This window comes from Actinomyces sp. HMSC08A09, from assembly GCF_001807465.1.
Lineage (GTDB): Bacteria > Actinomycetota > Actinomycetes > Actinomycetales > Actinomycetaceae > Actinomyces > Actinomyces oris.
Window position 1 is genome coordinate 1 of the sequence record NZ_KV789138.1, and the last position, 43,995, is coordinate 43,995.

Below are 43,995 nucleotides of genomic sequence, written 5' to 3' on the forward strand. Positions count from 1 at the left end.
GCCGACGCGGAAGCGCACGAAGCCGGTCAGCTCGCCACCGGTGGCCTCGACGACCTTGCCGACCGTGGTCTTGGGGTCCTTGGCGAAGGCCTGGTCGACCAGGACGTTCTCCTTGAAGAAGCCGTTGAGACGACCCTCGACGATCTTGGGGATGGCCTTCTCGGGCTTGCCCTCGGCGCGGGTGGTCTCCTCAGCGATGGCGCGCTCCTTGTCCACGACCTCTGCCGGGACGTCCTCGCGGGTGGCGTAGGCCGGGGAGTAGGCGGCGATGTGCATGGCGACGTCGTGAGCCACCTCGGCGGCCTTGGCGTCGGTGCCCACCAGGACGCCGACCTGGGCGGGCAGGTCGGGGTTGGTGCGGTGCAGGTAGAGCTCGATCTTGTCGGCCTCGAGACGGCCGACACGGCGCACGACGATCTTCTCGCCGATGACGGCCTGCATGCCGTCGGTGAGCTCCTTGACGGTGGAGCCGTCGACCTCGACCTCGGCCAGGGCCTCGGCGTCGGTGGCGCCGGAGTCCAGGGCGGCGGTGAGGACCTGCTCGGCGTAGTCGAGGAACTTCTGGTTCTTGGCCACGAAGTCGGTCTCGGCATTGATCTCGACGAGGACGCCGACCTGGCCGTTGCCGGAGTCGACGACCTTGGCGGCGATGAGGCCGGCGGAGGCGGCGCGGCCCTCGCGCTTGGCGATGCCCTTGAGGCCCTTGACGCGAATGATCTCGATGGCCTTCTCGGCGTCGCCGTTGGCCTCGTCGAGGGCCTTCTTGACGTCGAGCATGCCGGCGCCGGTCTTCTCGCGCAGCGCCTTGATGTCAGCGGTGGTGTAGTTCGCCATGAATGTCTCCTGGTCAGTCAGTGACTAATAGACGTGTGAAAAAGGACGAGTGAGAGGTGCTCACAGCGCGGGGACGCCGCGCTGTGAGCGAGGAGCTGAGGTGGTGAGCCCGAGCTCAGGCCTGCTCAGCGGCGGGGGCCTCGGCGACAGCCTCGGTCACCTCAGCGGCGACCTCGGCGGCCTCGGCCTCGGCTCCGGCGAGGAGCTGGGCCTCCCACTCGGGCAGCGGCTCGGCGTCGGCGGGGGCGACCTCGGCCTCCTCACCGGTGCGGGCGCGGCCGCCGGAGCGGGCCAGCAGGCCCTCGGCGGTGGCGTCGGCGACGACGCGGGTCAGCAGGGTGACGGCGCGGATGGCGTCGTCGTTGCCGGGGATGCCGTAGGTGGCCTCGTCCGGGTCGCAGTTGGTGTCCAGGATGGCGATGACCGGGATCCCGAGCTTCTGGGCCTCGGAGATGGCCAGGTGCTCCTTCTTGGTGTCCACGACCCACACGGCCGCGGGGAGCTTGCTCATGTCGCGGATACCGCCCAGGGTGCGCTGGAGCTTGTCCTTCTCGCGGCGCATCATGAGCAGCTCCTTCTTGGTGCGGCCGGAGCCGGCCACGTCGTCGAAGTCGATCTGCTCGAGCTCCTTCATGCGGTCCAGGCGGGCGCGCACGGTGGAGAAGTTGGTGAGCATGCCGCCCAGCCAGCGCTGGTTGACGTAGGGCATGCCGACACGCTGGGCCTGCTCGGCCACGGCGGCCTGGGCCTGCTTCTTGGTTCCGACGAACAGGATGTTGCCGCCGCGAGCGACGATCTCCTTGACGAAGTCGTAGGCGGTGTTGATGCCCTCAATGGACTGCTGGAGGTCGATGATGTAGATGCCGTTGCGCTCAGTGAGGATGAAGCGCTTCATCTTGGGGTTCCAGCGACGAGTCTGGTGCCCGAAGTGGACACCGCTGTCAAGGAGCTGGCGCATGGTAACGACGGCCATGACGGTCCTTCCGTGTGTGCCGAGAGGTTGCTCGACGCACGATCATTCGGGGGACGGCCGAGCTGCGCCCGGACGCGTCCCAGGGTTCTTCTTCTGGGTTCTTCCCCGTGGTTCCGCACGCTTGCGAACGCGCACCGGAGCCGGTGACCGACTGGGAGCCGGCGCGGATGGGGCCTGGTGCCTGCGACGCACGGCCACCCGTTCACCGTGGCGAACCGTGATGACCGGGACCGCGACCGTGTCGCCCGGAGGGACGTCCCGAGATGCTCGGGTGCAGGCACGCGAAGTCAGCATTCCGGGCCCGTTTCCCACTGACGCCGGAGCGATCCGCAGAATGCTGCGGAGGCGAGGCTACCACAGGACTGGACCAGCCGCCGAGGCCGAATCAGCGGTATTCGGAGTCATTCCGGTCACCACAGGCAGCCTTCCTCACGGGGCTTTCCACAGGGCCGACGACGCCCCCGGCGCCGAGGGCCGCTCGGCGCGCACTCTGAGGGCATGCAGCCACAGCAGCCTCGACAAAGCCGCCACCTCCGAGATCCTCGCACGCCGTCCTCTCCTGCCCACCACTCGTCCCGCCGCCTTGCGGCGCTGGCAACGGCCCTGATCGCCTGCGGCTCACTGGTCGCGCTGCCCGGTGCTCCACCGGCTCAGGGCATGAGCACTCTCCCCGGCCCAGCCACTAGCACTGCCGTGACCACGGTTCGGGCTCCGTGGGCGCAGGGCCCGTTGCCTCTCGAGCGGGCGGGCAGCGCGTCTGGGCCGACCGGGGCCGCCCACTGGTTGAGCTCGTCAACCTCGCTCGTGACACGCCTGAGCCCCTCCTCCCCGCTCATTAATGGCACGGGGACGGCCGGCCTGGCGCCGACGGATCGGTCTGCGGGTCCCCGGCACCCGCGGGGCCGCTATCAGTGGCCGACCGGCGCGCCGGCCACCGTGGTGGAGGACTTCGACCCGCCCGCCGTCGTGTGGGGACGCGGACACCGGGGAGTGGATCTTGCGGCCGCTGAGGGCACGCAGATCCGCAGCGCCGCCGCGGGGACGGTCGCCTTCGCCGGCATGGTGGCCGGACGCCCCGTAGTATCCATCGACCACGCCGACGGGATCCGCACCACCTATGAGCCGGTCGAACCGGCCGTCAGCGCCGGTGACACGGTGGCTGCGGGGCAGATCATCGGCACCCTGCTGGCGGGGCACCGCTCGGACGGGGTCTGCGCCCTGCACTGGGGGGCGCGCACCGGCCCCAAGACGTACATCAACCCGCTGCGCCTGCTGCAACCTGCCGTCATCCGTCTCAAGCCCCTTCACTGAGAACGCAGCCCCACGAGGGCTCCGCTCAGGCGCGGGGGAAGGCCTGCTCGTAGACGCTGCGCAGGCGCTCAGCCGAGACGTGGGTGTAGCGCTGGGTGGTGACCAGGGAGGAGTGGCCGAGGAGCTCTTGGACGCTGCGCAGGTCCGCTCCCCCGCCCAGGACGTGGGTGGCGGTGCTGTGCCGCAGTCCGTGCGGGCCCAGGTCGGGCACTTGGGCGGCCGCGCACAGGCGGTGGACGACGTCGCGCACCGCCCGGGGATCGATGCGTCGCCCCCGCGCCCCGAGGAAGAGGGCGCCTCCCGCATCGACGGCGCAGATCTCACCGCGCCGATGCAGCCATGCCTCCAGTGCCTTGGCGGCGGGCAGCCCGTAGGGGACGGTCCGTTCCTTACGGCCCTTCCCCAGGACTCGCAGGGTCCGTTGGGAGTGGTCGAGGTCGGCGACATCCAGGCCGACGAGCTCGGAGACCCGCACTCCGGTCGCGTAGAGCGTCTCGATGATGGCCAGGTCACGCACGGCCAGGACGTGCCCGTCAGAGGCGAGGTCCGAGGCGGTCTTGAGCAGCTGCGAGGCTTGCTGGGTCGTCAGCACCCCGGGCAGGCGGTTATCGACGCGGGGCCCGCGCAGACGCGCGGCGACGTCGGAGGTGAGCAGTCCCGTCTCGAAGGCCCAGGAGGAGAAGGTCCTCACCGAGGCCGAGCGGCGGGCCAGGGTGGCGCGCGAGTGACCGCTCGCGGCCATCGCGGCGAGCCAGTCCCGCAGATCCGCCAGGTCAAGGGTGGCCAGGGCGGCGTCGACTGGCTCCGCGTCACCCTCACCGACACCGAGGAAGCTCAGCAGGTCGTTGATGTCGACGAGATAGGCGCGCACGGTGTGCCCGGACAGGTCCCGTTGCAGGGCCAGGTAGCTGCGGTAGGAGTCGAGCAGATCGGCGCGCGTCCTCGGCATGTGCTCCCTCCTCCCTGCTGGCGACAAGAACACCTGAAGACTACGGCGCCGGGACGGGCCCTCCACGGAATACGCGCCGTAGGCATCGGCAGCGCACGGCCCGGTGACGCCGCTCTGACGCGCCCCGGCTCTGCCCGAGCACGGGGGTCTCGGCGACGCCCTCGCCACTAACCACCTCCGCCTCAGATCACTATCTCCGCCGGACAGACAATCGCCACCTTGATTCAACGCACAATCTCACCATTCGAATCACAAGTTCATAACAACCATCCAGGCGGCACTACGGATACCAACCTCCCCTTCTCCTTGATCCCAACGAAAAATCCACTCTTCCTCTGTATTTCCCCACATTCGGGACATTTGTTGCCGTCCAACGAGGAAGTTAAAATCTTGGTCGTTCTGACGAACTCCATCCCTTCCTGGCTCATCCCTATTTCCTGCTGGAGCGCAGCACTGTGAAACGGTTCTCCAGGCGCGGCGTCCACGTCGGCGTCATCGCGGTCCTGACCGCTGCCGCTCTGGTCGCCGTCGTCCTGCACCCGGGGATGGTCACCCATGTTGTCGATCTTCATGACGGTGGAGTGCGGGCGACCAACGGGAGGATGGCGATGGTCGCCCACCTCAGCTACCGCTCGCAGACGCTCAACAGGGGCCTGCGCACCTCCTCGACGAGCTTCGGCGTCGACCAGTCCGGCTCCCAGGTCGTCATGTCCGACGCCTCCTCGGACACCTATACGCAGATCGACGACATCACGCCGCCCCGGGCCACCGGCTCCGGCTCCACCGTCCCCACCCTCGTCTCCAGGAGGTTTCGTCCATGAACATGCTGACACGCTGGGTACCCGGCGACATCCTGGTCGCCGTCGGGGACGGCGGCGTTCTCGCCCTCGACGGGAGCGCGCAGGCGTTGGAGGCGATGTGGACCGAGCTCGGTGAGCACCGCTGCCTCGGCGACCTGCTCAAAAGCCTGAGCCGGCTGCACGACAACGAGGTCTTCACCCTCCCCGACTTCCTCATGATGGCCATCGACGGCCAGGAGCTGCGAGTGGCCGCCCGAGGCCGCTTCTGCCTCCACCTGGACACTGCCGACGGCGAGCGCAGCTTCAGCGCCTCCGAGGTCGTCGTGTGGGAGGAGTCCCGCTATGAGCGGGTCAACCAGTGCATCCTCGAGCTCACCCCGGCCACCAGACACCCAGCCGGTCCCGAAGGGCTCGACGAGTTCCTCCCCCTGCGCTCGGGGATCGTCCGAGCCTCTCAGCTGCACATCGGTTTCGGAGCCCACCAGCACCCATTGTCCTCACCGGCTCAGACCGGCGCTCACGGAGGTCAGGGGGCACCGCTGCCATCGGCGGCCCAAGAGATCCTCCAGCAGGCTCAGGCCGACGGCGCCCCCGAGCGGGACGACCCACCGCCGTCGTCATCGCTACCTGCGAGGCAGGAGCAGGGGGAGGCCGCCCACCTATCCCGCCCCGATCCCGGACAGACGCTGGGACCGCAGTCCATGGACCTGCTGGACGGTACAGGCTCCCCGCAGGGGACCGGGGCGGGGGCTCCGGCCGCGGTACTGGGGCCCGACGACGTTCCGGCGGCCGAGGCCGCAGCTCCAAAGGCACAGGGGCAGCAGACCCAGGACAAGAACGTCGGTCGTCTTGTTGAGCACACGACGATGCAGGGGGCCGAGGCGGCCATCGGCCCGGTCTCCTCCCAGGACATGGATCCGTTGGCCCGACTCACCGCAGGGTCCGGACGCCACCGGGCCTCTCCCCTGGGCGAGGGCACCTCCGGCCGGCACGCATCGCAGGCCGCTGAGCCGCTCCCGGATCAGCGGCAGACCCCGGACGGCGGCGCGGATGCAACCTCCCCGAAGGGTTCGGCGCCCTCGGGCGAGCAGGGCAAGCACGACGGACGTACCGTCCAGGCTGCAGGACTTCATGCCACCGGAAACGCACTGGGCGGGCAGACCGGGCTCGACGAGCCCTCCGGCACCGGCCCCAACGTGATGGCCGTCTTCTGCGAGGCGGGGCACCCCAATCCGGTGCACGCCTCCTCGTGCCGCGAATGCGACGGCACCATCACCTCCAGGACCGGCCAGGTCGAGCGACCGGTCCTGGGCGTTCTGCATGTCTCCTCAGGCGCCACGGCGATCCTGGACACTGATGTCATCATCGGCCGACTGCCCCAGGGCACGAGCAGCACCGCCGCTCAGCGCCCCCGCCTGCTGGCCGTCCCCAGCCCGGGCAAGGCGATCTCGAAGACTCACTGCGCCGTGAGGGTCGAAGGCTGGGACATGCGCGTGGAGGACCTGGGCTCCACCAACGGGACCTTCCTGCTGCGCGCCGGGGAGGAGCCCCGCCGCGTGCCCGAGCACCAGCAGCTCCTCCTGCGCGCCGGCGACATCATCGACATCGGTGATGGCACCACCCTGACAGTGGAGCGTGAGGCGTGATGTCCTCCCCGAGCTCCGCCCCGCAGGGACCGCCGATCCCCGGAGCCAGCCCCAAGCGCCTCCTGGGCGCCGGGGGCTTCGCCGATGTCTTCCTGTATGAGCAGCGGGTGCCGCGCCGCGACGTGGCGGTGAAGATCCTGCGGCCAGGAGGCACCCGACGCGACCACCACCGGTTCACCACTGAGGCGGACCTCATGGCCCGTCTGTCATCGCACCCCTCCATCGTGTCGGTCTACGGGGCCGGGACGGTGGAGGAGGAGCGCAACTACCTCATCATGGAGTACTGTCCCCCTCCCCATCTGGGCAAGCTGGCCGCCTCGCAGCCCTTGTCCCTCACACGCGCCCTGGAGATCGGTATCCAGCTGGCGGGCGCGGTGGAGACCATTCACCGGGTCGGCTACCTCCACCGCGACATCAAGCCTGCCAGCATCCTGCTCACCCCCTTCGGGCGTCCGGTGCTCGGCGACTTCGGGATCGCCGCGCCCATCGGGCTCAGCATCGAGAAAGACGAGTTCGGAGGGGCGTCCCCGCCGTGGGCCTCACCCGAGCAGCAGCTCGACCGGGAGAGCCTGACTCCGGCCTCGGATGTCTACGCCCTGGCCGCGACCATCTACACGCTGCTGGCGGGACGCTCACCCCACGTCGATGTCTCAGGGGCCGACCGCAACGACCAGCTCTCGATGATCGACCGAGTGCTCCACCGACAAATCCCCCCGATCGGGCGACACGACATACCCGAGCAGCTCGAGCGGGTCCTGGCCACGGCGATGGCCAAGTCTCCCCACGGACGGTATGCCAGCGCCGTCGCCCTGGCTCGGGCGCTGCAACAGGTACAGACCGACCTGTGCCTGACCATCACCCAGCTCGATGTCATGGAGGAGGCGTCCGGAAGACACACGAGCGGGAACCGGAACCAGGACTCCACGATGCTGCGGCCGGCCGTCATAGTGGACCCGGACGGGCCGACCGGAACCGTGCCCGCCGCACACCGGCACGACGACGCCGCCACGACCTTCGCGCCTCGTCGTGTCAAGGCCCAGCCCGCCGGCTCCGCCTCGGCGTCATCAGCTCTCCGTCCCGGTTCCGCTCTCCCGCCCCAGGACGATGAGGCCGAGGTCACGAGAGACGACCCGGGCTCGAAGGAAACCGAAGCGGGCCTGCGGCGGCGCAGGCGCCCGTCGGGGCGAGCCGTAGCCGTCACCGTGGTGGGCACCGCCGTCATGGTCTGCCTGAGCGCGATCGGAGTGTGGTCGGTGCTGTGAATGGAGGAAGGAGGGATCATGACGACGTCACCCGCCGGGCCCTGGCTCAGGCGCACCGGAGCATGCCACTGGCCTACCCCACAAGGGCGGGGCAGGCCCCATCCATCATGGTCCCGCCGTCGTGGCAGGGCGCTCTTCAGTCCCGACCACCTGTGCCCTTCCGGGTGCGTCGCCTCCAGCCGGAGGCGGTGCGTTCCACCTTCCCTGAGAGCTCCAGGATCCCCAGTGCCGAGGTGGTCTCCTTCGGGGACAGCCCGGCGGAGCGGACGATGGACTCGGTACTCGCCGCGGCCCGGGCCGGCATGGCGTCCAGGACCAGCGAGGCGGCCGGGTCCAGGCCATCGAGGAGCCCACTGCCTCTCAACTCGGGGTCCTGCTCCTTGGCGGCGTCCGCGTCGACGGTGCCCAGGGGCGTCAGCAGCTCCAGGGCATCGTCGGTATCGGTGATGCACACCGCCCCTTTGCGCAGGAGCCGGTGGCATCCGACCGAGGACATGGAGGTCACGGGGCCGGGAACGGCTCCCAGCTGCCTGCCCAGCTCGAGGGCGCGGTGGGCAGTGGACAGGGCGCCTGATCTCCAGGCCGCCTCCACCACGATCGTCGCCTGCGAGATCGCCGCGATGACGCGGTTGCGTGAGACGAACCGGTGTCGGCCGGGCTGACAGCCCGGCGGTACCTCCGCCACCAGGGCCCCGGAGGCGATGACCGCCTCCAGCACCCCGGTGTTCCCCACCGGGTAGAGGCGGTCCACTCCCCCGGCTGAGACCGACACCGTTGGTCCCTCACCCAGTGCCCCACGGTGAGCGCAGGCATCAATGCCGAAGGCTCCCCCGGAGACGATGAGGCCACCTTTGGCCGTCACCCCCGCGGCCAGGGAGGTGGCGACCGTTTCCCCGTACCGGGTAGAGGCCCGAGCCCCCACCAGCGCCAGGCACAGGCCGCTGGCCGGTCCCACCGGCATCCGCTGCTCACGTACAGGTTGACCAGCGCCCGCAACACGTGGAGCGCCGTCGTCTCCAACGGCTCCGGGCTCGGCGTCCTCAAGGCCCTTGTCCCTCAGGTCCCCGGCGTTGACCAGCAGCGAGGGGTCGCCACGCACCCACAGACAGAAGGGCGGGTGCTTGAGCTCGTCGAGCCCCGGTGGCCACCAGGGCTCCCCCGGGAGGATGAGGCTCCCACCCAGGCGGTCGAGCACATCGAGCTCGCGGCGAATGTCGAGTCCCTCCAGGCGCGGCGCCCACCGGGCGGCGACCTGGGCCCAGCAGGCGCTGATATCGGCGGAGCCGGGCATCCCCGGGGGCGGCTGCGGCACCGGTGGCCGCGGGGAGCTGCGCACCTGCCCGGAGGGGTCGATGGCCTCTTCCAGCAGCCATCTCAGGGCGGGACTCGGCCCGATCCGCCCCACCACCATGGCTGCGGTGGCGTTGTCGGGCTCTGCCAGGCGGGACCAGGTCGCGCGTGCCAGCGCCGGATCGTCGATGTCGTAGGGCAGTGTCATGGGTGTCATGGGCGTCATGGGCGTCATGGCCGCACTCCTGAGGTTCTCAGGGCCAGGGCGGTCCCGATGTGGGCGAGGGAGAGGGTCTCAACTCCCTCGAGGTCGGCAAGGGTCCAGGCCAGTCTGAGGACCCGGTCCACCCCGCGCAGGGAGAGGTCGCCGCGTTCGAGGGCGGTCATGAGGCGGCGGCTGAGTGGAGCGCTGAGTCCGCCGTCGGGTCCTCTGAGGTAGGAGCCGGGGACCTCGGCGTTGAGGCGCCACGGGGTGCCGGCCAGCCTGCGCTCCGCGGCCCGGCGGGCACGCAGGACGCGCCGCGCCACCTCGACGCTGGACTCTCCATGGCCGGTGGAAGCGAGGTCGGCGGCGCTGACGGCACCGACCTCGACCTGGATGTCGACTCGGTCCAACAGTGGACCGGACAGTCGTGAGAAGTAGCGCCGCCGCTGCAGGGAGGTGCAGGTGCACTCCAGGCCGCGGCCGCCGGCCTTGCCGCAGGGGCAGGGGTTGGCGGCCAGGACGAGCTGGAAGGCGGCCGGGTAGCTGGCACGCCCACCCACCCGGTCGATGGTAACCACTCCCGACTCCAGCGGCTGGCGCAGGCAGTCCAGGACGCCGGCACTGAACTCGGGGGCCTCATCGAGGAAGAGCACCCCGCGGTGAGCCAGGGAGACATCCCCGGGGCGGGGCAGGCCGGAGCCTCCCCCGACGACGGCGGCCCGGGTCGCCGTGTGGTGCGGCGCGCGCAACGGCGGCCGGGTGATGAGTCCGCGGGCGGGATCGAAGATGCCGGCCACGGAGTGCAAGGAAGTGACGGTAACAGCATCGGCCTGCTCCAGGGGCGGCAGGATAGAGGGGAGCCTCTCAGCGAGCATGGTCTTGCCCGTCCCCGGGGGCCCCACCATGATGAGGTGATGTCCCCCGGCGGCGGCGACCTCGAGGGCCTGGCGGGCCTCGGACTGCCCGACGACGTCGGCCAGGTCCGGCTGCTCGGCATCCCGCGGCGGGGTCGTGGGGGCGTCGTCTGTGGCGGCCTCGGTGACCTGCTCCAGCGCGGCGGCCACGGCCGCGCTCAGGCGCCCTCCATAACGCTCGACGAGCTGACCGACGTGCCTGACGGCGGTGACGCGGGCGCCGGGGACGAGCTCGGCCTCGGCGGCGGCCTCCTGGGCGACGACGATCTCCTCGACCCCAGCGGCCACCGCGGCCTGGACGCTGGGCAGGACACCGCGCACCGAGTGCACGGAGCCGTCCAGCCCGAGCTCGCCGATGTAGACGGTCCGTCCCAGGAGCCCGGCCGCGCTCCGTCCGAGCCGACCGCGGGCCCCCAGGACGGCCAGGGCGAGCGCCAGGTCCAGCCCGGTCCCGGTCTTGCGCAGGTCAGCCGGGGAGAGGTTGACGGTCAGGCGCTGCTCGCCCCAGGTGACGCCGCAGGTGCTCAACGCGGCCCGGACGCGCTCACGCGACTCACGCACGGCGGCGTCGGGCAGGCCCACGAGGGTGAATCCGGGCAGGCCCTGGGTGGCGTGAGCCTCGACCTCAACGATGTGTCCGGCCAGCCCGGTCAGCGTCACAGCAAGCGTACGAGCTAGCCCCATGACGCATCCACCGCCCGGTGGTGGCGCAGCAGCGCAGGACGCGCGTCGCGCATAAGGATGGAGACGACGTCCAGGCGCATGCCGGCGTGCGGCGGGGTCTCGTGGGTACTCGCCCAGGCGGCAGCCAGGGCCCGCAGTCGGGCGACCTTGCGGGCGTCGACGGCGGCGGCCGGCGGCCCCTGGCGCAGGGAGCTGCGGGTCTTGACCTCGACGATGACGAGCCTTGCTCCTGCCCACCCCTGAGCTGGGTCGGTGACGGACTCACTGCCCGGCTCGCGGTGCGCGTGACCGGGTTCCAGTGCGATGATGTCGAGCTCTCCGCGCAGGCCGTGGTCCGGACGCCAGTTGCGCTCCAGGACCTGCCAGCCGATGTCCTCCAGGTAGGTGGCGGCAAGATCCTCTCCACGCCGCCCGGTGCTCTGGCGGGACGCCCCTGCGCGGACAGCTCCTGCGCCTCCCGGGCCCTGGAACGGCGGCGTGAGCGCGTGATCGCCGCACCTGGCTGCGATCACCGTTCGTCCCCTTGTGGCTGCTACGACCTGTTCGGTCATCCCGATCACCTCCGCCACTAGCGTGAGGCCGGATCAGCCGGTGCGCGTCATGGCGCGATCGGCTCTGTGGAAGGCGCTGTCAGAAGACGAGCTGTGGCCCCCGGCGAGCGGGGAGGGACAGCCGAACGGAGCCTTCTGAGGTGGCGCGGCGTGGGAAGGACGCTAGGAGGAGGGGATGTCCATCTCGAGCTTGGTGAGCTCCTCGACGTTGACGTCCTTGAAGGTGACGACGTGGACGGACTTGACGAACCGGGAGGCCCGGTAGATGTCCCACACCCAGGCGTCCTCGAGGGTCAGCTCGAAGAAGACCTCCCCGCCGCTGGTGCGTACCTGGACGTCAACGGCGTTGGCCAGGTAAAACCGCCGTTCAGTCTCCACCACGTAGGAGAACAGGGAGGCGACGTCGCGGTACTCCCGGTACAGCGAGAGCTCCAGCTCGTTCTCATAGGACTCGAGGTCTTCTGCGCTCACCGGGCCATCATGCCTGGCCTCAGCCGCTGGAGGCGGCAGGCAGCGGGGGCGAGTCGGCCCTGCCCGCACCTCGCCCCCGGGCCGCACACCCGCGTCAGGAGGCGCCGTCAGCGGTGGCGCTTGTCCAGGCCGGGCAGGTGCCAGCTGCGTCGATGCTGGTCACTGGCCCCCAGGGAGGTGAGTCCCCGGATGTGGGCCGGTGAGGCATAGCCCTTGTTGGAGGCCCAGCCGTAACCGGGGTCATCGAGATCGGCCATGAGGCGGTCGCGTTCGACCTTGGCCAGGACACTGGCCGCGGCGACGACGGCGCACCGGGCGTCGGCCTTGACCTCCATGTGCACCGGCGGGGTGGAGGGAACCTCAGCGGGCTCGGGACTGTCCTTTGGGGCATGAGTGCTCTCCAGGGCGGTGAGCAGGTCGGGTTGGGGGGCGGTGAGCCAGTCGGCCACGCCGTCGAGGATGATGACGCCGGGGGCGTGACCGCGATCAGCGACCTGCTGCAGGGCCCGCAGACCCGCCATCCGAAGGGCCCCGATGATGCCGTGCTCATCGATCTCTGCCGGTGAGGCGTGGGCGACGGCGTGGTCCACGAGCCAGCCGCGCACGGGCTCGATCAGGACGGTGCGGGCCCGGGCCGTCAGCTGCTTGGAGTCGGCGAGCCCCTCGGGGAAGTCATCGTCGGTGCGTCGCGCCACGATCGCCAGCCCGACACTGACCGGTCCGGCCAGGGCCCCGCGACCGACCTCGTCCAGACCGCCGACGTAGTCGTAGGTCTCCAGCAGCGCCTTCTCCAGGGACCGGTCGGGGCGGGTGCGTCCTCGAGGACTCACCTCGTTCTCCCCGCAGCCTGCTCCTGGCCGGAGGAGTGTGCGGAGACGTCCGGGCTGTCAGCCGGCCCGCCGGGTCCGGTCTGCGGCCCGTCATCAACACCGGTCCCCTCGCCACCAGTGCCAACGTCATCGGAGTCCCTGCCCTCGGGGGCCGGGGAGGGTGCCTCCTCCTCGGAACCCGTCTCCCCGTCACCCGTGGGGGCAGCGGGAGACGAGGGAGGTGCCGGCGGCGTCGCCTCCTGCGCCGGGACGTCTGAGAAGGCGCGCTCCCCTCCCCACAGCACCCCCCACCGGCTCAGGTGCGTCCACTGGAAGACCACCTTGGCCACCCCGACGACGTTCTTGAGCGGCACGAAGCCGCCATGGGCGTCGTCGCGGTGGTAGCGGGAGTCGGCCGAGTTGGAGCGGTTGTCCCCCATGACCCACACGTAGCCCTGGGGGACGGTGACATCGAAGGAGGTCAGGGACGGGGACTGACCGTCCTTGACGTAGGGCTCCTTGATCGCGACACCGTTGACGCTCAGTGTCCCCTTCCCGTCGGCGACCACATGGTCGCCGCCGACACCGACGACCCGTTTGACGAGGTGATGGCCGGTGTTCTCCGGCAGAAGGTTCACTGAGACCATGAGCCTCTGGGTGGCGCCGCGAAGCCCCGTCGGTTCCTTGACGTGAAGCCAATCGTCGGGATCGGAGAAGACGATGACGTCACCCCGCTCGACGTCGTCGGAGCCGTACATGGGCACGGCGACCTTGTCCCCGTCACGCAGGGTGCGTTCCATGGAGCCCGAGGGGATCTCGTAGATCTGGACGACGTAGGACCGTAGAAGAGCCGGCACCATGATGACGACGGCCACGACGAGCACCAGTCTGATGACCCGTTGATACAGGGGGCTGGTCTGCGGCGGGGGGATGGCGGGGGCCACCTGCCGGCGGGGCGGGATGGAAGGGGGCAACTCGGTGGGCTCGTCATCGGGCTCGGGCTCGGCGTCGGGGTCGATGAACGGGTCGTAGTCCCACTGCTCGCTGTCGTCGACCGGGGCCGCACTGGGAGGTTCCTCGGCGGTCTCAGGAGCCGTGCGGCTCTCCTGGGGGGAGTCCGCTGACGGAGAGCTGCAAGCCGGTGTGATCGCGGACCTGGAGGTCCGGCCGATCTGAGAGGGATCGGCCTGCTTCAGGTCCAGCCCGACGTCGTCGGCCCCATCCTGCACCGGACTCACCGTGCTCCTTCCCCGGAATTGATGGACATGGGTCCACCGCTGCACGGCGGTGGGAGATGGCGAGCGCCCGGAACCCGTGGGCTCCGGGCGCCGCCTGGAGAGTGCAGGCGCTCAGTCCTCGCGACGCTCCTTGATCTTGGCGGCCTTACCGCGCAGGTTGCGCAGGTAATAGAGCTTGGCGCGGCGGACCTGGCCCCGGGTGACGACCTCGATCTTCTCGATGGAGGGCGTGTGGACGGGGAAGGTGCGCTCAACACCGACGCCGAAGGAGACCTTGCGGATGGTGAAGGTCTCCGAGACGCCGCCGCCCTGGCGCGCGATGACGACGCCCTGGAAGACCTGGACGCGGGTACGCGATCCCTCAACGACCTTGACGTGGACCTTGAGGGTGTCCCCAGGACGGAAGGAGGGGATGTCGTCACGCAGTGATGCGGCGTTGATCTCGTCGATCAGGTTCATGTTTCTCTCCACACCCGTGCCACTGGTCAGGAGTGCTGGTTCGGCGGCGCCGCGCCGTGCGGGGCAGCGCCGGAGGTGGACGCTCCCGGGCTCCTTCACAGCGGCCGCCTCCCCAGTGGCAGAGGAGCCGCAGGACCCAAGTGCCCGCTCAGTTTGCCACAGGCTCAGTCCACGGACGAGAGCGTCAGCCTCGACGTGCCTGAGTTCACGCCTTTCTCACGCCCCGGTACGCATTCGGGGCGGTCAGTCCCCGGAGCCCGCCAACGTGCTCGCCGGGTTGGGCGCGGCCGGTCCGGCGGGGAGCGCCGTGGGGGGGGAGGTCGGCTTGGGAACCTGGGAGAAGACCTCCTGCCCGGAGGTGAGGCTGGACCAGTGGGAGTACGGCCACACGACGTTCTTGGCCACGCCGACGACGTTACTCAGGGGCACGAAGCCGCGATGGACATCGTTCTGGTGGTAGCGGGAGTCCGAGGAGTTGGAGCGGTTGTCGCCCATGACCCAGATGTAGCCCTCGGGGACGGTGACGTCGAAGGCGACCTCGGAGGCCGACCGGCCGGGCTTGAGGTAGCCCTCATGGAGTTCGACGCCGTTGACGGTCAAGGAGCCCTTCCCGTCGGCCACGACGTGGTCACCGGGCATTCCGATGACCCGCTTGATGAGGTGGTGGCCGGCGTTCTGGGGGAAGATGCGGATCGCGACGAGGAAGTCCTGCGCGGCGCCCTGCAGGCCAGTGGGCTCCTGGGTCGTCAGCCAGTGGTCCGGGTCAGTGAAGACGACGACGTCACCCCGGTGGACCTTGTCGGAGTCGTACATCGTCACGGTGACACGGTCGCCCTCGTTGAGGGTGTTCTCCATCGAGCCCGACGGGATGGTGAAGCTCTGGATGATGAAGGTGCGGATGAGGGCGATGATCGCCACGGCGACGACCAGGTAGGACAGGGTAATGCCCCACTGCTTGAGGCGGAAGACGATCCGCTCCCCCAGCGAGGCCGGCTCAGCGGCCTCGCTGGCCCCGGCCTTGTCCTCGCCGGCGCGGTCCGTGTGACGGTGGTTGTTCCGGCGGTCATGGTCGGTCCGCAGGTGACTGCCCGAGGTCACGTCCTCATCCGCCTCATCATGGATCCTGCCCTGAGGGCTCTGGTCGGGTGCGCTGCTCATAGGCCTTCTCCTGTCCGCCGGATCATGACGACGTCGTGGGCGTCCTGGCCACCGACGTTGTAGGTGCGGGTGCCGACCTGGCGGAAGCCGGCCCGCTTGTAAGCCTTCTGGGCGCGTTTGTTGGTGACGTGGGTGCCGAGCCAGAGCAGGTCTGTTCCGTGGGCGCCGGCCTGGCGCGTCACGGCGTCCATGAGCGCGGGGGCCAGCCCGGATCCCCTCATGGCGGCGTCGACGTACACCTTGGACAGCTCGCCGACGACCTCTCCTCCGGCAGGCCGCACGCAGGCGGGACGGGGGTCGATCCCGTGGGGCTGTTCCCCGTCGGAGTCGGCCTCCTCGCGCAGTACTGCGGCGTAGCCGACCAGGGCCGGAGCGGTGCCCGTGCTCGCCCTCCCCTCGAGGTTGCCGTCCCGCAGCGACGGGGGCTCCAGCAGCTCGGCGAGAATGAGGTCGACGCGGTCGTCGTCGGCCCAGGTGGCGAACAGCTCGGGAACCAGGTTCGTGGCGATGTGGCGCTCGAGGAACTCGGGGTCGATGACGTTGCCGCAGGCATCGGGAAAGGTGCGCGCCGCGAGCTCGGCCAGGGCGTGGGCGTCGTCGGCGGTGGCGTTGCGAAGGCGCACCGGAACCGGGTGGTCCGCCCCGGCCGGGACCGCCCACCCCAGGCGAGCCAGGAGCGCACGGTCCTCACGATCCAGGCCGGCGGGGTCCAGGGCCCGGATCATGTCGGGTCGGCGCTCGACGGTGCGGGTGAGGGCCTGGTCCCGTCTGGCTCGGGCGATACGGCCGTGGTCGCCGGAGAGCAGGACGGGGTCGACTTCCAGGCCTCGCCACCGGGTGGGGCGGGTGTGGACGGGGTACTCCAGCAGGCCGGCGACTCCGTGGGACTCCTCGACCAGGGACTCGGGGTTGCCCAGGACCCCGGGCAGGAGTCGGGCGATGGCCTCGATCATGACAATGGTGGCGACCTCTCCCCCGTTGAGCACGTAGTCGCCGATGCTCAGCTCGCGCACCTCGATGCCGCGGGAGGCGTAGTGCTCGGGCACGCGCGCGTCGATGCCCTCGTAGCGGCCGCAGGCGAAGACCAGGCGTTCGGCTCCGGCCAGGTCCTCGGCGGTGCGCTGGGTGAAGACCTCCCCGGCGGGGGTGGGGACGATGAGGACCTGACGGGGCGCATCGGGGGTGTCCACGGCGAGCACCTCATCGAGAGCCTCGCCCCACACGTCGGGCTTCATGACCATGCCGGCCCCACCGCCCAGGGGCGTGTCGTCAACGGTGCGGTGCCGGTCGTGGGCGTGGTCGCGCAGATCGTGGACGTGCAGGTCGAGGGGGCCGCGGTCGGCCGCCTTCCCGATGAGGGAGAGGTCGAGGACCTTGAGGTAGTCGGGGAAGATGGTGACGACGTCGATCCTCACCTGGCCTCCTCCGCCTGGCCGCGTCCGGGGAACAGGCCACCGGGCGGGGCCAGCGTCACCGTGCCGGCCTCGGGATCGATGGCCGGCACGAGAGCCTCAACGAAGGGCACGGCCACATCGTCCCCCTCAGGGGTGGTGACCACGAGCCGGTCCTGGGCGACGCCGGGCTCTACGTCGGTGACCTCTCCCAGCTCCTCACCGGAGACGCTCAGCGCCCGCAGGCCGACGAGCTCGTGGCGGTACCAGGCCTCCTCGGAGTCCTCAGGGCCCTCACCGCCCTGGTCGTCGTCGGTCTCGACCAGGAGCCTCACTCCTCGCAGGACCTCCGCAGCCGTGCGGTCGCGCGCCTGCTCGAAGGCGGCGAACCAGCGCGAGCCGTCGAAACGCAGACGGCTGACCGTCAGCGGGCCCGCGTGGGCCGGCTCCGTGGGGACGATGGTTCCAGGTGCGAGACGGCCCTCGGGGTCATCGGTACGGATCTCGAGACGCACCTCGCCCTTGAGGGCATGGGCGGGACCGACGACAGCAAGGGTGAGCAGCACCTGTTCTCCTGGGATCGGGGCATGGAACGGTTTGTCCGGAAAGTCTGGATGTCTGCGGCCAACCTACCGCGCCGTGGTCTGCGTTCCCATCGGCCGCGGGGATGAGGTGGCGCACCGCCGGAGTGAGGTTGGCCAACTCGATACGGCTCCCGGCCGGCTGCGGTCGTCGCCACCAGCGGCGCAGGAGCGCCCGCCCCGAAGGACGACGACGCCCGGCCCCCTTGGGCGGGGACCGGGCACCGGCGTTGATCGATCAGACCGGCCGAGGCCGAGGCGGCCTACTGCACCGACCTGAAGGCCCTGCGCTCAGCGGCGGTCGGTGTCGACGACGTCGACGCGCACCGGCGAGTCCGCCAGCGCTCCGACCACTGTGCGCAGTGCTCGAGCAGTACGGCCCGAGCGGCCGATGACTCGGCCGAGGTCCTCGGGGTTGACCCGCACCTCCAGCAGGTCGCCGCGGCGCAGCGACCGGGAGGTGACGGTGACGTCGTCAGGGTTGTCGACGATGCCCCGTACAAGGTGCTCGAGGGCGTCGGCCAGCATCTCAGGCCTCCTCGGCGGCGGCCTCATCGGAGGCCTGGTCCTCAGCGGACTCCTCGGCCTTGGACTCGGCGGCCTCGGCCGCTGCAGCGGCCTCCTCGTCAGCCTTGGCCTTGGCGGCGGCGGCCTTGCGCTTCTCAGCGTCGTCGGCGGCGGCCTTGACCGCGGCCTCCTTGGCGACCGCGGCGGCGTCGGCGTCCTTGACCTTGAGGGTGCTCTCGACACCCTTGAGGCCCTTGAACTGGTGATAGTCGCCGGTGATCTTAATCAGCTTGTAGACAGCGTCGGAGGGCTGAGCGCCCACGCCGAGCCAGTACTGGACGCGCTCGGAGTCGATGCTGATGAGCGAGGGCTCCTGCATCGGGTCGTAGACGCCGATCTCCTCGATGACACGGCCATCGCGCTTCTTGCGGGAGTCGAGGACGACGACCCGGTAGAAGGGGGCGAACTTCTTGCCCATGCGCTTGAGGCGAATCTTGACTGCCACTTGGTTGAACTCCTGGTTCTGGATGGTTTGGCGCGCGCTGGTCCCCGGTGGGGTCAAGCAACGGTTTCCGGCGTGAGCCGAGACGCGACCGGGGCCGGGAGAGGGACCGACGTCCGACCGAGTACAGCCGGACATTCTGCCAGAGCCTCCGAGGAGGTCGCCAGCCCGAGCCGGGGCGCCGCCCCACCACTCGGTGCGAGATCGCCCACAGGCGACGTCGACTCCGAGCTTGCGCGCCCCTTCAATGGGGCACCACGCCGATTGACTCACCCCGCACGGTTCGCACCGGTCAAACCCCAGCGCGGCCCACGACGCCGGGGCATGCTTCGCCCATGAGGCTTCTCCCCTTCGGTAACCGCGGCATCCAGCCGCCCGGCAAGAGCTCATCGATCCGACCGCCACGCTCCGGACAGGGCACTCCGACGTCGATCCGCCCTCCCAGCACCTCCTCGACGGACGGACTGCCCTCAGGCGCCGACCACGAGAGCGCCACGACCGGACCGAAGCGCCCCCGGCGCACCCCACAGCCCCTGACCGGGAACGCACAGTCCGTGAAGCCCCACCACGCGCAGTAGGGCTGTGGCCTGCGATCCTTCTTGGAACCTTCTGCGTGGCGGCACTGGTCATTGCTGGGCGAGTGGCCGTGAACTCCACGTCACACGTTGCACCGAGCGCCTCTCCTCCACCACCTCCGCCTGCCTCTTGCGAAATGGAAGGACATCAAACGGAAGGCTCTTCATGGAAGAAGACGTGGAGTCTTGACACCGGTCTCCCGGAATGGGAGAACGATTTCACGTGGGACACCTACGCGTGCGGGCACTATATCGTTGTCATTCACCACAAGAACGACGATAAGGCAGATCTGACAGGATTCCATATTAAAGGCAATACTCCCAAGAAGATCTGGTCGACGTCGCTAGGATATACGTTCACCACCGGCTACCGACACTGGTGGGGAGGGAACCTGCTACTGAACGGCCAGGTTCTTGACCCCACAACAGGAAAGACGACTGAACTCCCATCGGGTTTCCAGTCTTTAAGCTTCGTCGCCAATGACAACACAGCCGTCTCATGCAGCTCCTCGTACTCGGACGCGAACAGTACCTGCACGGGTTGGGACTGGAATAATGGCGAGCCGACTCAGCGCTGGCAGCAGACCTACGACTTCACATCAGTCCACCCACTCTGGCACCATGCCGATGGAACACCATCATCAGAGTCGATCGCGGTGTCCGTTGAAAGCTCTCCCAAAGACTCTTCCAGCATCGGAGTTCTTTCGACGAGTGACGGCTCCCTCGTGACCCTCTCACCGGAGAAGAACGGTCAAGGGCACCCCATTCAGCTGCTTTCCGCTAGCGACGGCTGGATCACCATCGATCCAGACAGCTCGACAGCATCCACCTTCTCCAAGAATGGGGCGCCCGCGGAGTCCTTCACCCTCAGGGGCTCCACTGCGTCCCTCCTCATCAAGGATGGTCAGCAACCCTCGCTGTCACAGTTCAGGGCCGCTTACGAGTCGGGTGACACGACCTGGGCCGATATCGACCTCACCTGCACCGATGCCACGCACTGCAGTCTTCATGGATACCCATTGACACTGTCCGACGATGTAGCCACGTGGAACACCCCGGCCCGTGCGCAGTTCCAGAGCTCCTGGAAACTGAGCTCCGACAAGCGCACGCTCACCATACGCGGCCGCTCCGCCAGCAGTGAGATCGGTGCGGTGTTCATCATCGACACGGCATCGAAGACGCCGATGGCTCCTCTGCCCATCACATCCCGTGGAGCAGTCATCCCCGTCTGGCGCCAGGATTTCATTGTCGCGATCGACGGCTCCACATTGATCGGCTACGCACCGCAGTCCTGAGGACACGACGGCATGACGCACAGCCTGCTGCCGTATGACAGGTGTCATGCAGCAGCGGTGACAGCGCTCAGTACCGGGAGCCGTGGGCCGGCGCGACTCTGAGGCCATGATCCGAACCACAGCAGCCGCCACCACTCACTCCCCGGGTTCCGGTCCTCAGGTCGGGCACACGGCTCCGGCCCCCGCGATTGACTCCCGTGGCCTGCGCAAGACATTCGGCAGCCTCGTCGCCGTCGACAACCTCGACCTGACCATCCGGTCCGGAGAGGTGGTCGCCTTCCTGGGCCCCAATGGCGCGGGCAAGTCCACCACCCTCGACATGGTCCTCGGGCTGACCCTGCCCGACGCCGGGACGATCGAGCTTCTGGGAACCTCCCCCGACCAGGCGGTCCAGGCAGGTCGCGTTGGTGTCATCTTCCAGGACGGCGGTCTTCTGGACGACTTCACCGTCGGGGAGACCCTGCGGGTCGTGGCCTCGATGGGACCCCGGCACTACGACAACATCTCGCACGCTTCCAGGCTCGACGACGTCGTCGACCAGGCGAGTCTTGGAAAGCTCCTCACCCGCAGAGTGAGCCGCTGCTCGGGAGGCGAGCGCCAGCGCCTGCGCCTGGCCCTGGCTCTACTGCCGGACCCCGACCTCCTCGTGATGGACGAGCCCACCGCCGGCATGGACGTCAACGCCCGGATAGCCTTCTGGGAGACGATGCGCACCCAGACCCGCCGCGGCCGCACCGTCCTGTTCGCCACCCACTACCTGGAGGAGGCGGCCTCCTTCGCCGACCGCATCGTCATCATCGCCCACGGCCGCCTGGTCGCCGACGGAAGCGTCGACGAGATCCGAGCCCTGGGCGACGGCGCCCTGGTCACCGCCACCTGGCCCAGGCTCTCCGAGGAGTCACTAGGGCAGTACCTGGCCGACTGCCCCGCGGCCGGCAGCATCCTGCATGCGGTCGTCCACGGTGAGCACGTGGAGCTGCGCACGACGGACTCCGACGCCGTCGCCCGCTGGCTGCTGAGCGCCACCCCCGCCGAGCACCTGGGGATCGGCGCCGCGAGCCTCAACGAGGTCTTCACCGCTCTGACCTCAGACCGCTCTGACGGCGCACCTGCGCCAACACCCTAGCCCACGCCCTTGACCCTGCCCACCATCACCACATGCATTGAGGCCACATCATGACCGCGATACCTCAGACAAGCTCCGATCTCTCCGCCTCCCCCGTGAGTTCCTCTGCCGGCAGCCCCGGCGGCCAGTCGCGCCGTTCGGGTGGGCTCAGGCCCGCACGCCCCCTTCTGACCTACCTCCGGCTCGACCTCTACCGGAGTCTGCGCGAGCCGGCCAACCTCTTCTTCGTCATCGCCTTCCCTGTGGCGATGTACCTCGTCTTCGGTCGGTTGAACGCCTCCGCCGGGGACTACGGCCCGCACGCTCACGGCAATGTCTCGGCCTCGGTGATGCTTGCGATGGCCTCCTTCAGTGCCTGTCTGGGTGCCACGAGCGCCTCGGCGGCGGCCGCCGTCGAGCAGTCAGCGGGCTGGGGCCGGCAGATGGCGGTCACCTCCCAGGGCCTGCGCGGCTACCTGGTGGTCAAGACCGGAACCGCGGTGGGAACAGCGGCACTTCCCGTCGTCGTCGTGCTCGCCGCTGGGGCACTGACGGACTCGCAGATGGAGGGCTGGGTCTGGGCCGTCAGTCCCCTCATCTGTCTGATCGGGGTCCTGCCCTTCGTTCTGTGGGGGCTGGCCGCCGGGATGTGGCTGCCGTCCTCGGCATCGATCGGTATCGCGACCTCCTTGGTCTCCTTGTTCGCCTTCATCGGCAACGCCTTCATGCCCCTGAGTCACACGCTGCTGACGATCAGTCGCTTCACCCCGATGTACGGAGCGACGGCGCTGGCCCGGTGGCCGCTGGGCGAGGGGTGGGCCTACGTACCGGATCGGCAAGCGGGTATCCAGGACCCGTTGTGGATGCCGTTGGCTAATCTGGTGGTGTGGACACTCATCTTCGGGCTGCTGGTGATCGGGGCCCGACGTCGGGCGACCAGGCGCCGATGAGACCGGAGATGACTATGCCGCAGCCGCTGCATGACTCAGCTGACCTGAAGGCATCATCGTCTGGGGCAGGGCGGCCCCGTTCCCGCCCCTGGCACCGCTATCGCCGTCATATCGTCTGGGACGCCACAGTATGGGTGCTGTTCCTGGCCCTTCCCATCATCCAGCTTCTCCTCGGTTCCTTCACCTGGTGGCAGCGCCTGCTGGGCCTTACCGGGGTGCTGGGGTTCATCGCCGGCTACGTCTGGGCGTTCTCGACGCCGGCCGACCGTGCATCGAGGGTCAACGTCCCTTCTACTGACCTCCCGACTCGAGTCCTTCTCAGAGAGCTCGCGGTCCAGGGCTTCTTCACCGTACTGACGCTGCCGGCACTGGGATGGTGGGCGGTCTGCTTCTTCCCCTTCTTCTGCTCGTTGATCCTGTTCTCCACGACGTTGCGCCGAGGCATCCCCACCGTCGTCATAGCGACGGGTCTTCTGATTGCCGCCTCGCTGTTATGGAACACACATCCGGAGTCGCACTGGCAGGTACTGGGCATATCGCTCACCGAGATTCCCATCATCATCGCCCGCATCGCGGTGGAGCTCCAGGAGCGCAGAACAGCCGCTGAGCGCGAGCTCGCCCTCGTCTCCCAGCGAGAGGCGCTCGGGCGCGACGTCCACGACATCCTGGGGCACTCCTTGACGGTGCTCACTCTCAAGGCCGAGGTCGCCCGCCGGCTCATCGAGCGTGACCCGGCCGCCGCCTCCCGGGAGCTCGACGAGGTCATCACCCTGGCCCGTGGAGCCCTTGCCGACGTGCGTTCCACGGTGACACGCCTGCGGTCCCCGGACCTGGCCAGCCAGATGGAGGCCACGCGTACCGCCTTGAGCGCGGCCCGGATCCGTGTGGATGTGACCGGCAGCGCCCAGGACATTCCTGAGCGTCAGCGTGCCCTCATGGCCTGGGCCTTGCGTGAGGCCACCACGAACGTCGTCCGGCACTCGCAGGCGGCCACTGTGACGGTACATCTGGAGCCGGGGCTGCTGCGGGTGAGCGATGACGGTGTCGGCCTGGCCGGTGACCAGCCCGGCAACGGCTTGGCGGGCCTGCGCTCCCGCTGTGAGCAGGAGGGCGGTTCGCTCACCATGACCAGTCCACTCACCCGTCGCACTGACTCATCCGGCGCCGGCACGACAGACACCGCTGGCGTGACGACCGGCGGGACCAGACTGGAGGTGAGGCTGCCGTGAGCCCGATCCGCGTGCTCATCGCCGATGACCAGGCACTCGTGCGCGGTGCTCTGGCAACGCTCCTGGGGCTCGAGAGCGATCTGGAGGTCGTGGCCCAGGTGGGGCGGGGCGACGAGGTCCTGGACGCAGTGCGCGAGCACACCGTGGACGTGGCCCTGGTCGATATCGACATGCCGGGGCGCGACGGGCTGGCGGCCACCGCCGAGGTCGTCGACTCGGATCTGCCGTGCCGGTGCCTCATCGTGACGACCTTCGGTCGCCCGGGCTACCTCTCACGAGGCATGGAGGCAGGGGCAGCGGGCTTCATCGTCAAGGACACCCCGCCCGAGGCGCTGGCCGAGGCGATCCGCAAGGTTCATGCGGGCCTGCGGGTCATCGACCCCGAGCTCGCCCAGGAGTCGGTTCTGCTCGGCCCCAATCCTCTCACCGAGCGGGAGAAGGAGGTTCTGCTGGCGGCGGCCACGGGTGCGGACGCCCGAGAGATCGCCACCCGGCTGAGCCTGGGCGAGGGCACGGTGCGCAACTACCTGTCCTCGGCGATCGCCAAGACCCACGCCCGCAACCGCACCGAGGCGGCCCGCACCGCCGAGACCAACGGCTGGTTGTAAGCGGGCCTGGCTCCTCCAGTGGCTTCTAGAGTCCGAGGTGGCGACGCAGGTCCTCGGGCAGGGCGCTCATGGCGTCGGCGACGTCGTCGCCCGAGGGCTGTGCGCCGGCCTGAGCCTGCGGCTGGCCCTGAGGCATGATCCCGTAGCCGGAGGTATCGCCCTGGCCGCCACCGAGCCCGAAGGAGGAGCCGGCTGCCGGCGCAGCCCCCTGCCCGCCCTCGATCTTTGCCTGCTTGGCGGCCGCCGCCTCCTTGGCCTGACGGGCGGCCTTGGCTGGGTTGCCGCTGCGGCCCTTCTTGCCGCCCTTACCGCGCTTGGCCTTGGGGGCCTGACGAGCCTTGGAGTGCTTGCCCATGCCCGGCAGCGACCCCATGCCGGGCATGGGACCGCCTTCACCGAGTCCACCCATGCCGCCGGAGGCCATGGCCTCCATCATCTTCTTGGCCTGCTCGAAGCGGTCCACGAGCTCGTTGACGGCCTGGACCGTGGTCCCCGATCCCTTGGCGATACGGCTGCGGCGAGAGCCGTTGAGGATGGACAGGTCCTTGCGCTCGGCGGGCGTCATGGAGCACACGATCGCCTCGATACGGTCGACCTCGCGCTCGTCGAAGTTGTCCAGGGCCTCACGCATCTGCCCCATCCCGGGCATCATGCCCAGGAGCTTCTTCATGGAGCCCATCTTGCGGATCTGGCGCAGCTGCCCCAGGAAGTCGTCAAGGGTGAAGGTTCCCTTGGCGAGCTTGGCGGCGGCGTCCTCGGCCTCCTGGCGGTCCATGGTCCGCTCGGCCTGCTCGATGAGGGTGAGCAGGTCACCCATGTCCAGGATGCGCGAGGCCATACGGTCGGCGTGGAAGCGCTCGAAGTCGGTCAGGCCCTCACCGGTGGAGGAGAACAGAACCGGGGCGCCGGTCACGCCGCGCACGGACAGGGCCGCGCCGCCGCGGGCGTCGCCGTCGAGCTTGGAGAGGACCACGCCGGTGAAGCCGACGCCGTCGCGGAAGGCGACCGAGGTGTTGACGGCGTCCTGACCGACCATGGCGTCCAGGACGAAGAGGATCTCGTGGGGGGAGACCGCATCGCGGATGCGGATCGCCTGGTCCATCATCTCGGCGTCCACACCCAGGCGGCCGGCGGTGTCCACGACGACGACGTCGTAACCGCTGGTACGCGCGTGCTCGACGCCGGAGCGGGCCACCGCCACCGGGTCGCCCACGCCGTTGCCGGGCTCGGGCGCCCACACGTGCACCCCGGCGCGCTCGGCGACGACGCTCAGCTGGGTCACGGCGTTGGGGCGCTGGAGGTCGGAGGCCACCAGCAGGACGCGCTTGCCCTGGTCGCGCAGCCAGCGTCCGAGCTTTCCGGCCAGGGTGGTCTTACCGGCACCCTGGAGACCGGCGAGCATGATGATCGTGGGGCCGCGGTCGGCCCAGTGGATCTCCCGGGTCTGGCCTCCCAGGACCTCGATGAGCTCCTCGTTGACGATCTTGACGACCTGCTGGCCCGGGTTGAGGGCCTGAGAGCGGGCGGCGTCGACCGCCTTCTCGCGCACCGCTGCGGTGAAGGCGCGCACCACGGGCAGGGCGACGTCAGCCTCCAGGAGGGCGCGGCGGATCTCGGTGACCGTGGCGTTGACGTCGGCCTCAGTGAGACGACCCTTGCCGCGCAGCTGGTTGAAGGAGGCGGTGATGCGATCGGAGAGGTTGCCGAACACGCGATGGTCCTTCCTGGCGCCGTCGGGCGCGTTGGTCGGGAGACTTCAGAGCGGGTGAGGGAGGAACATCCATGGCCGTGAGCCATGGCGACTCCGCTGACTGCGACCCAGGATAGCGGCAAGACGGGCCAGTCCTCTCCCCCGCGCCCGGACCGGGACTGACCCCACACTCCCCGGCCGGCGACCTCGTCTGCGTCATGCCTCAGGGCCTCGGCTCCGCCTGACGCCGTCCCCCAGCCCGTACGAGGGTTTTCTCCCGGTATACCGCGGTATTTCACGGATCGACGACCCCTGAGATATGTCATGAGCAAATGATGACCGATGGGCCATGGACCGCTGCCGACGCGGGACGAGTCTTGAGCCATGAGCACAGCAACGCCTCGGACCGGCCGGGAGTCCTCCGTCCCGGAAGTCCCCCGGACGGACCATGTGGACGCCGTCCGACTGACCGATCTGCACAAGTCCTTCGGTGACGTCACCGCCGTCGACGGTGTCGACCTGACCATTCGTCCCGGCGAGGTCGTCGCCCTCCTGGGCCCCAACGGTGCGGGCAAGACGACGACGATCGACATGATCCTGGGACTGAGCCGCCCCACCAGCGGCGATGCGAGAGTCTTCGGGATGAGCCCGCGCCAGGCGGTCGACCGGGGCCTGGTCGCCGCAGTCATGCAGACCGCCGGCCTCCTGCCCGACATCACCGTGCGTGAGACGGTGCAGCTGACGGCAAGTCTCTTCTCGCATCGGATCGACGCCGAGGAGGCCATGCACCGCGCCGGCGTCACCGACTTCGCCTCGCGCATCGTCAAGAAGTGCTCCGGAGGCCAGCAGCAGCGCCTGCGCTTCGCCATGGCGCTCGTGAGTGATCCGGCACTGCTCATCCTCGATGAGCCGACCACGGGCATGGACGTCGAGGGGCGCCGCAGCTTCTGGGAGGCCATCCACGCCGATGCCGAGCGTGGGCGCACCATCGTCTTCGCCACGCACTACCTCGAGGAGGCCGATGCCTTCGCCGACCGGATCGTCCTGATGCGTCATGGGCGCATCATCGCCGACGGCACCGCCGCGGAGATCCGCGCCTCCGTGAGCGGCCGCTCCCTGAGGGCCACCCTGACCTGCGCTCCCGAAAGGCTGCGCGACGCCCTGGCCGATGCGCAGAACCGTGGGCAGGTCCACGACGTCGAGATCCTGGGCAGCACGCTCACCCTGAGCTCGACCGACAGCGACGCCGTCGCCGCGCTCCTCCTCAGCGAGCACCTCGCCCAGGACCTGGAGATCACCAGCCGGGGACTGGAGGACGCCTTCATGGCCCTGACCAGCGACAGCGCCTCCACCCCTAATGCCGGAGCGTCAGCATGAGCCGTTCCGCCCGCCCCGGCAACACCGTCACCCTCCCGCCCACAACCTCCATCGGAACCGCAATGTCCTCTTCTCAGTCCTCCTCCGCCTCATCACTAGTCAAGCGCCTCGATTTGTCCTCCCGGACCGCACCACCGCTGGGAGGGTTGAGCCTTCCTCTGCTGTCGCTCGAGGTGCGCCGGCGCCTGCGCAACCGTCGCTCCGTCATCTTCTCGATCGTTCTTCCGGTGGCCTTCTTCCTCATGTTCACCACCACCGACTACTCCGCCATGCCCTACGGCAACGGCAACGTCGTAGCGAACATGATGATCGGCATGGCCCTGTACGGCGCGCTCATGACCACCACCGGGGCAGGAGCGGCCGTGAGCACCGAGCGGGCTTCAGGATGGAGCCGCCAGCTGCGTCTGACCCCGCTCAAGCCCATCGCCTACATCACCGCCAAGGCGATCGTGGGGATGCTCATCAGCGCTCTGGCCATCGGCGCCGTCTATGCCTGCGGCCCCGTGCGACACGCGCAGATGCCGGCGAAGGTCTGGATCTTCTCAGCTCTCATCATCTGGCTGGGCTCCCTGGTCTTCGTCGCCTTCGGACTGTTCGTCGGCTACCTCCTGCCCTCGGACAACGCCATGCAGGTGGTCGGCCCGCTCATGGCCCTGCTCGCCTTTCTCGGCGGCATGTTCATCCCGTTGACGCCGGGCTCCACCATGGATCGCATCGGCAGCTTCACCCCCATGTACGGGCTGCACAACCTGGCGCTGTGGCCCATGGGTGCCGAGAGCTTCTCCTGGTGGTGGGTAGTCAACGTGCTGAGCTGGCTCGCCGTCTTCCTGGGCGGGGCCGCCTGGAAGATGGGCCGGGACACCGCCCGGGTGTGAGACCGTGAGTACCATCAGGGTCATGAAAGCCCGCGCCCTGTCCCCCGACGAGGCGCGGGCTCGCCGCACCCGCGTTGTAGCAGTCGGCTGGGGCATCGCGTGGGCCGCCTCCATGGTTCCGGTCGTCAGGGAGGGTCTGGCCCAAGGATCCAGCGGCGGGGTGTGGGGCGCCGCCAGTGCCATCGTCTCCTGCGCGTGTCTGTATGCCGCCTGCTCGCTCAGCGTAAGACGGGTGCGCCAGGGCCTGACCTGGCCCGGCCGCCTGAGTGCGTTGCTCATCGTGGTCGGCGCGCTCACAGCGATCGGGGCTGCCCTCGGCGTGGGCCCTCAGAGCCTGCAGCTGGTGGTCTTCCTGGCCGTTGTCCTGGCCTTCTCCCTGCCCTGGCGGGCGTCCATCGGCCCCATCGCGATCCTCGCCGGCACACTGTTCCTCGTTCCCAGGATGAGTCCCTCCTGGTCCGCAAGTGAAGGCGCCTGGATCGCTCTGCTCGGTGCGGGCGGCGCCTGCGTCTTCGGGCGCTACATCATGGAGCAGCGGCGGGTGGCCCGCATTCTGGAGCAGCGCACCCACGAACTGGAGATCAACGAGGAGCGCAACCGCATGGCCCGGGACATGCACGACATCCTGGGGCACTCGCTGACAGTCATCGCCTTGAAGACCGAGCTCGCCACCAGACTCGTCGATGCCGCCCCCGATCAGGCCAAGGCGGAGCTGACCGAGGTTCAGTCCCTGGCGCGCTCCGCCCTGGCCGACGTGCGCGCCACCGTCAACAGCTACCGTGAGCTGAGCCTGGCCGGCGAGCTGGCTCGCGCCACGAACGTCCTGACCTCTGCCGGTGTCCACGCAGACCTCCCGCTGACCGTCGAGATCGTCGATCCCGAGCTGCGCGAGCTCTTCGCCTGGGTGGTGCGCGAGGGCGTCACCAACATCGTGCGCCATGCCCACGCCTCGCACTGCAGGGTGGCGCTGAGCGCCGACTCCATTGAGGTGGCCGACGACGGTATCGGGCTGAACTCGGCCGCCGCCGGTGACGGTCACGGCTTGGAGGGACTGCGCCAGCGCTGCGAGGACAACGGCGCCGACCTCACCATCGAGACGCCCTCGCATGGCATCGGCACCGTCCTGAGGGTGCGCGCCCGCCGTCTATCCTCACCTATGGCGGCCGACGCGAGCCGGTGAGTCGGTCGGGCACCCCGAACTCCGGCGAGCACTCGTGTCGTCGGCGCTGAGGAACCTTGAGTAGACGGAGCTGAGCGATGATCCGAGTGATGCTGGCCGATGACCAGGCCATGGTGCGCGGGGCGCTGGCCGCATTGCTCGCCCTGGAGACCGATATCGAGGTCGTCGCGCAGGTCGGGAACGGGGACGATGTTCTGCCCGTCGCGCTCGAGCACCGGCCCGACGTCGTCCTCATGGACGTTGACATGCCCGGCACCGACGGACTGAGCGCGACCGCGAGTCTCCTGGCGCGGTTGCCGGCCACGAGGGTCCTCATCGTGACGACCTTCGGGCGTCCCGGATTCCTGCGGCGCGCCATTCAGTCCGGGGCCCACGGCTTCGTCGTCAAGGACGCCCCGGCCACCGAGCTGGCCGAGTCGGTGCGCCGGGTCCATGCCGGGCTGCGAGTCGTCGACCCGGCGCTGGCCGCCGACTCGCTCATCTTCGGGGACTCCCCCTTGACCGCCAGGGAGACCGAGGTTCTTCAGGCGGCGGCCGACGGCGCCACCGTCTCCGAGGTCGCCCGGCGGGTCCATCTCTCGGAGGGAACCACCCGGAACCACCTGTCCCAGGCCATGGCCAAGACCGGAGCCCCCACCCGGGCCGCGGCGGTGCACATCGCCGCCCAGAAGGGGTGGATCATCGAGTAGCGCTGGGGCGTCGGTTCGCGGGCTCAGCCCAGCAGCGCGTCGACGAAGCCCTCCGGGTCGAAGGGGGCCAGGTCGTCGGCGCCCTCCCCCAGGCCCACGAGCTTGACGGGCACGCCCAGCTCCTTCTGGACAGTGACGACGATGCCGCCCTTGGCGGTGCCATCGAGCTTGGTGAGCACGATGCCGGTGACGCCCACGGCCTCGGAGAAGACCTGGGCCTGACGCATGCCGTTCTGGCCGGTGGTGGCGTCCAGCACCAGGAGGATCTCGCCGACCGGGGCGATCTTCTCCATGACGCGCTTGATCTTGCCCAGCTCATCCATGAGGCCGGCCTTGTTCTGCAGGCGCCCGGCGGTGTCGACGACGACGACGTCCGCCTCCTGGGCGGCGGCCTCACGGGCTGCGTCGTAGGCGACTGAGGCGGGGTCGGCGCCCTCCTTCTCGGAGCGCACGACGTCAACGCCCACGCGCTCGCCCCAGGTGCTCAGCTGCTCGGCCGCCGCGGCGCGGAAGGTGTCGGCCGCTCCCAGGACGACGGTCTTGTCCTGAGCAACCAGGACGCGGGCGAGCTTGCCGCAGGTGGTGGTCTTGCCGGTGCCGTTGACCCCCACCATGAGGATGGCTGCCGCGGGCTTGCCCTGGGCTCCTTCGGCCGGGGTGGGGCGCTCCAGGTTGAGGGAGCGGTCCAGGGAGGGGTCGACGAGCTTGAGCAGCTCGGCGCGCAGGACAGTGCGGACCGCCTCGGGGTCGGAGGTTCCCAGAACCTTGGCCTGGGTGCGCAGCTCGTCCATGAGGGAGGTGGTCACCTCGATGCCGAGGTCGGAGGTGAGCAGGGTGTCCTCGATCTCCTCCCAGTCCTCCTCGGTGAGGTCTCCTCGGGACAGGACGGACAGGACCGCCTTGCCGAAGCCGCCGGCACCGGCCAGGCGGGCGCGCAGGCGCTGCATGCGTCCCGGGATGGACTCGGGGGACTCCAGCGTCGCAGTCGGCTTGGCGGCGCCCGCCCCTTCCGCATCCTCATCGGTGTCCTCGCCCTCCGAGGGCAGAAGGTCCTCCACGGACATCGGCTGGTGGGCGCTGATCTCGTCGGAGACCTGGCCCCGCCGTCGGCCGGCGTAGAGCCACAGCCCTCCTCCGATGACGATGACCAGGATGATGCCGAGAACGATGAGGATCGGTTCCATGGGCCCATCATGCCCGATCATGGGCTCCCTGTGGCGGGGTCGGCCTGCCCGGGTCGCCTCTCGCCCGCAGACAGCACGACGGCATGGGGGTTATCGGCGTACGACGCAGCTGTGGCATGAAGAAAACTGCAGCACGCCTGTTGACGTGCTGCAGGACGGGCCGCCGTCGTAGCGGCAATGCCCATTGAGCCGTATCGCCCTGAGACCGAAGCGGCTCTAGGACAGTGGGAGAAAGTGCGAGAGGGCATCGGAGCGGCAATCTCCCACGGCCAGGATTCCATCGAGAAGTAGCGTCATCTCGGCATCACATAGTCGTGAAAAAACGTTGACCGCAGTATTTCACGAGACGACCGCCGCTACTCAACTCTGAGACTGCGACAGGCCACCGGTTGCCGGCTCGTGCGCCTGAGCGCGACGCCGGGCGCCGGCGGAGCCACGGGTCCTCTCGGCAGCGTCCATCGCCTTTCCGACGACGCCGACCAGCCCTCCGAAGCCCTCGGTGCCGGCGTAGGCCGCCGGCCCCTCACGCGTCATGAGGTCGGACAGGCTGACCTCCTGGGGCACGACCTCGACCTCGACGTCCTGCTCCGCCAGGCGCACCTCCTGGGAGTTGCGGACCACGCTGCGAATGCGTGAGGGCCAAGAGCGCACCGGGAAGCGCTCAGCACAAACCATGCCGAGCACAAGCAGGCCGGCAACCAGCACGACAACGAGGGGAAGAATCATGACACCCATAGTTAGGATTCTGCCTTGCGAATTACGATCTGACCAGACTTTGCACGCACTTGTCGTCCAATCAACAACAAAACCTGACAACTTCCTGACACAACAATGACTCATATCTGAAAACGAGCGTCATGCTGCCAGCAGTCTATCACATTCCCATCACGTTTCACTCAGACATCAGGAGTCACAGCCGTACCGCGGTCGGGCTGGGCCAGCCTCTGCGAGACGGCCTTGGTGACCCCGTCGCGCATCGTGATGCCGTAGAGGGCGTCGGCCACCTCCATGGTCCGTTTCTGGTGGGTGATGATGATGAGCTGGCTGGAGCGCCGCAGCTCGGTGAAAATCTCCAGCAACCGCCCCAGGTTCGTGTCGTCCAGGGCCGCCTCGACCTCGTCCATGACATAGAAGGGCGAGGGCCGTGCCTTGAAGATCGCCACCAGGAGTGCCACGGCGGCCAGCGAGCGCTCCCCTCCTGAGAGCAGGGAGAGTCGTTTGACCTTCTTGCCGGCGGGGCGCGCCTCGATCTCGATGCCGGTGGTGAGCATGTCATCGGGATCCGTGAGCACCAGCCGCCCCTCCCCGCCGGGGAAGAGCCGATCGAAGACGGAGGCGAACTGACGGGCGGTGTCCTCGTAGGCCTGGGCGAAGACTTCCTGAACTCGCGCGTCGATCTCCTCGACGATGCTCAGCAGGTCGTCCCGCGAGCGTTTGAGGTCGGCCAGCTGCTCGGCCAGGAACTGGTGACGCTGCTCCAGAGCCGCGTGCTCCTCCAGGGCCAGCGGGTTGACCTTGCCGAGCCGGGCAAGATCGCGCGAGGCCTTGGCCAGGCGCTTCTCCTGCTCGGAACGCACGTAGGGGCGGCCCAGATGGCCTGATCCGCCGGCCGACGCCTGAGCGGCGTCCTGCTCCGCGGCGGAGCCAGGGTCGGAGGCGGCATCAGCCTCCTCGTTGAGCTCGGGGACGAGCATGTGCGGTCCGTACTCCTCCACGAGGGGGTCCAACTCCAGGCCGAGCTCGCTCATGGCACGCTCCGCCAGAGCCTCCAGTCGCATGCGCTGCTCGGCCCGGGCCACCTCCTCGCGATGGGCGGCATCGGTGAGACTGCCCAGCTCCTTGGTCAGCTGGTCGATCTCCTCGCGAACCTCGTTGGTGGCGGCCAGGGCCTGGGAGCGCTCGGTCTCGATGGCCGCGCGCTCATCGGCCGCCTGCTGCACACTGGTGCGCGCCGCCTCGGCGGCCGCGCGCGCCTGGTCCCGCACGTGGGTGGCGACCGCCAGCTGGGCGCTGCGGCGTTGCTGGGCCCGCTCGGCAGCAGCGCGCTGGTCGCGTTCACGCCGTGCGGCCGCCCGCAGCGAGTCGGCGCGCCCGCGGCTGGAGCGCTCGCGCTCCTCTGCCGTGCGCAGGGCGAGCCTGGCATCGGTCTCGGCGGCACGGGCCTGGCGCGCAGCATCCGCAGCGGCCTCGCGCTCCTGTCGGGCAGCCTCCAGGGCGCGCTCGAGGCTGTCGGCACCACTCTTCCCCGAGACGCCCGTACCGTCGGCGCCCTCGGCAGCCTCTGCGGTTTCATCCCCGCCCTCCACCTCGGCCAGTGCGGCAGTGGCGGCTGCCAGCTCGGCGGTGCGCTGGACCGACTCGGCCTCGGCACGCTCCAGCACCCGGCGAGCACGCCCGGTCTCCTCGGAGGCGGCGTGGGCGGCGGAGGTCAGGCGGGCCATCGCCTCGGCAGCCCGGGCGGCCTCGGCGTCGGCCTGACGCAGGGCGGACAGCGCCTCGCTGAGCGCCTGGCGAGCAGCGTCCTCCTGGCGACGGGCCTCCTCCAGGGCCGCGTCGGCCTCAGTCTCGGCCTGTGCGGCGGCAGCGGCCTCAGCGTCGGCCTCCTCGTGGGCCGCGGTGAGCTCGAGGACCGAGGAGGCCCCCCGGCCGGCCCCGGCGACCCAGCCGGGCGCCAGGACGTCGCCGCTGCGGGTGGCCACGACGGCGTCGGGCAGCTCTGCACGCAGGGCCCTGGCGGCCTCGAGGTCCTCCACCACCCAGGAGTCCTTGAGCAGCCGGTCCAGGACCTGCTCGAGGCGCCCCGGCTGCGCGGAACCGACGAGGCCGCGGGCCGCCAGGGCCCCGTCAACGGGAGCCGGCTCCACCTCATCATCGGTGTCGGCCTCATCATCGGTGTCGGCGCCCCCCAGTGAGGGGTCGCCAGCCAGCACCAGTCGCACCGCTCCGAGGTCCTGGCTTCGGGCATGATCCAGCCCGGCCAGGGCCGCCTCAGCATCTGTGGCCAGGCCGGCCTCGGCGAGCGCTCCCAGGAGGGCGGCGACGGCGTTCTCCCAGCCGCGCTCAACATTGAGGTGCTCGGCAAGCGGTCCGAGGAGACCGTCGATACCGGCTTGCAGCAGCGCGGCCGTGCCGTCCTGGCCACGCAAGGAGATGGCCAGGGTGTCGCGTCTGGCAGTCCAGGTGGCCCGGTCGGAGGCCGCCTCCCGGCGGGCGTCAGTCGCGGCCGCGACCGCTTCACGGGCCTGGGCCAGGTGGCGTGCGGCCTCGTCGTGCACAGCGGCAGCCCGCACCGCCGCGTCGGCAGCCGCGCCGCCCTCGGCAGGTACCTGCGCTGGAACGACGGCGTCCCGCGCACCACCGGCGGCCGCCTGCGCCGGTTCCGCCTCTCCCCCGGCCTCGGCCAGGGCGGCCCGGGCGCTGTCCTCGCGAGCCTCGGCAGCGCGCAAAGCGCTGCGCGCCTGCTCGAGGGCGGCCAGGCTGGCCTCGTGGCGGCTGCGGGCCGAGGCGACGCGTCCGCCGGCCCGGGCGATGGTCTCACGTCTGTCTGAGACGCGACGCTGAGCCGCTGAGAGCTCCTGGTCGGCTGCCTTCTCGGCGGTTTCCGCGTCCGCACGCACCCGGGTGGCGTCGCTGAGCGCGGTGCGGGCGGCCTCGAGGGTGTCGGCGAGCTCCGCCTCCTCCCGGCTCGCGGCCTCGGCCCGCCGCTCGAGCTCCTCAGGATCGGTGCCGTGGCTCGGGGCCGGGGCGGAGGCCAGGAGCCGGATCCGCTCGCCGGCCACGTCCGCGAGCGCCCCGAGGGACTGGGCCGCGGCGGTGAGCTCCTCCCAGATGCCGCCGGCGCGGGCGAGGCGCTGGGCGGAGGTGGTCTCGATGGCGGCCAGCTCGCTCAGGCGGGCCCTGGCGACGCGCTCGGCCTCCTCGACGGCGCTGCGGCGCCGGGCCAGGGCCTCCTTGTCCTCGTCACCGGCCTCCAGGAGGGACTGGGCCTGGACGACGTCGTCGGCCAGGAGCCGGGCGGTGGCGTCTCGAACCTCGACCTGGATGCTCCGGGCGCGCCGGGCGATGGCGGCCTGTCGGGCCAGGGGGCCGAGCTGGCGGCGCAGCTCCTGGGTGAGGTCGGCGACGCGGGCGAGGTCGGTGGCCATGGACTCCAGCTTGCGAAGGGCGCGCTCCTTGCGCTTGCGGTGCTTGAGGACGCCGGCGGCCTCCTCGATGAAGCCGCGGCGGCCCTCAGGCGTGGCGCTCAGGACCGCGTCGAGCTGCCCCTGCCCGACGATGACGTGCATCTGGCGTCCCAGGCCCGTGTCGCTGAGGAGCTCCTGGACGTCGAGGAGGCGGCAGGGACTGCCGTTGATGCGGTACTCCGACCCGCCACCACGGAACAGGGTGCGCGAGATGGTGACCTCGGTGTAGTCGATCGGCAGTGCGCCGTCGGTGTTGTCGATGGTCAGTGAGACCTCGGCGCGCCCGAGGGCCGGGCGGGAGCCGGCGCCGGCGAAGATGACGTCGGCCATGGAGCCACCGCGCAGGTTCTTGGCGCCCTGCTCACCCATAACCCAGGTCAGGGCGTCAACGACATTGGACTTGCCGGAGCCGTTGGGGCCGACCACCGCTGTGATGCCGGGCTCCAGGCGGAGGGTGGTTGACGAGGCGAAGGACTTGAATCCCTTGATCGTCAACGTCTTGAGGTGCACGGGTGCCACCCTAACAGCGCGGGCGGTTGAGTCGGGGACAGGCACGACAAAGGGACTTGACATGACCGCGATAGACAAGCAGACTTTCCATATTAAGGCGGTCGGGTACGGGGCTATGCACCTGCTCGACCAGCCTCGTCGCCCCGTCCCCGAACCCGAAGGAGCCACGATGCTCGAACTGTCCCGCCTGTCCAAACGCTTCGGGAGCCTTCAGGCCCTGGATGATCTCTCCCTGTCCCTGAACCGCGGCGAGATCGTCGGCTTCGTCGGTTCTAACGGGGCGGGCAAGTCCACCACGATGCGCATCGTCATGGGGGTGCTCGCCGCCGACTCCGGCGCCGTGACCTGGATGGGCGCCCCCGTGGACGCCGCCATCCGACGCACCATCGGCTACATGCCCGAGGAGCGCGGCCTCTACCCCCGGATGAAGGTGGCCGAGCAGCTCGTCTACCTGGCCCGCCTCCACGGACTGTCCGCCTCCGCCGCCAAGGCGGCTGCAGAGCGGTGGACCGAGCGTCTGGGCCTGGAGGGGCGCCGCGGCGACGAGGTGCAGAGCCTGTCGCTGGGCAACCAGCAGCGCGTCCAGCTGGCCGCCGCACTGGTGAGCGACCCCGAGCTGCTCATTCTCGATGAGCCCTTCTCCGGCCTGGATCCGGTGGCCGTGGACGTCATGAGCCAGGTCCTCCTGGAGCGGGCGGCCGCAGGCGTGCCCACCCTCTTCTCCTCCCACCAGCTCGACGTCGTCGAGCGCCTGTGCGACCGAGTGGTCATCATCCGCTCAGGCCGGCTCGTGGCCGACGGCACGATTCCCGAGCTGCAGGCCACCGAGACGCCCCGGTGGCGGGTCGTCGTCGAGCAGGCCGCGGGGAGCCCACCGGTGCAGGCGGCCTCCCTGAACCTGCCCGCCCCCACGGTCGAGCTCGATGATGCCGGCCGCCTGGTCATCACCGCGGCGGGAGCCGATGAGCAGGCGCTGCTGAGCGCTGCCCAGCGCCTGGGGACGGTGCGCGAGCTCGGCCCGGTGCGCCACCGGCTCACCGACATCTTCCGAGAGGTTCTGACCACCACCTCCCACGAGGGAACCGCAGACAGCAACGAGACGAAGGAGGCGCGCTGATGAGCGACCGGACCACCCCCATCACTCGCCGTCAGGAGATCGCCCTGGTCACCGGCCGGGAGCTGCGGGCGCACCTGCTGAAGAAGTCGACCATCATCCTGACCCTGGTGCTGCTCATTGCCGCCGTCGGCGGCATCGTCGGCGTCAAGCTCTACACCGCCGGCCAGGACCAGGCCTATCGGGTCGGGCTCAAGGGCGTGACGCTCTCCCAGGCCGCCGGGCTGGACAAGGTGGCCGCATCCAACGGGGAGACGATCAAGCTCGTTGATGTCTCGGCTCACCAGGCCAAGGACGTCCTGGCCGACGACGCCCCAGAGGGCACGCCGCACGTGGACATGGTCCTGGACGTCTCCGGCTCGACCCCCACCATCACGGTGGAGAAGTCGGCCGACGACGCGGTCGTCTCGGGGGTCACGGCCTACCTTCAGCAGTCGGCTCTGGGCCAGCAGATCGCGTCCTTGGGAGGCGACCCCGCTCAGGTGGCCTCTCAGCTCAGTACCGCCAAGCCCGAGGTGAAGGCGCTCCACGCCCCTCAGCGCGATTCGGCAGAGTTCGGCTCGCGTTACGCGATCCTCATGACGATTGACGTCCTGCTGCTGTTCGCCATCATGGGCGGTGGCCAGTTCATCGCCCAGGGGGTGGTGGAGGAGAAGTCGAGCCGGATCGTGGAGATCCTCCTGGCCTGCGTGCGGCCCAGCTCGTTGCTGGCCGGCAAGATCCTGGGGATCGGTATCGCCTCGGTCCTGACCACGGGGGCTGTCGCCGTGGCCGGAGTCATCGCCGCGAAGGCCACGGGAGTCATGCCGGACATCAGTCTCAACCTGGACGGCGTGCTCGTCGCGATGATCGTGTGGATGATCGTGGGCTACGCGATCTTCGCGGTCGCCTTCGGGGCCGCCGCCTCACTCGTGAGCCGCCAGGAGGACGTCAGCTCGGTGAGCATGCCCCTGGTCATGCTCTCGATGGTCCCTTACGTCCTGAGCTTCTTGATGGCCACCGGGGACACCAACAGCATGACCTTCCGGGTCCTGTCCTACGTGCCGCCCTTCGCCCCCTTCATGATGCCGGCGCGCCTGGTGCTGGGGGTCTCCTCCTGGACCGAGCAGCTGATCGCCCTGGGGCTCGCGCTGGTCTTCCTGCCGCTGCTGGTGCGTGTGGCGGCGGCGATCTACACCAGGGCCGTCACCCGCACCGGTGCCCGCGTCCCCCTCAAGGAGGTTCTCAGGAGGGCCGAGCAAGCCTGAGCGGGGCCTCATCGGCTCGCGGCCGGCCACATGTGAGACGACGGTGGTGCGCCTTCCTCCTCAGAAGGCGCACCACCGTCGTCTCGTGTCGCGCGTCAGGCGCCCTGCGGGAGGGGCCGCGGGTCAGTCGGCCAGCTCGGGGAACCAGATGGCGATCTCTCGGGCTGCGGACTCGTCGCTGTCCGAGCCGTGGACGAGGTTGAGGATGGCGGGGGTCCCCCAGTCGCGTCCCAGGTCTCCGCGGATGGTGCCGGGTGCGGCCGTGGTGGGGTCGGTGGGACCCATGAGGCTGCGCACGCCCTCGACGACGCGCTGCCCCTCGGCGACCGCGGCCACCACGTCGCCGGAGGTCATGTACTCCACAACGCCGGGGTAGAAGGGCTTGTCCACGTGCTCGGCGTAGTGCTGGGCGAGGATCTGCTCGGTGGGAGTGAGAACCTTCAGGGCCGTCAGGGTGTACCCCTTGGCCTCGATACGACGCAGGATCTCACCGGTGAGGCGACGCTCGACGGCGTCGGGCTTGATGAGGACGAGGATGCGGCCGACGTGGGAGGTGCGTGCCATGGGGGCTCCTTGGTGGGTTGGCATTCGAGGGACCGAATGGACCATAACGGGTCCGGGCGCCTGCCCGCCATGGCGGAGCCGGTGGAGTCAGGCCTGTTCGACAAGCAGGATCAGGTCGGCGGCGCGGTCGCGGGCGGCATCGAGGGCGGCCTGGAGAATAAGTGCGGAGGACTGGGCTCCGGGATCGCGGTGGCCGCAGGAGCGCTCCCCCAGGAAGGAGGCCCGACCACGGCGGGCCTGGAGGGGCTCGGTCTCCTGAGCCCCCGTGGCTGCGGCCTGAGCGGCTGCGGCGAGGACACCGACCTCGTCCTGCCCGATCTCGGCGGCCTCCCTGGCGGCCACCGCCGCAGGGCGCCAGGCGTCGGCCATGGTCTTGTCCCCGCTGGCGGCGTGCCCCCGGGCCTCCAGCCCCGAGGTGGCCTCCTCCAGGGCGCGAGCCAGATCCCCAGGCCCCCAGGTAGCGGCCTCACAGGAGCGGGAGGCCTTGAGGAAGGCTGTTCCCAGCAGCGGCCCACCGGCACCACCGACGGTGGCCATGAGCGTGGTGGCGACAAGCTTGAGGACCCCTCCGGGGCTTGCCGGGATACCTCCGGCCCGCTGAGCGGCATCGAGCTTGGAGACCACCGCCTTCATGCCACGCTCCAGGTTGTCCCCGTGGTCGGCGTCTCCGATCGCTCGGTCCAGCTCGGTCAGCTCGGCGCGGTTCTCAGCGATCAGCTCGGCGGCGCGACGGGCCCAGTCAAGGGCCCAGGCGGCGTCTAAGGACATACTGCTTCCTTCTCGGGTCTTAGCAGGTGTTGGTTCCAGGCATGAGCGCCACGCACCCGAGGGTGAAGGACGACCATGCGGCTGTGATCGGGCTCCGCACGGCCCCGATGGGGCCCGACGCGTCCTGGGAACGCCCGTGGGGTGCGCCGGAGCAAGCTGACGAGGTGCTCATCGCCCGCTCGCGCCCCCATCCTCTCACGCCCCCTGCCGCCTCGCGCGCTGAGATGTCCGCAGGGCCTGCGACCAGCCCGAACGCACGTGCCACCGCAGTCGGAACGGGGACTCGAGGAGCGCCGTCGCAGGAGCGGGCCGCCGCCGTCAGGGTCTGCCGAACAGGGCGCGGGCCTCGGCGGCCAAAACGACGGAGCCGACGATGAGGATTCCTGAGGCGGTCAGCGGGGCGTCATACCCCTCCGACAGGGCGACCGCCCGCTCCACCCCCTCGCCGAGCTGCTGGCTCACCACGACGCGGTCGGCGCCGTAGACCTCCCGGGCGATCTCGCCGAGGTCCTCGACGTCCATGGCCCGGGGTGAGTCGATGGGGACGCACACGACGGCGTCGGTCACCGGTTCCAGGCCCGCCAGGATGCCCTCGGCGTCCTTATCAGCCATGACACCCAGGACCGCGACGAGGTGCTGGAAGCCGAAGGCCTCCTCGACGGCTCCGGTGAGGGCCTCGACGCCGTGCGGGTTGTGCCCGGCGTCGACCAGGACCGTGGGTGAGGAGCGCAGCACCTCCAGACGGCCCGGGCTGGTGACGGAGGCGAAACCGTCCTCGACGATGCGCGCCGGCAGCCGGCGCCCGCCGTGGACCGCCTCGGCGGCGGCCAGGGCGAGCAGGGCATTGTGGGCCTGGTACTCCCCGTGCAGCGGGACGAAGGCGTCCTCATAGACGGCTGCCGCCGTGGCGAAGGTGACCAGCTGACCGCCGACGGCGAGCTGGCGGTCGAGGACCTGCAGGACGCCGGCCTCCGGCGAGGTGGGGTCCTCCTGAGGGTCCCGCTCCCGACGCACGACGGCCCGGTGAGAGACCGCGGCCTGCTCGATCTCGGCAGCGGCCTCGGGGACCTGATGGGCGACGATGACGGTGGAGCCGTCCTTGATGATGCCGGCCTTCTCATGGGCGATCTCGGTGATCGACGAGCCCAGCCAGCGCTCGTGGTCGCGCCCGATCGGGGTGATGACGGCGACGTCGGAGCCGATGACGTTCGTGGCGTCCCACCGCCCGCCCAGGCCCACCTCGATGACGGCGACGTCGACGGGGTAGTCGGCGAAGGCGGCCAGCGCCATGACGGCCAGGACCTCGAAGAAGGACAGGCGGGGCCCGCCGGCGGCCTGGGAGCGCTCGTCGACCATGGCGACATATGGGGCCACGTCCTCCCAGGCGGCGATGAAGCCCTCCTCGCTGATCGGTTCACCGTCGAGGCTGATGCGCTCGCGGATGGTGGCCAGGTGCGGGGAGGTGAAGCGGCCGGTGCGCATGCCGCCGGCGGCCAGCAGTCGCTCGGTCATGCGGGCGGTGGAGGTCTTGCCGTTGGTGCCGGTGATGTGAACGGTGCGGTAGGTGCGCTCGGGGTTGCCCAGGAGGTCGAGGACGGCCTCAACTCGCTCCAGGGAGGGCTGGACCTGGTGCTCGGGGGCGCGCGCGAGGATCTCGGCCTCGACCTGGCGCATGCGGGCGGAGACCTCGACGCCGCGGGCAGCGGCTTGCAGATCGCGCAGGTGCTCACCCTCGGAGTCGTCGGCGAGCTGGGGCTCCCAGGAGTCCCAGTCGTCGGAGTCGTCGGCGTCCACCTCGGCCAGGAGCTCCTCGAGGCGATCAGTGTCACCACCCGGAATCATGTTGGCGGCGACGAGCTCGCGCAGAGCCTCGAGGTCCTCGCGGTCCTGGACCTCGGCATCGGCCTGTCGCTGAGCACCGGCCTCCTGAAGCTCGGAGACGGCCAGCCCCTCGCCCTCGGCCAGGCCGGGGGCGCCTGCGGCCTCCAGGTAGGGCAGGAGCTCGGGGTCGATACCGGCTTCACCGAAGACGGCGTCGACGACCTCCTCCCCCGTGGCCCCCTCGGGGATGCCGAAGGCGGCACCGGGCCTGACCTGCTTGGAGTCGTCGTCTACGGGCACTGTGCCATCCTTTGCTCGACGTGACGGGTTGGGCGGAGGCTCTCTCAAGCGCCCCCTCCCAGCCCTAATCTAGCCGAGGCCCGAAGACTCCCAGCCACTGCATAGTCACGACTGATCGGCAGGGGAATCACGTGAGCGCAATCTCTCACAGCAAGGTCCGCACCCGAAAAACGATTTCTTCTTAAATCTTTTTCGGGGCACAAGCCCATTCGGACGGCATCAACAATACGACTACCATGATTGTTGTACAAAAACTCGATGAATACATCCTAATTCTCGGTGAAATATTTGAGGAATTCACCAGGGAACCCTATGGGTATAGGGGTAGACATACCCCCCACATGCCTGCCTAGGCTTCCTCCATGCGTTTGTCAGTGATTGGTTGCGGATATCTCGGTGCTGTTCACGCTGCGTCAATGGCGGAGCTCGGGCATGATGTGGTGGGCGTGGACGTCGACGCCCACAAGGTAAATCTTCTGAGTAACGGCAGGGCGCCGTTCTTCGAGCCCGAGTTGGAAGGGCTTCTGGCCCGTAACGTGGAGGCCGGACGCCTGACCTTCACTCAGGACTTCTCCGCCATTGAGGGAGCCCAGGTCCATTTCATCGGCGTGGGCACACCGCAGTCCGAGTCGGGGGCGGCGGACATGACGTACGTCGACGCAGCCGTGACCGCCATGCTCCCCCACCTGGGGCACTGCACCAGCGGCCCTGAGGTGGTCGCCGGCAAGTCCACGGTTCCCGTTGGCACCGCCGCCCGTCTGTCCCAGCTGATCGAGCCGACCGGGGCGCTGCTGCTGTGGAACCCGGAGTTCCTGCGGGAGGGCTTCGCCGTTCAGGACACGCTGCGTCCGGACCGGATGGTCTACGGCCTGCCGGAGAATCCCGACGCCGCCGGCCGCGCCCAGGAGACGATGGACGCGGTCTACGCGCAGATCCTGACCGCTGGCACCCCGCGCCTGGTCATGGACTACGCCACCGCCGAGCTGGTCAAGATCAGTGCGAACGCCTTCCTGGCCACGAAGATCTCCTTCATCAACGCCATGTCCCAGGTCTGCGACGCCGCGGGTGCCAATGTGACGGCCCTCGCTGAGGCGATCGGTATGGATGACCGTATCGGGCGCCGGTTTCTGCGCGCCGGTATCGGCTTCGGCGGGGGCTGTCTGCCCAAGGACATCCGTGCCTTCCAGGCCCGCGCCGGCGAGCTCGGCGTCGGCGATGCCCTGGCCTTCCTCGCGGAGGTCGATCGCGTCAACGACACCATGCGTGCCGGCGTCATCCGCACAGTCGCAGAGCTTCTCGGCGAGCACACGTCGGCGGCCACGGTGACGGTCCTCGGGGCCGCCTTCAAACCGGACAGCGACGACATGCGCAACTCCCCCGCCCTGGATCTCGCCGTGGAGCTGTCGGGCATGGTCGAGCGAGTCGTCGTGCACGACCCGGCCGCCGGCCCGATCCTCGCTCAGAGGACGAACCGCCCCTACGAGGTCGCCGCCTCAGCGCAGTCCGCCCTGGAGGGAACCGACCTGGTCATCATCGGCACGGAGTGGCGCGAGTACCAGGATCTTGACCCCGCCCAGGCGGCCGGTCTAGCACGTAACCGCTACGTCATTGACGGACGCAACTGCCTGGATGCGCAGGCCTGGAAGGCGGCCGGTTGGAGCTACCGCGGCATCGGCCGGCGGTGAGCGGCTTGGGCGGCGCGGGCTCCTCAGCGCCGCCCAAGCCTGCCGGCGAACGCTGCGGCCAAGGCTCGAGCGCCGCCACCCAGCACTGACATGTCGCTGGTCGCCAGGAGGATCAGGCAGACCCAGACCGCCCCGTTCAGCCATGAGCCGCCGTCGAAGGACGTGCACACGGCCATGACGCTGAGCAGCGCGAGCTGGTAGGTCAGGCGCGAGCGGTCCATGGGAAGGTCGATGCGGCGCCTGAGGTCCCGGGCTCGCACCACCAGGACGAGGGCGTAGGCCACTGCTCCGGCCAGGCCGGCGCCCCACGGCCCCATGAACGGTACGAGAGCCACGCCGAGGATCACGTTGACCACCGCCCCCATCATGGTGGAGACCATGAGCATGCGACTGTTCATGAGCGCCTGGTAGAAGGTGCCGAAGAAGATGGTCATGACCCCGAAGGTCGCCGCCAGCATGAGCAGGGGGACGTAGCGCCATCCCTCGGCGAACTCGGCCTGGAGCATCACC

Annotated in this window: 41 protein-coding genes; 17 read left to right on the forward strand and 24 right to left on the reverse strand. The window is 69.6% G+C overall.

Going from position 1 to position 43,995, the window contains the following annotated elements; all coding sequences use genetic code 11:
• On the reverse strand, positions 1 to 834 hold an 834-nt coding region (gene tsf / locus HMPREF3165_RS09605; RefSeq protein WP_070512895.1), incomplete at its 3' end, for a translation elongation factor Ts.
• 115 nt (positions 835 to 949) lie between these two features.
• Positions 950 to 1,807, reverse strand: coding sequence for a 30S ribosomal protein S2 (rpsB, locus tag HMPREF3165_RS09610; RefSeq protein WP_003786406.1), 858 nt, complete (start codon positions 1,805 to 1,807; stop codon positions 950 to 952).
• Between the two features lie 804 nt (positions 1,808 to 2,611).
• On the opposite strand from rpsB, the gene HMPREF3165_RS09615 reads away from it, so the two are divergent.
• Positions 2,612 to 3,118 carry a M23 family metallopeptidase gene (locus HMPREF3165_RS09615; RefSeq protein WP_256275255.1) on the forward strand — a complete coding sequence of 169 codons (507 nt, stop codon included), beginning with the start codon at positions 2,612 to 2,614 and terminating at the stop codon, positions 3,116 to 3,118.
• A 25-nt stretch (positions 3,119 to 3,143) separates the two neighbouring features.
• Here the strand turns inward: HMPREF3165_RS09615 and HMPREF3165_RS09620 are convergent, their stop codons facing one another.
• Both HMPREF3165_RS09620 and HMPREF3165_RS13445 read right to left on the reverse strand, forming a co-directional pair.
• Positions 3,144 to 4,067: a tyrosine recombinase XerC gene (locus tag HMPREF3165_RS09620; RefSeq protein WP_070512897.1), complete on the reverse strand. Its 924-nt coding sequence runs from the start codon at positions 4,065 to 4,067 to the stop codon at positions 3,144 to 3,146.
• 257 nt (positions 4,068 to 4,324) lie between these two features.
• Entirely contained in the window at positions 4,325 to 4,639 is a 315-nt protein-coding gene (locus HMPREF3165_RS13445) for a hypothetical protein (protein WP_176747042.1), read from the reverse strand.
• Between the two features lie 36 nt (positions 4,640 to 4,675).
• Between HMPREF3165_RS13445 and HMPREF3165_RS13910 the strand changes: the two genes are divergently transcribed.
• The 3 genes from HMPREF3165_RS13910 to HMPREF3165_RS09635 are packed head-to-tail and all read left to right on the forward strand — an operon-like array spanning position 4,676 to position 7,775.
• Positions 4,676 to 4,888, forward strand: a complete 213-nt coding sequence (locus HMPREF3165_RS13910) for a hypothetical protein (protein WP_256275256.1) — start codon at positions 4,676 to 4,678, stop codon at positions 4,886 to 4,888.
• Positions 4,885 to 6,513 carry an FHA domain-containing protein gene (locus tag HMPREF3165_RS09630; protein WP_070512900.1) on the forward strand — a complete coding sequence of 543 codons (1,629 nt, stop codon included), beginning with the start codon at positions 4,885 to 4,887 and terminating at the stop codon, positions 6,511 to 6,513. Before HMPREF3165_RS13910 ends, HMPREF3165_RS09630 begins: the two co-directional genes overlap by 4 nt.
• Positions 6,513 to 7,775, forward strand: coding sequence for a serine/threonine-protein kinase (locus HMPREF3165_RS09635; RefSeq protein ID WP_256275257.1), 1,263 nt, complete (start codon positions 6,513 to 6,515; stop codon positions 7,773 to 7,775). Before HMPREF3165_RS09630 ends, HMPREF3165_RS09635 begins: the two co-directional genes overlap by 1 nt.
• 136 nt (positions 7,776 to 7,911) lie before the next feature.
• On the opposite strand, the gene HMPREF3165_RS09640 is transcribed toward HMPREF3165_RS09635, so the two are convergent.
• The 12 genes from HMPREF3165_RS09640 to rpsP all read right to left on the reverse strand — a co-directional run bounded on the left by HMPREF3165_RS09640 (position 7,912) and on the right by rpsP (position 18,538).
• Positions 7,912 to 9,300: a DNA-processing protein DprA gene (locus HMPREF3165_RS09640; protein ID WP_070512903.1), complete on the reverse strand. Its 1,389-nt coding sequence runs from the start codon at positions 9,298 to 9,300 to the stop codon at positions 7,912 to 7,914.
• On the reverse strand, positions 9,297 to 10,868 hold the full coding sequence (locus tag HMPREF3165_RS09645) for a YifB family Mg chelatase-like AAA ATPase (protein ID WP_020991654.1): 1,572 nt from the start codon (positions 10,866 to 10,868) through the stop codon (positions 9,297 to 9,299). Before HMPREF3165_RS09645 ends, HMPREF3165_RS09640 begins: the two co-directional genes overlap by 4 nt.
• Positions 10,859 to 11,419: a YraN family protein gene (locus HMPREF3165_RS09650; protein ID WP_070512993.1), complete on the reverse strand. Its 561-nt coding sequence runs from the start codon at positions 11,417 to 11,419 to the stop codon at positions 10,859 to 10,861. Before HMPREF3165_RS09650 ends, HMPREF3165_RS09645 begins: the two co-directional genes overlap by 10 nt.
• Before the next feature lie 162 nt (positions 11,420 to 11,581).
• The gene (locus HMPREF3165_RS09655) at positions 11,582 to 11,890 is read right to left on the reverse strand and encodes a DUF2469 domain-containing protein (protein WP_003781502.1); all 309 of its coding nucleotides are present in this window, start codon (positions 11,888 to 11,890) and stop codon (positions 11,582 to 11,584) included.
• 107 nt (positions 11,891 to 11,997) lie between these two features.
• Positions 11,998 to 12,720 carry a ribonuclease HII gene (locus tag HMPREF3165_RS09660; protein ID WP_070512905.1) on the reverse strand — a complete coding sequence of 241 codons (723 nt, stop codon included), beginning with the start codon at positions 12,718 to 12,720 and terminating at the stop codon, positions 11,998 to 12,000.
• Positions 12,717 to 13,937, reverse strand: a complete 1,221-nt coding sequence (lepB, locus tag HMPREF3165_RS09665) for a signal peptidase I (RefSeq protein WP_070512908.1) — start codon at positions 13,935 to 13,937, stop codon at positions 12,717 to 12,719. The genes HMPREF3165_RS09660 and lepB (HMPREF3165_RS09665) overlap by 4 nt, the downstream gene beginning before the upstream one ends.
• A 111-nt stretch (positions 13,938 to 14,048) precedes the next feature.
• On the reverse strand, positions 14,049 to 14,396 hold the full coding sequence (gene rplS, locus HMPREF3165_RS09670) for a 50S ribosomal protein L19 (protein ID WP_003786428.1): 348 nt from the start codon (positions 14,394 to 14,396) through the stop codon (positions 14,049 to 14,051).
• 243 nt (positions 14,397 to 14,639) lie between these two features.
• On the reverse strand, positions 14,640 to 15,554 hold the full coding sequence (lepB, locus tag HMPREF3165_RS09675; RefSeq protein WP_070512911.1) for a signal peptidase I: 915 nt from the start codon (positions 15,552 to 15,554) through the stop codon (positions 14,640 to 14,642).
• A complete protein-coding gene (gene trmD, locus HMPREF3165_RS09680) occupies positions 15,551 to 16,969 on the reverse strand; it encodes a tRNA (guanosine(37)-N1)-methyltransferase TrmD (protein ID WP_070512914.1) in 1,419 nt (472 codons plus the stop codon). The genes lepB (HMPREF3165_RS09675) and trmD overlap by 4 nt, the downstream gene beginning before the upstream one ends.
• The gene (rimM, locus tag HMPREF3165_RS09685; protein WP_070512917.1) at positions 16,966 to 17,511 is read right to left on the reverse strand and encodes a ribosome maturation factor RimM; all 546 of its coding nucleotides are present in this window, start codon (positions 17,509 to 17,511) and stop codon (positions 16,966 to 16,968) included. Before rimM ends, trmD begins: the two co-directional genes overlap by 4 nt.
• A 306-nt stretch (positions 17,512 to 17,817) precedes the next feature.
• Positions 17,818 to 18,054 (reverse strand): RNA-binding protein, encoded by a 237-nt coding sequence (locus HMPREF3165_RS09690; RefSeq protein ID WP_003786440.1) that lies wholly within the window; start codon positions 18,052 to 18,054, stop codon positions 17,818 to 17,820.
• 1 nt (position 18,055) lies between these two features.
• Complete coding sequence (gene rpsP, locus HMPREF3165_RS09695) at positions 18,056 to 18,538, reverse strand: 30S ribosomal protein S16 (RefSeq protein WP_070512919.1); 483 nt, start codon at positions 18,536 to 18,538, stop codon at positions 18,056 to 18,058.
• Between the two features lie 332 nt (positions 18,539 to 18,870).
• Here rpsP and HMPREF3165_RS13305 point away from each other — a divergent pair, with 332 nt between their 5' ends.
• The 6 genes from HMPREF3165_RS13305 to HMPREF3165_RS09720 all read left to right on the forward strand — a co-directional run bounded on the left by HMPREF3165_RS13305 (position 18,871) and on the right by HMPREF3165_RS09720 (position 24,297).
• On the forward strand, positions 18,871 to 19,113 hold the full coding sequence (locus HMPREF3165_RS13305) for a hypothetical protein (RefSeq protein ID WP_141745040.1): 243 nt from the start codon (positions 18,871 to 18,873) through the stop codon (positions 19,111 to 19,113).
• 35 nt (positions 19,114 to 19,148) lie between these two features.
• Positions 19,149 to 20,405, forward strand: coding sequence for a hypothetical protein (locus HMPREF3165_RS13915; protein WP_256275258.1), 1,257 nt, complete (start codon positions 19,149 to 19,151; stop codon positions 20,403 to 20,405).
• Between the two features lie 106 nt (positions 20,406 to 20,511).
• The gene (locus tag HMPREF3165_RS09705) at positions 20,512 to 21,531 is read left to right on the forward strand and encodes an ABC transporter ATP-binding protein (RefSeq protein ID WP_070512996.1); all 1,020 of its coding nucleotides are present in this window, start codon (positions 20,512 to 20,514) and stop codon (positions 21,529 to 21,531) included.
• A 50-nt stretch (positions 21,532 to 21,581) separates the two neighbouring features.
• Positions 21,582 to 22,460: a hypothetical protein gene (locus HMPREF3165_RS09710; RefSeq protein WP_070512925.1), complete on the forward strand. Its 879-nt coding sequence runs from the start codon at positions 21,582 to 21,584 to the stop codon at positions 22,458 to 22,460.
• Between the two features lie 134 nt (positions 22,461 to 22,594).
• On the forward strand, positions 22,595 to 23,689 hold the full coding sequence (locus tag HMPREF3165_RS09715) for a sensor histidine kinase (RefSeq protein ID WP_070512927.1): 1,095 nt from the start codon (positions 22,595 to 22,597) through the stop codon (positions 23,687 to 23,689).
• Complete coding sequence (locus HMPREF3165_RS09720) at positions 23,686 to 24,297, forward strand: response regulator transcription factor (RefSeq protein WP_010613576.1); 612 nt, start codon at positions 23,686 to 23,688, stop codon at positions 24,295 to 24,297. The genes HMPREF3165_RS09715 and HMPREF3165_RS09720 overlap by 4 nt, the downstream gene beginning before the upstream one ends.
• Positions 24,298 to 24,322: 25 nt before the next feature.
• Here the strand turns inward: HMPREF3165_RS09720 and ffh are convergent, their stop codons facing one another.
• Entirely contained in the window at positions 24,323 to 26,008 is a 1,686-nt protein-coding gene (ffh, locus tag HMPREF3165_RS09725) for a signal recognition particle protein (RefSeq protein ID WP_070512930.1), read from the reverse strand.
• 363 nt (positions 26,009 to 26,371) lie between these two features.
• Between ffh and HMPREF3165_RS09730 the strand changes: the two genes are divergently transcribed.
• The 4 genes from HMPREF3165_RS09730 (at position 26,372) to HMPREF3165_RS09745 (ending at position 30,108) form a co-directional block, all read left to right on the forward strand.
• Positions 26,372 to 27,364, forward strand: a complete 993-nt coding sequence (locus HMPREF3165_RS09730) for an ABC transporter ATP-binding protein (protein WP_070512933.1) — start codon at positions 26,372 to 26,374, stop codon at positions 27,362 to 27,364.
• A 146-nt stretch (positions 27,365 to 27,510) separates the two neighbouring features.
• The gene (locus HMPREF3165_RS09735) at positions 27,511 to 28,239 is read left to right on the forward strand and encodes an ABC transporter permease (protein ID WP_176747043.1); all 729 of its coding nucleotides are present in this window, start codon (positions 27,511 to 27,513) and stop codon (positions 28,237 to 28,239) included.
• Positions 28,240 to 28,261: 22 nt separating this feature from the next.
• Positions 28,262 to 29,419: a sensor histidine kinase gene (locus tag HMPREF3165_RS09740; protein WP_070512936.1), complete on the forward strand. Its 1,158-nt coding sequence runs from the start codon at positions 28,262 to 28,264 to the stop codon at positions 29,417 to 29,419.
• Between the two features lie 77 nt (positions 29,420 to 29,496).
• Complete coding sequence (locus tag HMPREF3165_RS09745; RefSeq protein ID WP_070512939.1) at positions 29,497 to 30,108, forward strand: response regulator transcription factor; 612 nt, start codon at positions 29,497 to 29,499, stop codon at positions 30,106 to 30,108.
• Positions 30,109 to 30,131: 23 nt separating this feature from the next.
• On the opposite strand, the gene ftsY is transcribed toward HMPREF3165_RS09745, so the two are convergent.
• The 3 genes from ftsY to smc all read right to left on the reverse strand — a co-directional run bounded on the left by ftsY (position 30,132) and on the right by smc (position 35,986).
• Positions 30,132 to 31,292, reverse strand: a complete 1,161-nt coding sequence (gene ftsY / locus HMPREF3165_RS09750) for a signal recognition particle-docking protein FtsY (RefSeq protein WP_070512941.1) — start codon at positions 31,290 to 31,292, stop codon at positions 30,132 to 30,134.
• A gap of 360 nt (positions 31,293 to 31,652) precedes the next feature.
• Positions 31,653 to 32,027, reverse strand: coding sequence for a hypothetical protein (locus HMPREF3165_RS09755; RefSeq protein WP_010613567.1), 375 nt, complete (start codon positions 32,025 to 32,027; stop codon positions 31,653 to 31,655).
• 161 nt (positions 32,028 to 32,188) lie between these two features.
• A complete protein-coding gene (smc, locus tag HMPREF3165_RS09760; RefSeq protein ID WP_070512944.1) occupies positions 32,189 to 35,986 on the reverse strand; it encodes a chromosome segregation protein SMC in 3,798 nt (1,265 codons plus the stop codon).
• Between the two features lie 169 nt (positions 35,987 to 36,155).
• Between smc and HMPREF3165_RS09765 the strand changes: the two genes are divergently transcribed.
• Together HMPREF3165_RS09765 and HMPREF3165_RS09770 are read left to right on the forward strand one after the other, a co-directional pair.
• Positions 36,156 to 37,103: an ABC transporter ATP-binding protein gene (locus HMPREF3165_RS09765; RefSeq protein ID WP_070512947.1), complete on the forward strand. Its 948-nt coding sequence runs from the start codon at positions 36,156 to 36,158 to the stop codon at positions 37,101 to 37,103.
• Entirely contained in the window at positions 37,103 to 38,347 is a 1,245-nt protein-coding gene (locus HMPREF3165_RS09770; RefSeq protein WP_070512950.1) for an ABC transporter permease, read from the forward strand. Before HMPREF3165_RS09765 ends, HMPREF3165_RS09770 begins: the two co-directional genes overlap by 1 nt.
• Before the next feature lie 123 nt (positions 38,348 to 38,470).
• On the opposite strand, the gene ndk is transcribed toward HMPREF3165_RS09770, so the two are convergent.
• The 3 genes from ndk to HMPREF3165_RS09785 all read right to left on the reverse strand — a co-directional run bounded on the left by ndk (position 38,471) and on the right by HMPREF3165_RS09785 (position 41,800).
• A complete protein-coding gene (gene ndk, locus HMPREF3165_RS09775; protein ID WP_070512953.1) occupies positions 38,471 to 38,911 on the reverse strand; it encodes a nucleoside-diphosphate kinase in 441 nt (146 codons plus the stop codon).
• An 87-nt stretch (positions 38,912 to 38,998) separates the two neighbouring features.
• Positions 38,999 to 39,679: a dihydroxyacetone kinase subunit DhaL gene (gene dhaL / locus HMPREF3165_RS09780; RefSeq protein WP_070512956.1), complete on the reverse strand. Its 681-nt coding sequence runs from the start codon at positions 39,677 to 39,679 to the stop codon at positions 38,999 to 39,001.
• Positions 39,680 to 39,997: 318 nt separating this feature from the next.
• On the reverse strand, positions 39,998 to 41,800 hold the full coding sequence (locus HMPREF3165_RS09785) for a bifunctional folylpolyglutamate synthase/dihydrofolate synthase (protein ID WP_070512958.1): 1,803 nt from the start codon (positions 41,798 to 41,800) through the stop codon (positions 39,998 to 40,000).
• Between the two features lie 362 nt (positions 41,801 to 42,162).
• Here HMPREF3165_RS09785 and HMPREF3165_RS09790 point away from each other — a divergent pair, with 362 nt between their 5' ends.
• Complete coding sequence (locus tag HMPREF3165_RS09790) at positions 42,163 to 43,485, forward strand: UDP-glucose dehydrogenase family protein (RefSeq protein WP_070512961.1); 1,323 nt, start codon at positions 42,163 to 42,165, stop codon at positions 43,483 to 43,485.
• 23 nt (positions 43,486 to 43,508) lie between these two features.
• Here HMPREF3165_RS09790 and HMPREF3165_RS13920 read toward each other — a convergent pair.
• On the reverse strand, positions 43,509 to 43,995 hold a 487-nt coding region (locus HMPREF3165_RS13920), incomplete at its 5' end, for a lipopolysaccharide biosynthesis protein (RefSeq protein ID WP_256275261.1).

Excerpts from the sequence above, each read along its gene's own strand:
- HMPREF3165_RS09745 (WP_070512939.1), top strand. The coding sequence starts at position 29,497 with ATGATCCGAGTGATGCTGGCCGATGACCAGGCCATGGTGCGCGGGGCG.
- HMPREF3165_RS09765 (WP_070512947.1), top strand. The coding sequence starts at position 36,156 with ATGCTCGAACTGTCCCGCCTGTCCAAACGCTTCGGGAGCCTTCAGGCC.
- HMPREF3165_RS13445 (WP_176747042.1), bottom strand. The coding sequence starts at position 4,639 with ATGAAGATCGACAACATGGGTGACCATCCCCGGGTGCAGGACGACGGC.
- HMPREF3165_RS09755 (WP_010613567.1), bottom strand. The coding sequence starts at position 32,027 with ATGGGTGTCATGATTCTTCCCCTCGTTGTCGTGCTGGTTGCCGGCCTG.
- HMPREF3165_RS13910 (WP_256275256.1), top strand. The coding sequence starts at position 4,676 with ATGGTCGCCCACCTCAGCTACCGCTCGCAGACGCTCAACAGGGGCCTG.
- HMPREF3165_RS09690 (WP_003786440.1), bottom strand. The coding sequence starts at position 18,054 with ATGCTGGCCGACGCCCTCGAGCACCTTGTACGGGGCATCGTCGACAAC.
- rpsB (WP_003786406.1), bottom strand. The coding sequence starts at position 1,807 with ATGGCCGTCGTTACCATGCGCCAGCTCCTTGACAGCGGTGTCCACTTC.
- dhaL (WP_070512956.1), bottom strand. The coding sequence starts at position 39,679 with ATGTCCTTAGACGCCGCCTGGGCCCTTGACTGGGCCCGTCGCGCCGCC.
- ndk (WP_070512953.1), bottom strand. The coding sequence starts at position 38,911 with ATGGCACGCACCTCCCACGTCGGCCGCATCCTCGTCCTCATCAAGCCC.
- ftsY (WP_070512941.1), bottom strand. The coding sequence starts at position 31,292 with ATGGAACCGATCCTCATCGTTCTCGGCATCATCCTGGTCATCGTCATC.
- HMPREF3165_RS09630 (WP_070512900.1), top strand. The coding sequence starts at position 4,885 with ATGAACATGCTGACACGCTGGGTACCCGGCGACATCCTGGTCGCCGTC.
- HMPREF3165_RS09770 (WP_070512950.1), top strand. The coding sequence starts at position 37,103 with ATGAGCGACCGGACCACCCCCATCACTCGCCGTCAGGAGATCGCCCTG.
- HMPREF3165_RS09645 (WP_020991654.1), bottom strand. The coding sequence starts at position 10,868 with ATGGGGCTAGCTCGTACGCTTGCTGTGACGCTGACCGGGCTGGCCGGA.
- HMPREF3165_RS13305 (WP_141745040.1), top strand. The coding sequence starts at position 18,871 with ATGAGGCTTCTCCCCTTCGGTAACCGCGGCATCCAGCCGCCCGGCAAG.
- HMPREF3165_RS09710 (WP_070512925.1), top strand. The coding sequence starts at position 21,582 with ATGACCGCGATACCTCAGACAAGCTCCGATCTCTCCGCCTCCCCCGTG.
- HMPREF3165_RS09635 (WP_256275257.1), top strand. The coding sequence starts at position 6,513 with ATGTCCTCCCCGAGCTCCGCCCCGCAGGGACCGCCGATCCCCGGAGCC.
- rplS (WP_003786428.1), bottom strand. The coding sequence starts at position 14,396 with ATGAACCTGATCGACGAGATCAACGCCGCATCACTGCGTGACGACATC.
- HMPREF3165_RS09640 (WP_070512903.1), bottom strand. The coding sequence starts at position 9,300 with ATGACGCCCATGACGCCCATGACACCCATGACACTGCCCTACGACATC.
- HMPREF3165_RS09620 (WP_070512897.1), bottom strand. The coding sequence starts at position 4,067 with ATGCCGAGGACGCGCGCCGATCTGCTCGACTCCTACCGCAGCTACCTG.
- HMPREF3165_RS09705 (WP_070512996.1), top strand. The coding sequence starts at position 20,512 with ATGATCCGAACCACAGCAGCCGCCACCACTCACTCCCCGGGTTCCGGT.
- lepB (WP_070512911.1), bottom strand. The coding sequence starts at position 15,554 with ATGAGCAGCGCACCCGACCAGAGCCCTCAGGGCAGGATCCATGATGAG.
- HMPREF3165_RS09790 (WP_070512961.1), top strand. The coding sequence starts at position 42,163 with ATGCGTTTGTCAGTGATTGGTTGCGGATATCTCGGTGCTGTTCACGCT.
- HMPREF3165_RS09650 (WP_070512993.1), bottom strand. The coding sequence starts at position 11,419 with ATGACCGAACAGGTCGTAGCAGCCACAAGGGGACGAACGGTGATCGCA.
- HMPREF3165_RS09740 (WP_070512936.1), top strand. The coding sequence starts at position 28,262 with ATGAAAGCCCGCGCCCTGTCCCCCGACGAGGCGCGGGCTCGCCGCACC.
- HMPREF3165_RS09730 (WP_070512933.1), top strand. The coding sequence starts at position 26,372 with ATGAGCACAGCAACGCCTCGGACCGGCCGGGAGTCCTCCGTCCCGGAA.